This is a genomic window from Streptomyces zagrosensis, from assembly GCF_014203645.1.
GTDB classification, from domain to species: domain Bacteria; phylum Actinomycetota; class Actinomycetes; order Streptomycetales; family Streptomycetaceae; genus Streptomyces; species Streptomyces zagrosensis.
In genome coordinates this window covers 171,529-228,538 of the sequence record NZ_JACHJL010000013.1, presented here as the reverse complement: position 1 = coordinate 228,538, position 57,010 = coordinate 171,529, and the positions used below count along the sequence as shown (strand labels likewise).

Below are 57,010 nucleotides of genomic sequence, written 5' to 3'. Positions count from 1 at the left end.
AGATGGAAGGCCCGTACTTCAAGCCACGGTCGCCCCAGCGCACCTCGCTGCTCGAATCGGGCATGCAGGGCACCCGACTCACCCTGACCGGTTACGTTTTCGGTCTCGCGTGCCGTCCGATAGCCAACGCCCTGCTCGACTTCTGGCAGGCGGACGTGCGCGGCGCCTACGACAACCGCGGCTACCGGCTGCGCGGTCACCAGTACACCAACGCGCAGGGCGCGTTCACCCTGTCCACCATCGTCCCCGGCCTGTACCCGGGGCGTACCCGGCACATCCACGTCAAGGTCCAGGCCCCCAACCGGCCCATCCTCACCACGCAGCTCTACTTCCCCGGTGAGCCGGGCAACAACAACGACCCAATTTTCCACCCTGCACTTGTCATGGCCGTGACTAACGTCGGTGGCGCTAAGCAGGCGAAGTTCGACTTCCTGCTCAACGTCAACCAGCGGGCCGACCGCTGAGCGAGTCAGTACGCACCTGAGCACCTGTTCGACCGGTGGTGACACCGCTGCCCCTGCATGACCCAGCACCGCCCCGCACCACTTCCCCACACGCCGCGCGGCGCGGCTGGTGCGCACGCGTCGCGCGGTTGGGGCGCGGCATGGTGGAACGGGCGCCGCCCCGCTCTCCTCCCCAACGGAGGTGGGCGGAGCGGCGCCATTTCCGGCATCGTGGGACGGGCGAGCCTCCCCGCTCTTCGCCCGCCCGACCCTCGCATTCCGGAGGTGGCCCACGCCCGGCCCCATGCTCGACTCCATATTGGGCTTCCGCCGCACACGGGCCCGGCGCGCTCGGTGCCCATGGGACGCGATAACGGGAGGTAGCGCACGGACGATGCCAACGAGAGACCGCCTATGCGGTCAAGCCAGGTGCAAAGTATCCCGGAGTGCGGAATAGGCCCGTAAATGTTCCGGGGCCATGCCGGTCGTCTAGCCACGCCCCCAGCGCCGCCACATCACCGCTGATGATGGCCGCGAGAAGGCGCGTGTGGCACTCGCTTTCTTCCCCAGGGGCGAACTCTTCAAGGAGGTGCGAGTACCGCCGGTTGACGCCCTTCTCGTAGCTGTTGAGGGCCACCGCGTACCGCGTTCGCTCGTTGCTTTCCGGTACGTCCACCAAGCGCTGGGTGCCCTCTTCCACCAACGTCCCCGTTACGTCCCGGAAGGTGAGGGCGTCGAGAGCATCTAAGGGTTCCGGTACGCCGAAGCGTTCTGCCGTCTGCCAAGTGATGGCACGCGCCTCTTTGTCACACGCACCTTCCATGACAATGCCGAGGTTGCGCGTGTGGTGGCTGCCGTGCTGGTCGGCTGCTGAGTAGGACTGCCCGGTCGTGCGGCGGTAGTTAATTCCGTATTGCGTGCGGACAGGGACGCCCGCTACTTCCACGTACCGCCGACGCGATCCGTAGTGAAGGCAGTCGTGGGTGTACGCGCGCAGCAGGTCGAGGAGTGCCAGGACAGGCTGCTCGGGATCTCGGCGTTCCAAGGGCCCGTACATGGTGATGATGGCCATCATTTGCAGGTGCCGGTATCCCTGGTCCGGGTGGTGGAATCCGCCGAAGGCGCCGGCGCGCGAGGAGTCGTAGCCGATCAGCACGCGGTCAAGCGGCAGCATCTTTGCCAGCCCGTACCCGACGTAGCGGCGTCTGGCGTTTTCGACGCCAGCATGAAAGAGGGTGGTGTCGATTCCGCCTGCCGCCCACAGGCTGAGCATTTCCGCGAGAGGCCGGAACACATGGGCGGGGTGTCTCGCAGTCAGCGGTGACACGTTGGCGCGCATCGCGGCTAGTGTCGCCATTGCCTGAGCGCCGGTGACAGATTCGTTCGGGGCGAGCCCCGTCAGGTTGGTGAGCCCGCCTTGATGAGTTGGACGTGGGACTCTTGCATCCCCTCCGGGAGCGCGTCCGGGCTGAACCACTTCGCCTCCAGAATCTCAAAGCTGTCGATCTTGAGAGTTCCCCCCACGTGAAGTGCCTCGTAGGCGATTTCCACGCGGAGCTTGTAGCCACTGGTAACGTGCACCAGCCTGCCCGGGACAACTTCGAGGCCGGTTTCCTCTCGCACCTCACGAACGACGGTCTTCGGGAACTCCTCGCTCTTGATCGCGTAGCCGGTGGGAAGTCCCCAAGGCCGGTCCGTGGGCCACAAACGGTGTTTGAGAAGCAGGATTTCCCCCGCTTCGTTACGTACCACTCCCGTGACGCCGATCATGAATTTGGCGTGCGCGAACCACAGCACACGCCATTGCAAAGGGCCGCGAATAAGCTTCCACACGCGGGCAACGATTCGCTTCATACGCACCATCTCGGTAGGGCAAGCGCATCCACGCTTGCGATGCTGACTCAACCTGTGCCGTGGGACGCGGGTCACGCCCAAGCTTCTTCGGACCTGACTCCTGCCGGATTTCCCCATCGAGTTCGGGGGAGCCTCGCATCCAGCTACGTCCGGCAAGGGCGGGAGATCAGAGGCGATCGGTAGCGGCCAGCGTGGGTACCGACCGTGACCAGCGCTGCGACCGCGCCGACGAACACGGACCACCCGAACCGGCGTACGTCACTCACGCTCGGCACCAACGGAGGAAGTACGGGGCGTAGTCGTGTACTCCGCTGCCCCGAGCGCGTGTTGCTCGTGCTGTCGGCTTGGTCGCAGCCATCGCTGTCCCCCCGCTACGTCGTTCCGGTGGTGACGATGCTAGGTGGCTTACGCCGCCAACTCCCGCTGTGTTTCTCGGTGTTTCTCGCGCTGGTGCGCCATGTTCCCGATGGTTCTCACGCGCTGGCGAGCAGTCGGCGAGCACGAGTGAGCACCCGGTGAGCGTCGGGGCCGTAAGCGGCAGCATTGTTCAGCCGGTCCCAGGTTCGCCCGTACAGCGCCACGTCAGCCGGGTCGTCTAGCCGTAGCTCCGTGCTGATCGTCTCCACCCGGACTAGCCGCTCATCGAAGATCCAGAATCCATGCTTCGGAGTCAGCGCCATGGGTGCGCCAAGGGGGATGATCCCAAGGGAAACCCTGTCCAGACCGATGAGCCCGGCGAGGCGATCAAGCTGCGCGGCCAGCGTCTCCGGGGCGCAGGGGCGAGCGTGTAGTGCCCCCTCCCACAAGATGATGCGGTGACGCTTCCCAGGTTCGTACAGCTCTTGTTGTCGCCTCATGCGGGCGCGGACGGCGGCCTCCGTGTCGCGGGGCGTCTGGTGGATCTCGGCGTTGTGGATTAGCAGCGCGCGGGCGTAGTCGGGAGTTTGGAACAGCCCCGGGATCACGGTCGCCTCATAGGCCCGGATCGTCTGCGTCCCGCGGTACTCGACTACCGACTGTTCCTGAATTGGGCCATGCCCGGCGGAGAGCTGACGACGACGGCTTTGAACGTGTGCCTCAAGCCCCCGCAGTCGGCGCTGTAGGTCCTCGGCCTCTTCGGGGACACCACAGCCACGGGCCCACTCGTCCAGGACTTCTGGCGTCGCGGTCTGGCGCCCGTTCTCCAGCTTGGACACCTTGGAGTGAGGCCAGTGACAGCGCTCGGCCAGTTGCCGGCCGGTCAGCCCGCCCCCGGTGCGCAGTGTCCGAAGCCGCACACCGAGGGCTTCACGGGCTCTTTGGTAATCAGTGCTCACACAGCGGAAGGTACCCGCGTTGCAAACTCCTCGTACGGGACAGCGAAGTGCCAGGCGCTGTCGCGAAGTTGGCACGCCTTGAGCACGTCGGCCGGATCGGTGATCAGCTCCAGTCCAAGCGTGCGGCCGTCCTCGTGGTGAAAGCGAACCAGCTTGCGCGAGTCGAACAGCCAGAAGTCGGCTGAGGGCAGGAGGAGCCGGTCAGCGTCAGCGCGCCACAGGTGCCGGATGTCCTCTCCAGCCTTGATGGTCACCGGAGCTCCGGCGAGTAGGTACCGCTGGCTCTCGGTAGGCGGGTCGTCCACGATCCGTACACGCTCTACTCGCTTGCCTTGCTCGGCTAGCTTCCGCCTACCGGCTAGAAACGCTTCTCGTCCCTCAGCGCTGTACCCCTCGCCACGGGCCCACCTCCGGTACCGGTCCGACTTCTGGTCAGCCTCGTACCCGCGCTGCGTTTCAAGCCGCCAAGCCGTGTGCTCGAACTCCTCGAACAGGTCGTTCAATACGGCCGTGCTGGTCAGCTCAAGCACTCCGGTCACTCCTTCGGTGCGAAACGCACCAGAAGCTCACGCGGGAGCACGACGAACGTTTCCCGTTCTTTGACGTTAGCGAGCTGGGCTAGGTCGTCAGGGTCGGTCACTTTGTCGCCCTGGGCGATGATCTCTCCCGTGTCCAGGTCCTCGTACAGTGTGGGGCAGTCGTTGTCCTCACTGGTGGTGCCGAGCATCTTCAAGCGCCTTGCCATGGGTTCTCCCTTCACGGCGGACACAGTCTCACCAGCATGGACACGGGGTGTCATCCTGTCAGCGGAACGGCGAAAATCCGTCCCACCCCAGCAGGGGACAGGCGCGCGGGGCTCGACGGTGCTGCGGGTCAGTCCCATACGCCCGAGCCACATCAGCACCTCCACGCCGTGCGTGCGGGCTTGCCGCTACCGGGGCGCACGCCGCGGCGCACGGTGGACGAACCGCTGCCCGGCCACCGCACCGCCTAGCGCCTGACGCCGACCTGACGGCCCGGTCTCACTTCAGGTGTCGGTCCAAGAACCGGCAGCCGTCCTCCAGTTCGAACCACGGGGTGCCGGTGTGCCCGCCCAAATTGGCGTGCAGCGTCTTCTCCTTGCTGCCGAAGGCATCGAAGAGATCCAGGGCCCGTTGCCGCGGGTTCCCTTCGTCGTCCCACTGCAACAGGAACAGCAGCGGAATGCTGATCTGCCGAGCCTCCTCACGCTGGGCGCGAGGCACGTACCCCCCGGCGAAGAAACTGGCGGCGACGATGCGCGGCTCGACCACCGCCAGTCGAATGCCGAGGGCGGCCCATCCCCCGGAGTACCCGACCGGGCCGCCGATCTCGGGCAGCTCAAGAAGGGCATCCAGAGCGGTTCGCCAGTCCGGGACCGCCTTTTCGACCAGCGGGCCGATGAGGGACTCAAAGATTTCATCTACCGGCTCACCGGCTTGCATCGCCCGGCGAAGATCGGCCCGCGCCTGCTCGTCGGCAGCGGAACGGGGCCGCTCACCACACCCGGGAGCGTCGATGGTCGCCACCGCATAGCCGTACGCCGCGGTGCGCCGGGCCCGGGCCATCAGACGGGGGTCCGCCTTGGGCAGGCCGTTGTTGTGGGCCATAAGGATCAGCGGAACCGGTGCGGCGGATGCGGGCGTCCACAGGGTTCCGGGAATGTCGCCGAGGGTGAATTCGCGTTCCCGGACGCCGTCGTCGAGGCGCTGCTCGGAAGTGAATTGCATGGTCGTGCCTTTCGGAAGTGCTCTGAAACGGCGCTCCCGGACGACCTATCGCCCGACCGTGACCCCGGAGGGAAGCACCCATGTCGATACTGCGTTCACGGGTACCACCTCCTCGTTCTCTCGCACGGCCTCCCGGGAAGGTAGCAGCGGTCGCCATGGTGCGCCAATGGGTTTTTGTAGAGGCTCCGCGGTCGGACCACGGTGCGGATTGCGACCGGCCCGGCCAGGGAGGTGCCCCAGCCGGGCCGCCGTGTGACCCCGTCGGTATGGCGCAGCGGGCCGTCGAAGTGTGGTGCTTGGTCAGGTGAGCCAACTGCCCGCGGCGCATACGGAGGAGGCTGTCCCCCACTGGTGAGAGCCGATCCAGTCGTTCACGGGGCCCAGGCCGTTGGTGAAGTGCCCAGCTGGGCACCCGCTATGAGTCGGGTGCCCGGCTGGGCGCGCGCTTGGTGACGTTCACTACGTGTGGGATCGCCGGCTCTCTGTGGGGCGTGGTGCCTGCTTGTTCAGGCGGGTGAGGGCGTGTGTGTAGTGGCGGGTCCAGAGGTGGTTGATGCGGGTGAGGGCGGTGGTGGCGAGGAGTCGCAGGGCGGGGGTGGCAGTGGGGAGGAGAAGTGGCGGTTGGTTTTCGCAGAGGTCGGCGGTGCCGAAGGCGGAGACGTGGAAGCGGGCGTGTCCGCTGTGGGCTCGGTGGGTGGCCATCCATACGTCTACTTCGGCGATGGTGAGCCTCTCGTCTGCCTCGGCCTCGCATTCGTCGCCGTCTCCGAGGCAGAACGCGGCGTAGCCGTGGGTGTGGGTCTTCCAGTGGCGCGGTAAGGGGATCATCGGCGGGTTTCCTTACGTTGGTGGGGTGGTGAGCGCGGCGTGCAGGGCGCGCGTCATCACGTCGTCGAGGCCCTCGCTTGCGGCCCAGCGTCGGCGGTGGAAGGTGGGGTGGCAGTGGCAGGGGCTGAGTTCACCGGCTGCTACCTGCGCGTCGGTGCCCGAGGTCCATCCGCCGTCCACGACCAACGTCATGCGCCGGGGGTGGCGAAGATCCGTGGCCAGGACGCGATGGCGGTGCGGCAGCACCAGCCCGAGCGCGTACGCAGCACGCTCGGCTGCGCACAGCAACAACTCGCCCGGACGCAGAATGACGCTGGGCATGTGCCACGGCGGCGCCCCGTCATGCACGAGGAGGACCTGCGGCAGACCGCCGGACACATCGCCTGGCGCGTGGGGGTCGCGTGGCTTCCAGACCAGCAGGGCTACGCGAAGTTGGCGGGCGCTCATGGCGCGTCGTTCGGGTCTGCGGGGATGTCCGCGAGGTGGTCGAGTCCGCACTCGCTGGGCGACGCGCCGTTGGTGGTCATGATCCCGGCGCCATCCGCGCCGTCCGACCAGAAGAACCCGCCCGCCCCGGCCAGCGCGTCTAGCGGGAGTTGGATGCGGTGGGTGTTGCTGCGCAGCTCGCCGTCCGCTAGCGCCTTCGGGTCGAACAGCGCGTTCTCGTAGGCGTGTTGGAAGTCGATATCCGTTGCGGGTTTCCACCTGCACGCGGGCTCGGACCGGCTCGTGTCGGCGTCGGTAGCGGTGTCAGTGCTGGCGTCAGTGCTGGCGTTGCTAGCGGAGCCGGTGTCGGCGAGGAAGAACCGCAACACCGTCCCCTGGACCGTTCGTACGGTGTGCTGTCCGGTCAGCACCAGACTCCGCTTCCCGGTACTGATCACGGGGCGCCCGCTGTTCACGTGCTGGTGCCCCGCGCCCCGATGCTGGTGCAGCGTCTCCACGGCTTGTCGGTACTGCGGCCAATTCCGGAGCGCCCGGGCACGGTCCCGGACGATGGCCACCGCCCGGCACGTGGTGCATGGCTGAGCAGCGGGCTCGGTGGCGGCGTCCTCCACCAAGGGCACATCGGTCGCCAATTGATCATTGAGCGCCAGGAGTTGGGCCAACTTGGTATCGGCATGTTCGGGTGCGGGGGGCCAGTGGTCGGGGCGCTCGGTCATCGGCGTGGCCCCTGGTGGTCGTTGGGGATGACAGGCATGGGGGGAGCGTGTTTCCGGGACACAGTCCGTTCCTCTCTGTAGCTGAACCGCTACCGGGAGCACTGACGGTCCCCTAGACTCGGAGCGTCTTCAACGTGCTGGAACGGAACGCAGACTTGGTGGTCGCCCGTTGAATCGCAAGGATTTGAACCCGGACAGCTCGCCACAAGCAGCCCTTGGGGCCAAGTTGCGCAGCTTGCGGGAAAAGCGTGGTTGGACGCAGGAAGAACTCGGCGAACGATTGAAGTACTCGGGCAAGCACGTATCGGCGATTGAAACTGGTCGGAAATCTCCAACTCGCCGCTTTGCGCGGAGCATTGACGTCGCGCTGGGAACCGGGGACGCCTTCGAGCGTGAGGCGCGCGAGATTCGGCAGGGCAGCTTGCTGGAGGGGTTTCCGGAGTACGTCAGCTGTGAGGGTCGGGCAGCCGAGATCCGGCTGTATGAGGTGGGCGTCGTACCGGGTCTGTTGCAGACCCCGGAGTACGCGTCTGTTCTCGCCGAAAGCGCCGCCAAGCGGGGGGCGATCACGTCTGACCAGGCGGGCGAGCTCGTCTCGCTCGCCGCCGAGCGGCAAGGGGCGCTTGCCCGTACACCTACACCCTTGCTGCTGGTGGTGCTGGATGAGAGCTGCATCCGTTGCCCCATCGGCGGGCCGGACGTGATGGGTGCTCAGTTGGAACGGTTGGTCGAGTTCGCGGAGCAGCCGAACACCGTGCTCCAGGTCGCTCCGTTCGACATGGGGGCTCGCCGACCGTTCAGCCTGCCGATCACGGTACTGACCATGCCGGATCGCTCACTCATGTCCTACGCGGAGTCCGCACATCGGGGAGACCTCGAACGGGAAACCACGTTCGTACTTCCCATACTGACGGCCTACCATCAGCTACAGGCCGAGGCACTCACCCAGGCATCGTCCGTGACCATGATCCGTCAGTTACGAAAGGGCATTCCGTGACGACCGAAAACCCCTGCTGGATCAAGTCCTCGTACAGTCAAAATGGCGGCCAGTGCGTTGAGGTCGCCGCCAATCTTGCTTCGCATGGCATCGTGCCGGTGCGTGACAGTAAGGACCCGCACGGCCCGGCCCTCTCCTTCGACGCCTCGGCCTGGTCGGCCTTCGTTGCCGGGGTTAAGGCGGGCGAGCTCGGGGCCTGACCTGGCTACGTAAAACGCCCCGCCCTTCCTCATTGGGATGTGGCGGGGCGTTTCGCTGTCTACGGCAGGTGTGGGAGCGCACCGCTCGGGCAATCTGTGCTCGGGTTCGTTGAGCCGGTTTCGGCGTGTTCTCGCGCCCCTCCGTCTACCATCAACTACAGCCCGTAGCACCGCCGCAGGTCTGAATCCGTGGCTGTGATCAATATACGAAGGGGCACCCTATGGCGATCGAACCTTGCTGGGTCAAGTCCAGCTACAGCGATAACGGTGGCCAGTGCGTTGAGGTCGCCGCCAACCTCGCCCCGCGCGGCATCGTGCCCGTCCGTGACAGTAAGGACCCGCACGGCCCGGCTCTCTCCTTCGACGCGTCGGCCTGGTCGGCCTTCGTCGCCGGGGTTAAGGCGGGCGAGCTCGGGGCCTGACCTGCCAACGTAAAGCGGCCCCGCCTCTCCCTCGTTGGGGAGTGGCGGGGCTCGTTCGCGGTAGGGGCACGCTCAGCTGCCGTACAGGACGATGGGTGATCGGGCGGCCATCAGATGACCGACGCCAAGGGGTCGGTGGCAGTGATTGATCACCTCTTGGCCTCAACCTCGGTGCCCCGCAACAAAGTTGTTCGCACTCGCCGCCGTGCGTCCGCCACGTCCGCTCCCACCCGGGTTCGCTCCCGGCGCACCTACCTAGCCCCGGCAACCCCTACCGGTCGCGTTCGGCCGAGGCGCCTCGGCCCCCGCGGCGCAGCACGTACGCCGGGAGGAACCAGCAGCAGGTGAACCAGAGCAACACGGCGCCCACCAGCCAACTTGCGGCGCTGTCGGTGACCACGACGCGCATGATCAGCAATAGCGCTGAGCCGATCGTGCACAGCAGCAGGATCAGGCCGGTCAGTGTGCAGCGCGAGGCCCAGATGACGGTTTGCGGCTTCACTCCCCAGCCGGTGACGAAGCGGTGGATGGACACTGGTGCGATCAGCGCGCCGGTGGCCGCGGCGCCTAGCAGCACGGTCACCACGTAGATCATTCGGTTGGTGTCCGACAGGCCGGGGAAGCGCGGGGTGAAGGCGACCGTGAGCAAGAACGCCAACAGGATCTGCACGCCCGTCTGGGCGACTCGTACCTCTTGGAGGAGCTCGACCCAGCGGCGGTCCGCGCGTTCCTCCTGGCTCTCGTCTCTGCCGTCGCGATCCCGCGCCCGCGCCCGCGCCCGCGCCGGTGCGGGCGCGGGAGGCAACTGCGCCCCGTCCGGCCGCTCATCGGGCGCTCCTATGCCGTTTACGTCCACGACCAGTCCTTCACCTCGGGCATGTCCTCGCCGTACTTCCGGATGTAAGCGTGGTGTTCCACACGCTTGTCCTTCATGCGTTGCCGTACCGCGATGGCGGTCAGTGCCAGCCCGGGTACCCGGTCGATGACGTCCATGACCAGTCGGTAGCGGTCCATGTCGTTGCGGACGACCATGTCGAAGGGGGTGGTCGTGGTGCCTTCTTCCTTGTAGCCGCGGACGTGGAAGTTGTCGTGGCCGCTGCGCCGGTAGGTCATTCGGTGGATCAACCAGGGGTAGCCGTGATACGCGAAGATCACCGGCTTGTCGGTGGTGAACACGGCGTCGAAGCCGCGACCCGGCAGCCCGTTGGGGTGGTCGTCGGGCGGCAGCAACCGCATGAGGTCCACGACGTTGACCACGCGTACCGCGAGTTGGGGCAGATGCGCCCGCAGCAGCGACACCGCGGCCATCACCTCCAGCGTTGGGACGTCACCGGCGGCGGCCAGTACGACGTCCGGCTCACGCCCGGTGTCGGTGCTCGCCCAGTCCCATACGCTGATGCCTCGATGGACATGGTTGACCGCTTCATCGATGGACAGCCAGTCCAAAGACGGCTGCTTGCCGGCGGCGACGATATTGATCAGGTCCCGCGTGTTGAGCGTGTGGTCGGCCACCGCGAGCAGTGAGTTGGCGTCCGGCGGCAGATACACCCGGATGGTGTGCGGGTCTTTGTTGACCATGTGGTCGATGAAGCCCGGGTCCTGATGGGAGAAGCCGTTGTGGTCCTGCCGCCAGACGTGCGAGGTCAGCAGGTAGTTGAGGGATGCGATCGGCATGCGCCAGGGCAACTCGCGGGAGACCTTGAGCCACTTGGCGTGTTGGTTGGCCATCGAGGTGACGATGTGGATGAACGCCTCGTATGAGGAGAAGAGACCGTGCCGCCCGGTCAGGAGGTATCCCTCAAGCCAGCCCTGGCAGTTGTGTTCGGAGAGCATTTCCAGGACCCGGCCATCGCGGGACAGGTGCTCATCGACCGGCAGTAGTTCCTCCTGCCAGCCCTTGCCGCTTGCCTCGTACACGTCCTGCAAGCGGTTGGAGGCGGTCTCGTCTGGCCCGAAGAGGCGGAAGTCGCGCCGCTCGGCGGTGGCCCGCATGACATCTCGTAGCAGTGCGCCGAGGGCGCGGGTCGGCTCGTGGAGTGTGGTTCCCGGCTTGCCGACCTCGATGGCGTAGCGGCGGATGTCGGGTAGGGGGAGTGAGCGCAGCAGGCGCCCGCCGTTGGCGTGCGGGTTCGAACCAAGCCGGCGATCTCCGACCGGAACATGGCTGAGCAGTTCGGCGCGCGGGCGCCCTTGATCGTCGAAGAGCTCTTCGGGGCGGTACGAACGCATCCAACTCTCCAACTGCTCCAGGTGCTCCGGATGCTCGCGCAGTCCGGACAGCGGTACCTGGTGAGCGCGCCAGGTGCCCTCCACCGGGAGCCCATCCACCTCCTTCGGGCCCGTCCAGCCCTTGGGCGTACGGAGCACGATCATGGGCCAGCGGGGCCGCTCGGCAGGAGCTGAACCGCTCTCTCTGGCGGCGCGTTGGTAGGCGGCGATGCGATCGAGGCAGCCATCCAGCGCGGCGGCCAGCTCCCGGTGCACGGCCTCGGGCTCGTCACCGCTGACGTACACCGGGTCGTGCCCGTAGCCGCGTAGCAACTGGTCCAGTTCTTCTTGTGGTATCCGGGCCAGCACCGTGGGGTTGGCGATCTTGTAGCCGTTGAGGTGCAGGATCGGCAGCACCGCGCCATCGTGCACCGGGTCGAGGAACTTGTTGCCGTGCCAGCCGGTGGCCAGCGGTCCCGTCTCGGCCTCGCCGTCGCCGACGATGGCGGCCACCACCAGGTCCGGATTGTCGAACGCGGCACCGTAGGCGTGGCTGAGCGAGTAGCCCAGTTCACCGCCCTCATGAATGGAGCCGGGTGTCTCGGGCGCGACATGGCTCGGCACCCCGCCGGGGAAGGAAAATTGTCGGAACAGCCGGGCCATGCCCTCGCCGTCCCGCGGCACGTCCCGGTACACATCGGAGTAGCTGCCATCGAGCCAGCAGCAGGCCACGGTGGCGGGGCCGCCGTGCCCGGGGCCCGTGATGTGGATGGCGTCCAGGTCCCGGGCGGCGATCACCCGGTTGAGATGCGCGTAAATGAGATTGAGCCCGGGTGTCGTACCCCAGTGGCCGAGTAGTCGCGGCTTGATGTGCTCCAGGCTCAGCGGCTCCGCGAGGAGGGGGTTGTCCATGAGGTAGATCTGGCCGACAGCCAGATAGTTCGCGGCCCGCCAGTACCGGTCCACCGTGGCGAGGTCGTGCTCGGACAACTGGTGCGGAGGGGCTGTGGCCATGCCGCGGGCCTTTCTGATCCAGGGGACACCGACGTTCTCCGAATACCCACCCTCGCGCCTGTATGCCGACCTCGCGAGAGCAAGGTGTCCAGTCCAGTGGGGCGAGGTGCCGGCAGATGCCGGAAGATCGGTGGTCCGGCGCTGGCTGAGGCGTGCGTTTGCGGGGTACCCGGTCGGCCTGCATGGTCGAACGGAGGACCGAAGAGACCACTGCCCGCGCGCCGTGGGCCAGGCCGTGTGCCGGATGTGGCATGTGGTGTGCCGTGCGGGGCCGCGAGGCGGTGGCCCAGCCGCGCCGAAGCAGGGGCGCACCGAAGCCGGAGCGCACCGTAAGCAGGGCGCACCGTAAGCACAGGCGTACCGCGCGAAGGGGCGTACCGGGCGCGGGGGCGCACCGTAATTCAAGGGAGGCACCCGCATGCCCATCGCCACCGTGAACCCGGCGACCGGCGAGACCGTGAAGACCTTTGACGCGCTGAGTGAGGACGCGGTACGTGATCGGCTCGCCCTGGCGGCCTCGGCCTTCGCCACCTATCGCACCACCGCCTTCGCGCACCGTGCCGAGCTGCTACGCCGGGCGGCCGACCTGTTGGAAGAGGATCAGGACGCCGTCGCCAGGACCATCACCACCGAGATGGGCAAGCCGCTCGCCGCGGCCGGAGCCGAGGTCGCCAAGTGCGTGAAGACGTTGCGCTGGTACGCACAGCACGCCGAGCGGCTTCTCGCCGATGAGCGGCCCGCGCCCGACGACGTGGCCGACGCGGGCGCGGCGAACGCCTTCGTGCGCTACCGGCCGATGGGTCCGGTGCTTGCCGTCATGCCGTGGAACTTTCCCCTCTGGCAGGTCGTACGGTTCGCGGCGCCGGCTCTGATGGCGGGCAACGTGGGGTTGCTCAAGCATGCGTCGAACGTGCCGCAGACCGCGCTGTACCTGGAGGAACTGTTTCGCAGGGCCGGATTTCCCGCAGGCGTCTTCCAGACCCTGTTGGTGGGTTCGGGCGCCATCGAGGGCATCCTGCGCGATCCTCGGGTGGTCGCGGCGACTTTGACCGGCAGCGAGCCCGCCGGGCGGTCGGTGGCCTCGATCGCCGGTGACGAGATCAAGAAGACCGTACTGGAACTGGGCGGCAGCGACCCGTACGTGGTGCTGCCATCGGCCGACGTGCGCCGCGCGGCCCAGGTCGCCGTGAGCGCGCGGACGCAAAACGCCGGGCAGTCCTGCATCGCCGCCAAGCGTTTCATCGTGCATGACGCGGTGTACGACGAGTTCACGGACGCCTTCGTCGCGGGCATGCGAGCCCTGCGGGTCGGGGACCCGATGGACGCTGACACCGACGTCGGCCCGCTCTCCAGCGAGTCGGGGCGCAGCGACCTGGAGGAACTGGTCGATGACGCCCTGCGGCACGGCGCGACGGCGCTGTGTGGTGGCGGGCGCCCGGCGGACCGTACAGCGGGCTGGTTCTACGAGCCGACCGTGCTTGCCCACATCAGCGCGGATATGCGCATCCATCAGGAGGAGGCGTTCGGGCCCGTTGCTTCGCTCTATCGGGTCGCTGACCTTGACGAGGCGGTGAACCTTGCCAACGACACGTCCTTCGGCCTCAGCTCCAACGCCTGGACGCGGGACGAAGGCGAACAGGAGCGGCTGATCCGCGATCTGGCAGCGGGCGGCGTCTTCTTCAACGGCATGACCGCCTCCCACCCGGCGCTGCCCTTCGGCGGCGTGAAGCGCTCGGGGTACGGGCGGGAGCTCGCCGGCCATGGCATCCGCGAGTTCTGCAACGCGACCACGGTGTGGTACGGCCCGCCGAACGGGTGAGCCCGCCCCCGGCGCCCCAGCCAGCTGGGGCGCCCAGGTGCCCGCGCCACCGCCGGCCTGTGAGCCCCGCATCCGCGCCGGGCCTTCTAAGGCCGTGGGGGAGCGCCGTAGGGGCGCGGGCCCCGGCCGGGGGCGCCCGGGGACGTCAGTCCGCCTGGGCCGCCCGTGCCAGTACCCGTACGGTCCGTAGCCGCTCATCCGCTGCGTCCGGGATGCGCATCCCGGCGTCCAGGCCGGTGCGCAGGTAGCGCAGCACCGGTTCGGTGAGGCGTTCGCCCGGCAGCGCGGCGGGCACGCCGGGCGGATAGGGGGTCAGCATCTCCGCCGAGATTCGCCCCGCGGCCTGCGCCGGGGGGACGTCCTCCGTCGCGCCGAAGTAGGCATCCCGGGGCAGGCACGCCTGCTCAAGCCGTAGGTCCTGCGGCGAGGGCACTGCCACCTGTGGTGCGTCGCGCAGCTCATCCGCGCACCGCGACAGCTCCCGCAACGCGGCGAGTAGCGGCCGGGCGGTCTCCGGTGAATCGGCGTGCGTGAACTGGGCACTGATGCGCCGGTGATCGGTGAGATGGACGTCGATTGCATGCCGCTCCCGCAGCCATTTCGCGGCCCGGTACCCCGTGGTGCCGGTCTGCGCGAGGTCGATGACCACGGGCAGCGGGTCGAGGTCGGCGGCCCGCCCGGGACCGACGAAGTCGGCGCGGTCGTTGACGTGCAGCCCATCGATGGTCTCGATCTCGGCCCGTACGCGGTACGCCAGGTCGAGTGCGTCGCCGAGGAGCTGCTTTCCGTGTTGTGCCATTTGGCGCCGCCAGCCATCGAGGCCGGCGTAGATGAGGACAGAGGGACTGGTGGTGCCGAGCAGATCGGCCCGGGACGCGAGGACGGCCGGGTCGATGAGGTCGCCGCCCAGGTGGAACACCGACCCCTGCTCCAGGCCGCTGCCCATCTTGTGGATGCTGGTCACGCACACATCGGCCCCGGCGTCCATGGCCCAGGACGGCAGATCGGGGTGGAAGGGCAGATGCGCACCCCATGCCTCGTCCACGATCAGTGGCCGTCCCCGCTGATGGCATACCTGAGCGATGGCGGCGAGATCGGCGCATGCCCCGTACGGGGTGGGGCTGGTGACCAGCGCGCCCCGGGCGTCCGGGTGCTGCGCGAACGCCGCCTCGAACGACGCGGGAGACGGGGGATGAGCCAGATGCCGCTCATGATCCCACTGCGGCTCGACCCACACCGGACGCACTCCGGACAGGATCAGGCCCGAGACGACCGACTTGTGTGCGTCCCTGCCGACCAGCAGTTTTTCCTGCGGGCCGGCCACCGCAAGCATCGCCGCCTTGACGGACAGCGAGCTGCCGCAGGTGGAGAAGAAGGTGAGCCGCGCGTGTACCGCTTCGGCCATCAGCTCCTCGGCGCGCATCAGCACCTGGTGCGACTCCTGGTGATCATCGAGGCCGCCGATGGCCAGCACGTCCGAGGTGAAGACGGCGTCGCCGAGCACCGCGCGCACCCGCGGATCGGCGCCGCGGGCCTGCTTGTGGCCGGGCGGTGTGTACGACAGCTCACCCCGCTGCTGATAGTCGCGGAGTGCCTCCAAAATAGGTGCTTCGCTTTGGTCCATGCGCAACAGGTTCCCCGCGGGCGCCGCGACTACCGAGCCGGTGCGCCGATCGTGGCTGTCCACCCGGCCCGATCCGATGCCCGCGCGCCCTGGCACGGAGGTGGGCAGGTGCCCGTTCAGCCAGGTGCGCGCAGCAGTTGGCGCCGGCAATACACGTTGCATAAGCGATCTAGGCGGCGTGATCACTGTGGCTTATGGGGCGCTGCGAACGAGTGGGGCGCGAGGCGTATGTACCGTACGCCCCCACACTCCGCAGCAAGGAGCCGACTTGGGCGATACCGGGGCGCTCACGGGGGCGTGCAATGGTCGCTGTATCAACTAACCGCGCAAAGTGTGCATTCGCGACAGGCGGCATTCGGCCGATTTCCTCGCCCCGTATCCGGTATCCGGGACAGCGGAACGGTCACGCTGAGTTTCGTGCTGCGCGGAGCTTCAACCGCTGGTGCCGCAGGTCACCCCACGGGAAGTCGATTACATAGGGGCGCACGCCGGGTACAGCGAGACATGCTCCCTCTTGATCGACTTCGGTTCCGCCTGCCCTGGCGTGACGCATTCCGGAACGCTGCCTCTCCGTTGTCCTACTCGGTGCAACGGTGATGACGCAGTATGTGGTGGGCAGCCGAGGGGTAGGCCCAAATATCTCTTGGCTCGTGACGTGTTCACGACCGTGGCCCGCGGAGCTCGCTGACGGCATGCGTTTGAGGAAGGGGAGCCTCGAACGCATCACCTCAGCATCCGTCATCCATCACCTCGCGCCGCCGTGGCGTGCTCCGGCACGCCGTGGTGCGCGACTGCTGACCGGTCGGCGCCCGCCCCGGCGCCCGCCACCCCTGGGGGGGATTTTTTCATGGGTCATGTGACCCGGCTGGCCGCCGCCTGCGCTACGGCCGCCCTACTCGCAATCGGCCTGCCGGCGGTCAACGCTGGCGCCGCTGGCGTACCACCAAGAATCGACCTGCGGGTCCTTGTCGTTGATGACGGCGGCCCCGCAACCGCCGCGATCGCGGCCGAACTCGATAGCGCGGGCACCCCGCGCACCACCGTCTCGCTCAGCGACACGGCACGGCCCCGCATCGACGCGGCCTTCCTCAGCGACACCGTGGATGGCCGTGCGCGCGCCAAATACCAGGCGGTTGTGCTGCCCAACGACAATCCGTTCGGTACCGGCTCCACGGAGATGACCGCCATCGCCGCGTACGAGAAACGGTTCGGCATCCGCCAGGTGGACGCGTACACCTATGCCCGCCCCGAGGTGGGGCTCAACTACGCCGAAAATCCCGGTTATATCGGCTCGCTGGACGGGCGGACCGTCCAGGTGACCGACGCGGGGACCGCCGGCCCCTTCGGTTACCTCGATGGCACGGTGCCGTTCGAGGACAACGACCCGAAGATCACCGAGAGCTATGGCTTCTTGGCGGTGCCGCTCGCCCAGCCCCCGGGAGGCGCGACGTTCACCAGTTACGTTGACGCACCGCTGGCCGGTAGCACCGCACGCGGCTCGCTGGTCGGCGAGTACGCCCACGACGGGCGCCGCGAACTGGTGGTCACCTTCGTCTACAACAAGCACCAGCGGCAGTACCGGCTGCTGGCACGCGGCATCGTGGAGTGGCTGACCCAGGGCATCCATCTGGGTGCCGACCGGAACTACTTTGGCGTGCACGTGGACGACGTCCTGGGCGCGGACGATCGGTGGGACACCGAGCTCAACTGCACCCCGGGTGACGCGGACTGCGGCCCGGCTGGCGACACCCCGGAGCCGGACCCGATCCGCATGACCGCTGATGACGCGCAGTACGCACGGACCTGGTCGCAGTCGCACGGCCTCACCTTGGACATGGCGTACAACGCCGGCGGCAGCGAGGCATACAAGGAAGAGAACGGCGGCACCGACCCGCTGGCCGAGCAGTTCCTCGCCGACCAGCACAGCTACCGCTGGGTCAACCACACGTACAACCACCTCTTCCTCGGCTGTGTGCAAAACGTCAGCGTCGTGCCGTGGAAGTGCTCGACCGACCTGTTCGGCCGGGTGCGTTGGGTGAGCGGTGACACGATCACGGAGCAGATCGAGAACAACCTCGACTGGGCCGGGCGGCAGGGCCTGGCCGTGGACCGCAGCGAACTAGTCACGGGTGAGCACTCCGGCCTTGCGAGCCGCCCACAGCAACCGGCCGACAACCCCGAACTGGCTCCCGCGCTGGAGGACAGCGATGTCAGCTGGGTCGGCAGTGACAACTCCCGCGAGCCCGGACAGCGCGCCGCCGGTGCCGCTCTGACCGTGCCCCGCTACCCGATGAACATCTTCTACAACGCGGGCCGCGCCGCCGAGCAGGTGGACGAGTACAACTGGATCTACGCCCGCAAGGCCGATGGCGGCAGCGGTACATGCGAAACCGCACCCAACACCACCTGCCTGCCCAAGGCGCTCGACCCGGCGACCGGTTACGCCTCGTACATCGTGCCCCTTGAAGCCAGCATCGGGCTCTCACACGCGACGTCCAACGACCCGCGCCCGCACTTCATCCACCAGTCCAACCTCGCCGAGGACCGCATCGCCTACCCGGTGCTCGACCGGTTGCTGAACGACTACAGGGCGCTGTTCGCTGACAACACGCCGCTGGTCAACTCCCGGATGCGGGACGCCGGGACGGAGCTGCGCCAGCGTGCGGCCTGGAAGGCCGGTCTTGTCTCCGGCCGCGTCAGCGGCTACCGGATCGGCAACACGGTCACCGTCACCGCGCCCTCCGGCACCGACGTCACCGCCACGCTGCCTCCCGGCAGCCAGCAGGCGCGGGGCGAGACGAGCGTTCCGTTCGGCACGCCTTACGCGGGGCTGCGCTCCGGCTGGGCGACGGCGGATGAAGACGAGACCCAGGTCGTGCTGACGCTGACCGACGCCGGAACGCCGACCGACCCGCCGGACCCGGCCTCCGCCGACCGGCCCGCGGCACCGGGCCGCAAGCTCCAGGTGCCCGATGGGGCCCGGCAGGCGGTGCCGTACGGTCCCGGCGACAGCAGGTCCTAACGGGCGGTTGGCGTACCAGGCGGGCCCCGCAGGGCGCGGGGCGCCGGGGTGGCGCACGGACCCAACCGGCCCGGCGTTCCGCACCGGCGGCCCGGCCCGTCCGCCGACACGCCATCCGGCCACCCTGGCGCGCCTTCGCACCACCAACTGGGCGCTACCGGGCACCGCTTGCCCGGAAGGCCCAGCGCGCCCGGCGCCACTCGGCGCAGCGCTGCACTACGCAGGTACCACGCATTACGCAGGTACCACTGCACTGCGCAGGTACCACGTACTGCGCAGGCACCACTGCACTACGACGCAGTGCCCCGGCCCATCCGGTCGGGGCACCATCGGTCGGCGCACGGCCCATAGGCACCATCGGGCCCATAGGCACTATCAGACTCACATGCGTCACCAGGCTCACAGGCGTCACCAGATCCACAGGAACCGCCCGGCGATGGACCGGTGAGCCGACCGCCAGTCCCGCCGGCGGGTGGGTCTGGCCAGGTCAAGGGCCGCGACCGCTGGCGGAGCCACCGGCCTCCTTGCCGTACCGGGTGGCCCACCGGCCCCACGGGCCACACGAGTCGGGCCAGCGCACCACCGGCCCATCGGGCCACACGCGGCGAGTCAGGCACCACTGGCCTGACTGCCTCGCCGCGGCTCGGCCGCCGGCAACGCAGCACACCAGCACCATCGCACGAGGCGGACCCCCAACCGCCCAGGATCACCCGCACCGTTGCCTTCCCCAGGCCCGCGACGCGCCCACGCCCACCGGCCCACCCCGGGACGGCGCCGGGCCCGCCGGGAAAGGCACCGCACCGTCCCCCCGGGAGTACGAACAACCATGCACGGACCACGCAGCGCGCCAGAGAGCGGCGTAGAGCCGCCGGACGGCACCTCGGTGACCCTCCTCACCGAGGGCACCTATCCGCACAGCCACGGCGGAGTCAGCGTGTGGTGCGACCAGTTGATCAACGGCATGCCCGACGTGGAATTCCACGTCATGGCGGTGACCGGCACCGGCAGGGAACCACTCGCCTGGAAGCCACCGGGCAACGTACGCGGCATCGACAACCTGCCGCTGTGGGGCACCCCCCAACCGTGCCCCGCGCCGCGCGGCAGGGAACTGCGCCGGGTGCTTGGCGCATACGAAGAGTTGCTCACCGCCCTGCTCGACCCGGCCCACGAAGATCACTTCCCGGCCGCCCTCTACCAACTGGCCGAACACGCGCCCGCGGGCATCTTGTCGCAGGCGCTGCGCACCGAACGCGCGGCGCGCGTCCTGGCCCGCCTGTGGACCAAGCCCTCGCTGGCAACCGCCGCGGCACGACCCACGCTGCACGACGCGCTCAGCGCCACCGATCTTTTGGAGCACGCACTGCGCCCGCTGGCCGGACGGCCAGCGGTCGGCTCGTTGACCCACGCCGTCAGCGGCGGGCTCGCCGCGCTCCCCGGCCTGGTCGCCCACCACCAGCACGGCACGCCGTTCCTCCTCACCGAGCACGGCGTCTATCTACGCGAGCGCTACCTGAGCTTTCGCGCCGAGCCCTACCGCTGGCCCGTCAAGGCCCTGATGCTGGGCTTCTTCCGGCTGCTGGCCAAGGAGAGCTACCGCACCGCCGCCCTGGTGACACCCGGCAACCGGTACAACCGGCGCTGGGAGGAACACGGTGGCACCCCGCCGGAGCGAATACGTACCGTATACAACGGAGTTGACCCGGCCGCCTTTCCGCCCGCCGGGCCCGAACCCGAGGCCCCCACACTGAGCTGGGCCGGCCGGGTGGACCCGATCAAGGACCTGCGTACCCTCATCCGGGCCTTCGCCCTGGTGCGCGCCGAACTGCCCACCGCGAAGCTGCGGTTGTTCGGCGGCACCCCGCGCGGCGCCGAAGCCTACCGGGAGGGTTGCGAAGAACTCGCGAAGGAACTCGGAGTCGGTGCGGACGTCACCTTCGAGGGCCGCGTGGACGACATCAAGGACGCCTACGCGGCGGGCAATGTCGTCATGCTCTCCAGCGTCAGTGAAGGCTTCCCCTTCACCCTCATCGAGGCCATGTCCTGCGGACGGGCCACCGTGTCCACCGATGTTGGCGGGGTGCGAGAAGCGGTCGGCGACGCCGGCCTTGTGGTGCCGCCCCGGGACCCCGAACGCATGGCACAGGCCGCACTGCGGCTCCTGAAGGAACCGCAGTTACGAGCGCGCATGGGCGAGGGCGCCAGGCTGCGCGTCATCGAGCAGTTCACGCTGCGGCAAACCATCGACACCTTTCGGGACATCTACCACTGCCTCTCCGGGCGACGCCAGGACCGCGAACCCCACCGCACGACAGGCGCGCCGCGGCCCTCCTGGGCCCGGGCCATCGCCGCCGGAGGTGCCGGATGAGCGGCCCGCTACGGCTGGTCCCCGGCCCCGTACCCGATCCGTCCCGCCCCGCAGCGACACCTCCCACCTCGGTGTTCACCGGCCAAGGACGCGTCCGCGACCACAAGGCCGGCGACGACGGGGGTCGCCACCAGCGCGCGCCGCGCCCCGCCCCGTCCTGGGCCGATGACCCGCTCGATGACCTGGTGGAACGGCTTGCCGACGTGTGCGCCGCCGCCGTGCACCCCGATGAGATCGCCGCCTTCCTTGAGGCGGACGGCCTGACCGGGGAGCAGATCACCGCGCGCTACGGCCGCCGCAACGTCTTCGAACTCGCCACCGAGCTCTACGAGCGCGTGCCGCGCGGCTTTCCCGAACCACCCGCCCGATCCGACCCGTGGCACGCGAAACCCGGCCGCTTCCTGCTGCGCGGCGTGGTCTTCACCCTGCCGGGGCTCGGCTACGTACTCAGCACACCCTTCCTCGAAGGACCCACCGGGCTCTTCGGCCTCTCCGCCGGTACCGGCCCGCTGGCCGCCTCCGCGCTGGTCGGCTGGGCCTGGAACCAGGCCCTCGCGCACCGCGCCTACCGCTGGCTCGCGCTCGGCGGCAGCCCGGCCGCCGCCGCCTGCCTACGCATCGGCGGCACACTGGGCGCGGTGCTTGCCTTCGCCGCCGCACTGGTGCTGCCAGGCCCGGGCGCGGCCATGGCGTTCGCCGCGGGCCAGTCGGTCTACCTGGCCGCCGCCACCGCTTTGTTGGTGCTCGGCAAGGAGCGCGAGCTGCTGTACAGCCTGCTGCCCATCGGCGTCGGCTCCACCGTGCTGCTCTGGATCGACCTGCCAAGTGTCGTACGCGCCGCGCTGCCCCTGGCCACCGTGCTGGCCGCGCTGTCGGCCGCGGCCTTGGCCATCACCCGGGCCATCGCCGAACGGCCGAAGGCCACGGCGGACGGGGAGGAGAAGAACCGGAAGAGCGCCGGCCCACGGTGGCACGAGTCGGTGCCCTACGGCCTGTTCGGGCTCGGCTGCGCCGTGCTCACCTCGGTGGCCGTCCTCGGCGATGTGCTGCGCTACGGCGCAGGGGCGTCGCTCACCGGCCCTTCGGTCATCGCGCTCACCCTCAGCATGGGTGTGGCCGAATGGCTGCTCTACCGCTGCCGTGGCCTCGCGCTCGCCGCGCTGGCCGAAAGCACCACAGCGGGCGCACTGCTGCTGCGCGCCGCCTGGGTGCTGGCCCGGTGCATGGCCGTCTACCTGTCCGTCCTCGCCGTCCTCGTCTACACCACGGCGGCCCTATGGCCAGACGGACCGCACCTTGGCCCGCAGCGGCTGGCCGCCGTGGTGGCGCTCGGTGCCGTGATGTGGACAGGGCTACTGCTCCAGGCGTTTGGCACCGCATGGATTCCCGCCCTCAGCACACTGGCCGCCGCCGTGGTGGAGACCGTGCCGCTCGCCCTGCACGCCTGGACGCCCACCTCCGTCCAGCTCGCCGCCTGTTGCTGTACCGCCGCCGTGCTGCTGGGAGCCGCCACCGCGCTGCTCGGCCGCATCACGGCCCACCGCTGACACGCCCGCACGCCGTACGGCCGTACGTCACCACACAACCGCACCACGCACTCACGAGAAACGGAGCTCTAGCATGTCCTCGTCCCCAACAACCCCCTCGTCCGCCACCGCTGCCACCCCTCCCGCTGCTGCCGCCTCGCCTGCCTCACCCGCCTCGCCAGCCGGCGCCCCGGGCAGCGCGCCCGTCGCCGTCACAGGAGCCGAGGGATTCATCGGCTCGCACCTGGTAGAGACGCTGGTCACGGCCGGCCATCGGGTGCGCGCAATGGTGCAGTACAACTCCTTCTCCTCGTTCGGCTGGCTGGAGACCCTGCCGGCGGACGTGCTCGACCACGTCGAGGTCGTACTCGGTGACGTCCGCGACCCCGGCTCGGTGAACGGCCTAGTAGCCGGCGTCGATGCCGTCTACCACCTGGCCGCGCTGATCGCCATCCCGTACTCCTACCGCGCCCCGCACAGCTATGTGGAAACCAACATCACGGGCACCCTCAACCTCCTTGAGGCCGTGCGCCACCAGGAGATCCCGCGCCTGGTGCACACCTCCACCAGCGAGACGTACGGCACCGCCCAAACCGTGCCGATCACCGAGGACCACCCGATCAACACCCAGTCGCCGTACGCCGCATCCAAGGCCGGAGGCGACCGGCTCGCCGACAGCTACCACGCCAGCTTCGCGACCCCCGTCGTCACGCTGCGCCCGTTCAACACCTTCGGCCCGCGCCAGTCGATGCGCGCCGTGATCCCCACCGTGATCGGCCAGGTCGCCGCAGGCCAACGCACCATCACCCTCGGAGATCTGCGCCCCACCCGCGACTTCAGCTACGTCAAGGACACCGCCGCGGCCTTCCTCGCGGTCGGCACTGCCCCCGCCGAACAGGTCGTCGGACACACCTTCAACGCGGGCACCGGCGGCGAGATCTCCGTTGGCGAACTCGTGCGCCTCATCGGCAAGTTGATGGACACCACCATCGAGGTCCACGAGGACGCCCAGCGCATCAGGCCCGCCGACTCCGAGGTCATGCGCCTGGTCTGTGACGCCTCCCGGCTGCGTGCCGCAACCGGCTGGGCCCCCGCGCACACCCTGGAAGACGGCCTGGGCCACACCATCGACTTCTTCCGGGACCCGGCGAACCTAGCCCGCTACAAGACCGACCTCTACAACGTTTGACGGTGCCGCGGCCCGTGAGGCCGCCGCGCGCCAACGGTGGCCTCGATAGGCCGCCGTGTTCCCTCGCGGCTGCGTCATCCCCAGCTATCTCCACGCGCGCCGCCCGGGGTTATCGCGTACCACCACCGTCCGCGACCACTCGCGGACCTACCGGAGAGAGGAACCCTCCATGCACGCAGTCATCCTGGCCGGTGGCAAGGGCGTTCGACTGCGCCCGTACACCACCGCTCTGCCCAAGCCACTAGTGCCCATCGGGGATCAGCACGCGATTCTAGAAATCGTCATGCGGCAGCTCGCCGCTGCCGGGTTCACCAGTTGCACGCTGGCCATCGGCCATCTCGGACACATCATCCGCGCCTACGTCGGCAACGGCTCGCAGTGGGGGCTGCGCGTGGGGTACAGCTCCGAGGACAGCCCACTGGGCACCATGGGCCCGCTGTTGACCATGCTCGATCGGCTGCCCGAGCACTTCTTGGTCATGAACGGTGACATCCTCACCGACCTCGACTTCGGGAAAGTGCTGTGCACCCACGAGAACAGCGGGGCGCCGCTGACCATCGCCACCTACGCCCGTCAGGTCAACATCGACTTCGGGGTGCTGACCACCGAGTCGGGCCGAGTGGTCGGCTTCACCGAAAAACCCAGCATCGACTATCGCGTGTCCATGGGCGTCTACGGTGTCTCACGGGACACCCTCGGCCCCTACACCCCCGGGCTTCCGCTCGGCTTCGACGAACTCGTACTCGACCTACTCAAGAACGACACCCCGCCGCACGCGTACGACTTCGACGGCTACTGGCTCGACATAGGCCGGCCCGACGACTATGACCGTGCTAACGCCGAGTTCACCGCACGGCGCGGCGTCCTCATCAAGGGAGCGTGACTGCTCTGATGCGCATTCTCGTCCTGGGCTCCAGCGGCTTCCTCGGCGAGCACACCGTCCAACACCTGCGCGCCGTGCCCGGCGCGCAGGTGTTGATCGGCGGTCGCTCGCCCGCAGCCGACGTCCATATCGACCTGGCCACCGCCGGTGTGGCGCAACTCGCCGACACGCTGGGCGCACTGCGCCCGGACACGGTCGTCAACTGCGCGGGCGCCGTGGGCGGCAGCTCGCTCGCCCTCGCCGGCACCAACGCCCGCGGCCCGGCGGCCCTGTGTGCCGCGCTGGGCGAGGCGGCCCCCACCGCTCGTCTGGTGCACCTGGGCTCCGCCGCCGAGTACGGGGCGTCCGGCCAGGGGCTTGCCCTCACCGAATCCAGCCCCACCTGCCCGTTCAGCGTGTACGGGGCCACCAAGCTCGCCGGCACGCTCGCCGTCACCAACTCCGGCCTTGACGCTGTGGTGCTCCGCGTCTTCAACCCCATCGGCCCGGGCTCCCCGGCCAGCAGCCTGCCCGGACGATTGGCCGGGCTGTTGCGCGATGCGGAGCGCGGCAGCGCGGTGCAGGTCGGCGACCTGTCCGCGTACCGCGACTTCATCGACGCACGAGACGTCGCACAGGCCATCGTCCGCGCCACCATCGCCACTGCCCCACTGCCCCCGGTACTCAACGTCGGCAGCGGCACCGCCAAGCCGGTACGCGCCGTAGCCAGCGGACTCGCGCAACTCGCCGGCTTCGGCGGCCGGATCGACGAGGACGGGGTGGGATCGACACGCTCGCCGGCCGCATCGCGCGCCTGGGCCGACATCACCACGACCGTCAGCGCCCTGGACTGGCGACCTCGGTACTCCTTCCCACAGTCGCTCGCCGACCTGTGGGCCGCGGCCACCGGCAAGCCCGTGGGAACCCTGCGCCCAGCACACGGAAGCACCTGAAGCACCTGAAAGTAGCTGAAAGCACAAAGGGGCTGAACGGCCCGGACAGCCCGTACAGATGGAGCTCAGTGACCACACAGAACTCCGCGCACACCCCTTCGGGGCGCCTACTGGTGCCATTATACGTCCACCCCACGGTGGACCCGGCGGCCTGGCAGGCGCTTCGGGGGCGCGCACGGCAGCTCTACGCCGTGGTGCTCAACGCGGCCGATGGCCCGGGCAAGCGCCCCGACCCGGCGTTCGAGGCCGCGGCGGACGAGTTGCACAGCGCGGGCGTGCGGCTGCTCGGCTACGTGGACACCGACTACGGCCGCAGACCGCTGCGGGCGGTGCTCACCGATATCCGCCGACACCGCCGCTGGTACGGCGTGGACGGCGTCTTCTTCGATCAGGCGGCGGCCCGCCCCTTGCTGCTGCTGCGCTATCACATGCTGGCTCGCGCCGCCCGGCTGCTCGGTGCGCGCACCGTGGTGCTCAACCCGGGCATCCACCCACATCCCGGCTATGCGAAGATCGCCGACGTGCTGGTCACCTTCGAGGGCGACTGGCACACCTACCAGCGGGTTCAGGTGCCCGCCTGGGCCGCCCGGCACGATCCGTGGCGGTTTTGTCACCTGGTGTACGCGGTGCCGGACAGGCAGCGCGGCCAGGTCGCCTCTACATCGTATAATCGCGGAGCGGCACTGCACTGCGCGGTACCAGGGAAGGGAAGCAATCCATGGCGGTACCCGCCGGCAGACGGCAACAACGACGTGGGGCAGGACGGGTGAGAGCGCGTGCCGTGTTCGCGGCGCTCGCTGCTGCGGCCCTCCTTGCGGTCGCCGGGTGCTCGGGCGGGAACGCGGACGGCGACGAGGCGTCCAAGACGCCGCAGGCGAAGCCAACGAAGACGGCTTCGGCGACGCCTGGCGACGAGGCCGCCGAGCTGTGGCAGCCGAAGGCCCGCACGGCCTGGCAGTGGCAGCTCGATGGCCGGGTGGACACCGGCATCGACGTACCCGTCTACGACATCGACGGCTTCGAGAACTCAGCGGCCACCGTCGAGCGGCTGCACGACGACGACCGCAAGGTCATCTGCTACATCAACGCGGGCGCCTGGGAAGACTGGCGGCCCGACGCCGACGACTTCCCCGTCTCCGTACGCGGTAAGAGCAACGGCTGGGAAGGCGAGCGGTGGCTGGACATCCGCGAACTGGACACCGTGCTGCCGCTCATGGCCAAGCGCATGGACATGTGCCGCGACAAGGGCTTCGACGGCGTCGAGCCGGACCTGATGGACGCGTACCGCAACCGCACCGGCTTCCCGCTCACCGGCGCCCACCAACTCGCCTACAACCGCGCGCTGTCCCGGCTCGCCCATGAGCGCGGCCTCGCCGTGGGGCTTAAAAACGACCTCGACCAGATCACGGAACTCGTGGACGACTTCGAGTTCGCCGTCAACGAGGAGTGCGCCGAATTCGGCGAGTGCGCCAAGCTCACCCCGTTCGTGAAGGCGGACAAGGCCGTCTTTCACGTGGAGTACACCCTGGAGCCGGATGAATTCTGCTCCACGGCCAAGCGCCTTGGCCTCAGCTCGATGCGCAAGAAGCTGGGCCTGGACTCCTGGCGCCGCCCCTGCTGACGCCCTCGGCGCCGCCCATCGGCCCCAACGGGCCGGTGGGCGCCCGGAGTTGGTGGGCCGACGACCCTCAGAGCGGTACCAGGGTGATCTCGGTTGCCTTGACGCTGGTCCATACGGCGGTGCCGTCCGCAAGGTCCAACTCCACGGCTGCCGCCGGTGTGATCTCGGCGACCAGATCCGGCACCTGATCCGAACTGATCAACACCCGCAGCCGGCTGCCCACGGCGGTGATCTCCCGCACGTGTCCCGGCCACACGTTACGCGGGCTGCCGGTCGGCCTCTCCCGGTGCACGGAGACCGCCTCGGGCCCGAAGATGGCCATCACCTCACCGCGCTGAGGCGAGGGCGGAACGTGGCGCCCGGATGACGGTTGCTCGGCTGGCTCGGCTGGCTCGGTCGGCGCGGGGGAGCCCTGGCCTGCCGCGCCCCCGCCGGGCTCGGTCGGGAGCGTGCCCCGTTTGTTCTGTTCACCCTGTTCCGTCGCGGAGTCGGGGCTCGAAACGACCGCGTCCGATACGGGTAGCGGGTCGGCTACCACCAGTCGCCCCGGGCCCGGCAGGCACAGGCCGCCGTCCGGGGTCGTGCTGCCGGACCAGGCGTTACGGCCCAGCATCCGGGCCACCCACGGCGAGCGCGGATGGCGAGTCACTTCGGCCGGTGTCGCGTACTGCACGGCCCGACCCCCCTCCAGGACCAGCACCCGATCGGCGAGCGAGATCGCCTCCACCGGATCATGGGTGACGATCAGACACACACCGTCAAAGTCGGACAGATGCCGGCGCAGCGTATGTCGTACCAGGGCGCGCGTCGTCTGATCGAGTGCAGCCAGCGGTTCATCGAGAAGCAGCAGCCGCGGCCGGGCCGCCAACGCTCTGGCCAGCGCCACCCGCTGCGCCTGCCCGCCGGAGAGCTGAGCTGGCCGGCGCTGTGCGAACTGGCCAACCCCGAGCCGATCCAGCCACAGTCGCGCCTGCCGGTGCGCCTCCGCCCTGCCTACGCCACGCGACCGCAGGCCGTACGCGGTGTTGCGCAACGCCGTCAGATGGGGAAACAGCGCGCCGTCTTGCGGCACCCACGCCACGCCCCTGCGGTGCGTCGGCAGCGCGCTCACCTCGTCGGCACCGAGCCGCAGTGCGGCCCGCGAACGGTCGGTGAGCCCCAGCAGGGCGCGTAGCAGGGTGGTCTTGCCCGCTCCGTTGGGGCCGACGACGGCGATGGTGGTGCCGGGCTGTGCGTCGATGCGGAGCTCGTTGAAGCCGGTGAGTTCGGCCTGGAGCGGCCATCTCGCATCGTCCTGCGGCACGCCGGTACGCTCCGCGGCCCCTTCCCAGCCGTTGTCCCAGCTGTTGCTGTTGCCGTTGCCGCTCGCGCCGTCGTGGCCATCGGAAGGGCCGTGGCCGCTGATCTCGCCAACCGGAGCGTCGCTGTCGATGCCACTGTGGACCGCGGCCCGGCGTGCTGCCGCCCTGCCGGCCGCCGGCGCGCCGCCCGCCCAGCGGCCACGCAACGCGATCAGCACCGCCATCGCGATGGCGAGCAGCAGGAGCGAGACCGAGGTGGCGGCCTCCGGATCGTCTTGCAGCAACAAGTACACCTGGAGCGGGAGCGTTTGCGTGACGCCCGGCAGGTTGCCCGCGAAGGTGATCGTGGCCCCGAACTCGCCCAGGGCCCGTGCCCAGGTCAGCGCCGCGCCCGCGATGAGCCCCGGCGCCACCAGCGGCAGCGTGACGGTGCGAAACACCCGCCACGGGGATGCGCCAAGCGAGGCCGCGGTCTCCTCGTACCGGGTGTGCAGCCCGGCCAGGGTGCCCTCCAAGCTGATGATCAGGAACGGCATCGCGACAAACGTCGCCGCGATCACCGCGCCCGCCGTAGAGAACGGCAGCGTCACCCCGAACCAGTCCTCAAGCACCCCGCCGAGCAGCCCCCGCCGGCCGACGCCAAGCAGCAGCGCCACACCGCCCACGGTCGGCGGCAGCACCATCGGCAGCAGCACCAGGCAACGCACCAGCGTCTTGCCGGGAAACGCGCTGCGGGCGAGCATCCAGGCGAGCGGCACCCCCAGCAGCACGGAGATGCCAAGCGACCAAAACGAGACGGTCAACGAAAGCCGCAGCGCCTCCCGCACCGCCGGGCTGCCCAGATGCGTACCGAGGTCGGACCAGGAGGTACGCGCCACGATGCCGGCCAGCGGAAGCAGTAGCAGCGCGACCGCGAGCGCGGCGGGCAGCGCGAGCGCCAGCGGCGCGCCCCGCCGCGGTGCTCGCCGCCCCGATGCGGCCCGGCGTCCGGGGAGGCGCCCGGGCCCGGACCGGCACCCGGGGAGGCGGCGCGGCTTGTGCCAGGGGGAGCGCCGAAACTCGCGCCCGGGGGCGCTCCCCGTGCTGCGCGCAGTGCGTTTCATCCGTGCCGGTTCCTTACCGTCAGGGGCGCTGGAACCCCGCGTTATGCAGCATCTTCTGGGCTTTCGCGGTGCTCAGCCACCGCACAAAGGCAGCCGCCTGCGCGCCGTGTCGCGAAGAGTTGAGGGTTGCCGCGGGGTAGGAGGCGATGGCGTTTTGTGCGTCGGGGATGGCGACGGTGTCGATCCGATGCTCGGCGGTGGCCGCGTCCGTGACGTAGACGATGCCCGCGTCGGCTTCGCCGAGCTTCACCTTGCTGAGCACCGCGCGCACGCTCGGCTCTTGCGATACCGGCTGCACGTGCACGTGCTGCGCGTCGAGCACCTTCTTGCTGTAGCGACCCACCGGCACCTCGGGCGCCGCGAGTACCACCTTGAGGTCCGAGTCTGCGAGGTCTTGCAGGCTCTTCACGTGCCGCGGGTTGCCCTCGCCGGTGGCGATCACCAGTCGGTTCCTGGCGATGACTGCCGGGTCGCCGGTGTCGGATCGCAGCCCGGCCATCGTCTTGGTGTCCGCCGTGACCAGTGCATCGGCCGGGGCGCCCTGCCGCACCTGCGCAGCGAGATCCTGTGACCCGGCGAAGGAGAACCGCACTCGTACATCCGGGTGCTCCTTCTCGTACGCGTCACCCACCTTCGCGAACACATCGGTGAGCGACGCCGCGGCCAGCACGGTCAACTGCGTCTTGCCACCCGGCCCGTTGGCCTCGTCATCGGAGCCACAAGCGGCCAGCAATGGCAGCAGGGCTATGGCACACAGCGCGGCGCCGGCAGTGCGCCGCGCAGTCCATCGCCGGGGGAGGGGAAGGGGCATGGAACGGCTCCTTGAAAATCCGTGGCGAGCAGACGGCAGCGCACGCGGGGCGGTGGGTCACACGCGATCGATGTGCACATTGGTGGACTTCACCCGGGCGGTGGCCTGCATGCCCACCTCAAGGCCAAGCTCTTCCACGGCCTCTCGGGTCAGCAGCGAAACCAGCCGGTGCGGCCCGGCCTGAATGTCCACCTGTGCGGCGACGTCGCCGAGCTTGATCGCGGTGACGATGCCGGGGAAGGCGTTACGGGCCGAGGTGTACGGCACGTCCTCATCGCCGCCGGCGGATTGCGCGAGCTCCACGGAGAAGGCCGCGAGATGCTGTCCGTCGATCAGCCGCCGCCCGGACTCATCCCGATGCGTGGTGACTCGGCCCGCGTCGGCCCAGCGCCGGACAGTGTCCGAACTGACGTCGAGCAGCCGCGCGGCCTGACCGATACTGTAGGACTGCATGTGCGGGAGATTAAGCCACTTTCAGCGGCACCTGCAAACCTTTTGTCGGACCAGTGCCGCATTTGCGGGCAGGATCGGATGAAGCCCCAAGGTTCGGGCTCCTTTCTTCGGGGTCTCCCAGGGTCTCCCGGGGTCTCCCTGGGGTTTCACCCGTGCCGTGCCCCGGCGCGCGGTAGGCCGCTCTGCGGCTCGTAAGCCCTATGCGCCCTGCGTAGCCGTAGCCGTAGCTAGATGAAGGGCGTGATGCGCTCTTCGACGCCGAGCAGCAGCTTGCCGTAAATCTCCATGCCGACCGCGGGCGTGGCGACCGCGTGCCGCCCGGCGGTATTGGCGTCGCGCCAGATCCGCTGTAAGGGGTTGGTGTCGGCGAAGGAGCCGCCGCCGTGCACATTGAGCAGGGTGTTGATGGCGTCCAGGACGTTGTGGATGGCGTGGCCGGTGTCGGCTCGGACCCTGGCGCGGGTGAGGACATCGAGGTGAGTGCCGTGGGCGGCGGCCTCGTCGATGTCCGTAGCGGCTCGGTGCAGGTGTAACTCCGCGGTGTCGATCTTCATGGCGGCCTCGGCCACCTGGAGCTGTACGGCCACCGAATCCGCCTGGGTCTCGTAGTAGGTGTACGAGATGGGCTTGGTCCTGGCCTTGCCGGTGACCAGCTTGAGCGCGGCCCGGCCAAGGCCCAGTTGGGCGCCGCCAAGGACGGTGGCGACGAAGGGTGCGAAGGACGAGCGGTACAGCCCCGCCTCCCCGTGCCCGTTGTCGGCCGTACCGTCGATCGCGCCGGGCAGCGACGCCACGCGGTGTTCGGGCACGAACACGTCCGTGGCGATCAGGCAGTTGCTTCCGCTGCCGCGCATGCCCGCGGTGAACCAGACGTCCTCCATCTCCAGCTCCGTACGCGGCACCAACACCATGGCCTGGTCGATCACCTCTCCGCCCGCATCGGTCAGCGGCATGGCAAGGACGGCCCATGTGGAGTGCCAGGAGCCCGAGTTGTAGTACCAGCGGCCGGTCAGCCGCCAGCCTCCTGCGACCTTGCGGCTGCTGGAAGTGGGGCTGAAGACCCCGGTCACCCGGGTATCGGGGTCGGCGCCGAAGACGTCGTCCTGAGCCTGTGGCGAAAAGAGCCCGGCCAGCCAGTTGCAGGTGTTGACCAAGGTCACGACCCACCCCGTGGAGCCGTCGCCCTCGGCTATGGCGGCCGACACGTCAAGGATGGTCCGTACGTCGGTCTCGTAGCCCCCGAAGCGACGCGCGACGGTCAGTCGGAACAGGCCCGCCTCGGTCAGCGCGTCGATGACCTCGTCGGTCACCCTGCGATCCGCTTCGATCTGGCCCGCATGCTCGCGCAACAGCCCTTGTAGTGCCGTCGCCCGCGCCACCAGTTCGGTGCGGGTCGGAGGCGCGGTAGGGCTAGGGGTCGTGTTCGTGAGGGTGGTGGTCATGGCTGTCTCCTGCCTGGGGTGGGTCATAGGGGGAGGGCGGCGAGCGGCACGGCGGCCGAGGGCTGCACCGGGTGCGGATGTGGGGCAAAGGCGGAGTGCGTGCCGAAGACACGGTTGCCGTACACGAGGGGCGCGGCGGTGGACGCCTGGGCGTGTATGACCGACCCAAGGAGCAAGAGGTGGTCCCCGCCCTCAACCACCGAGGCCAGTGTGCATACGAGCCAACCAGGGGCGCCCGCCAGTCGGGGTAGCCCGTGGTCGTACTGCCATGGGACGGCGCCGAACCGGTCGGGCGTACGCCGCGCGAAGGTCATCGCCACCTCGTGCTGCCCGGCCCCCAGCACATTCACCCCGAACCGCTCCGTCACCAGCACGCGCGCCAAGAGCTCCGACGCGCGGTCCAGCGCGAGGGAGACCATCGGCGGGCGCAAGGAGAGCGAGGCGAAGGCGCTGACGGTTGTTCCGTGCGGCGTGGCGTCCTGGGTGGTGGTCACGATGGTCACCGGAGCGCACACCCCGGCCATCACATCCCGAAAATCCTGTTCGTCCACTGGCTCGTTCACCATGTCACTCCATTCATCATGATGATTATGGTGATCATGGCTGTGGGTATCCAGAAGTGTCAAGGGGGTGCGATGCTATTCGTCATAATCAATTGTGCGAGGATGGGTGAGGTCGAGTGGACGCCACGGACGACAGCAGGCAAGGGCGCTCGCCCGCCACACCCGCAGGGCCCGGAGGGCGCGAGGGCGCCGAACCCCCGGCGCTGCGGCGGGGCGAGTGGGAACGGCCCGCGGCCTCCCGCGCCGAGGTCGCCGCCGAACGCATCGCGGCGCTGGTCGCAGACGCGGAGCCGGGCGCACGACTAGGCACCAAGCACGAACTGCGCGCCGAATGCGGTGTGTCCGTCGGCACCTTCAACGAGACCCTGCGCCTGCTCCAGTCGCGCGGCCTTGTCACCGTCCGGCCCGGCCCCGGCGGCGGCCTCTTCGCCGCCGAACAGTCGGCCATACGCCGCCTGGGCAACTCCGTACTCGCCCTGGACGACCACCAGCCGGACGAGGTGTGCGCCGACGAGGCCCTGCATATCCGCGACGCCCTGGACCCGCTGCTGGCCAATGACGCCCTGTGGCACGCCTCGCCGGCCGACATCGCCGATCTGCGCGGGATACTGGCCGACCTGGCCGCTGCGGTCGAGAACGCCGACGCGGGCGGCTTCGCGGACGCCGACCGTCAGTTGCGCACCCGCCTCGCCGCCATCAGCCCCAACAGCCTGCTGCGCTCCATGTACGCCACGCTCTTGACCCTTGCGGAGACCGCTCCGATCGCGGACCGTGAAGCGCAGTACGCGCGGCACGTCAGCCTCGTCGATGCCCTCGAAACCCGCGACCGCGCCAAGGCCCTCAATCTCATGCGCCTCGCCTGAAGCCGGGGCCGTCGCCAGGCGGGCGTTCCGTGGCGGGCGGCTAGCGGCAAGTTGGCTAGCGGCGAGTCAGCGAGCGGCAAGTCGGACAGTGGCGGGCGTGGCGAGGGCGTCCGGCGGCCGGTGGGTGGATGCGGTGGGCGGGGCGGCGCTGGCCGCCGGAGCGCGTGCGCGAGTGGCTCGCCAGGCGCGCCGCCTTCAAGGCCAGCGCAGGGGCGGGGCGAGCTTCACCCCCGCACGGCCGGGACGGTTAACCCCGTGCGCTGGGGATCGTTGCTGTCGGCACCACGATCGCGGTGACGACAAACCCATCGTGGATCACCCATCGGCCATCGAATCCAGTGAAGGGGAACCCCTGCGGAATATCCGCCGAGGGGAGTAGCCGTGCGTGGAAGGTGCCTACCCGGTCCGGTCCGCCGGTGTCGCCAGCCGGCCGCGGCTCCGCCTCGAAGGTCAACTCGGCCTCGGTGAAGTCCAATTCCCGCCGCGCCAGCGGATACCAGGCCTTGAAGACGCTCTCCTTCGCGCTGAACAGCAGCCGATCCCAGTGCACCGGGCCGTCCCCCCAGGCGCCGTCCGCGATCTCTTTGCCGCGCTCCCGCTCGGGGGCCAGCGTCACCACGTCGAGCACCCCATCGGGCAGCGGGGCGTGCGGCTCCGCGTCGATGCCGATCGAGCGGGCCACGGTGGCCGGCGCGAGGGCCGCCGCTCGGTAGCCGTCACAGTGCGTCATGCTGCCGACCAAGCCCTTGGGCCAACCGGGCTCGCCGCGCTTGCCGGGCAGCACCGGTACAGGAGGCAGCCCGAGACCGGCCATCGCGCGCCGGGCGCAGGCGCGTACCGTGGTGAATTCACGGCGCCGCTTGAGCACGGAGCGGCCCAGTAGGGCCTCCTCCTCGGGGAACAGCACATCCGGTTCGGCGTCGCTGCGGACGGCCTCGGCCCAGGCGACCGTGGCGGGGACCAGCGCGCGCGGCACGACGGCCGTCGCCTCACTTGTCAAATCCGTCACAGCGGTCCCATCCGTGCCGTCTCCCATGGTCAACCCCCGTTGCGCATAAGCTCTTTGCAGGTCATTCTGCCCGTACCTTAGCGATATGCGGCGCTTACGCGAGCGTAACGAGGGCAAGATCACAGGGTGCCGCACTCCTGTCGCCCGCAACCCTCCCCTAGTCTCCGTCCCATGACGGTCCTGCCCGAAGGGCTCCCCTTGGCCGCCGAGTTCCCGGAAGCTTCCCGAGAGCAGTGGCAACACCTTGTTGGAAACGTGCTGCGTAAGTCCGGCGCGTCAGACGCCACCGGCGTCGCGGCTGAGGAGGCGCTGACAACCTCGCTCCAGGACGGGATCTCAGCCCGCCCCCTCTACACCGCCGACGACGCCCCGCATGCGTCAGACGCCGCCGGGTACCCAGGTTTCCCCCCGTTCACACGCGGTGGGCGACCAGAGGGGACGGCGGTCTCCGGTTGGGATGTACGCCAGCGCCATGCGCACCCCGACCCCGAGCGCACCCGCGAAGCGGTCCTCGCCGATCTGGAGAACGGGGTGACCTCGCTGTGGCTCGCGGTCGGCGCCGACGCGCTGCCCATCGACGCGCTGCCGCGGGCCCTGGAGGGGGTCTACCTCGATCTGGTGACCGTCGTCCTCGACGCGGGCGCCGACTTCCCCGCCGCGGCTGTGGCGCTGCTCGCTCTGTACGACCAACGCGAGGTACCCCGCCACGCCGCGCTCGCCACCCTCGGCGCCGACCCGTACGGCATCATCGCCCGCACCGGAACCAGTACCGGCCCAGGCACCGGCATCGGATCGGCGCAGTCCATCGAGGGGCACCTCGCCGCCGCCACCGAACTGGCTCGCCGCGCGAGCCGCGACTACCCGGGTGTGCGGGCACTGAGCGTGGACGCGCTGCCCTACCACGAGGCCGGTGCTTCCACTGCCGAGGAGCTCGGCTGCTCGCTCGCCGCCGGCGTCGGCTATCTGCGCGAGCTGACGGCCGCGGGGCTGACCGTGGATGCCGCGCTGGGCCAGTTGGAGTTTCGCTACGCGGCCACCGCCGACCAGTTCCTGACCATCGCCAAGCTGCGCGCCGCCCGCCGCCTGTGGGCCAGGGTCGCGCAGGTCTGCGGCGCGGCCAACACCGCTGACGTCGCACAACGGCAGCACGCGGTGACCTCACCGGTCATGATGACCCGGCGTGACCCATGGGTGAACATGCTGCGCACCACCGTCGCGACGCTCGGCGCCGGAGTCGGCGGCGCGGACGCCGTGACCGTGCTGCCCTTCGACAGCGAGCTGGGCCTGCCGGACGGCTTCGCCCGGCGCGTCGCCCGTAACACCTCCTCCATCCTGCTGGAGGAGTCGCACCTGGCCCGGGTCATCGACCCGGCAGGCGGCTCCTGGTACGTGGAGCGGCTGACCGACGAGGTCGCCGAGGCAGCCTGGGCCTGGTTCCAGGAGATCGAAGCCGGAGGCGGCCTGGTCCGCGGCCTCGAATCCGGGCTGATCCCCGAGCGGATCGCCGCCACCTGGCAGCGCCGCTCGAAGGACCTCGCCCGGCGCAAGGAGCCGATCACCGGCGTCAGCGAGTTCCCGCTGCTCGACGAGCAGGCGGTCGAGCGTGAGGCCGACCTCACATCGGCGAGGTCCTCCCGGGCGAAGTCCGCGTCGGGGGCGGGCCTGCCGCGGGTGCGCCGCGACGAGGCTTACGAGGCGCTGCGGGCCCGCAGCGACGCTCACCAGGCGGCGAACGGACAGCGGCCGAGGATCTTCCTCGCGACGCTCGGCCCGGCCGCCGCACACACCGCGCGTGCCGCCTTCGCGGCCAACCTCTTCCAGGCGGGCGGCATCGAGGCAGTGCAGGACCAAGCCGGCCCGGACCCGCAGGCGGCGGCCGAAGCGTTCGCCGCCAGCGGCGCACCGATCGCCTGCCTGTGTGCCAGCGACCAGCTCTACGCCGAGCAGGCAGCGGACGCCGCCGCCCGGCTCAAGGCAGCGGGCGCCACCCGGGTCTATCTGGCGGGCCGGCCCGGCGAGCGACGAGAAGACTATCTGCGGGCCGGGGTGGACGATTTCGTCTTCGCGGGCTGCGACGCGGTCGAGGCACTGACCTCGGCCCTGGACACCATGGGGATTGCGTGATGCGGGACGATGCGGCAGCGACGGGCGAGATCCCGAATTTCGCGGACATCGGACTGACCGACGACAGCGGCGCCGCGGGGCCCGCCACCGACGACTGGCGCGCCGCGCTGCGCGAGAGCACCGGCAAAGACGTGGACGCGCTGGTCTGGGAGACCCCCGAGGGCATCGGGGTCAAGCCGCTTTACAGCGGCCAGGACCTGGAAGGCGTCGATTTCCTCCGCACCTATCCGGGCATTGCCCCGTATCTGCGCGGCCCCTACCCGACGATGTACGTCAATCAGCCGTGGACGGTGCGTCAGTACGCGGGCTTTTCCACCGCCGAGGAATCCAACGCCTTTTACCGGCGCAACCTGGCCGCGGGCCAAAAGGGCCTGTCCGTCGCCTTCGACCTGCCCACCCACCGCGGCTACGACAGCGACCACCCGCGCGTCACCGGTGACGTCGGCATGGCAGGCGTCGCCATCGACTCCATCTACGACATGCGACAGCTCTTCGACGGCATTCCGCTGGACAAGATGAGCGTGTCGATGACGATGAACGGTGCGGTGCTACCCGTACTCGCGCTGTATATCGTCGCCGCAGAAGAACAGGGCGTCGCGCCCGAAAAGCTGGCCGGGACCATTCAGAACGACATTCTGAAAGAGTTCATGGTCCGCAACACCTACATTTATCCGCCGCAGCCGTCGATGCGGATCATCTCCGACATCTTCGCGTTCACCTCGCAGAAGATGCCGCGGTACAACTCGATCTCCATCTCCGGCTACCACATCCAAGAGGCCGGGGCCACCGCCGATCTGGAGCTGGCCTACACCCTCGCCGATGGTGTGGAGTACCTACGGGCCGGGCTCGACGCGGGCATGGACGTGGACGCCTTCGCGCCCCGGCTCTCGTTCTTCTGGGCGATCGGCATGAACTTCTTCATGGAGATCGCCAAGCTGCGCGCGGCCCGGCTGCTGTGGGCCAAGCTGGTCAAGCAGTTCGACCCCAAGAACGCCAAGTCCCTCTCGCTGCGCACCCACTCGCAGACGTCCGGCTGGTCACTGACCGCACAGGACGTGTACAACAACGTGGCCCGCACCTGCGTCGAGGCGATGGCCGCGACCCAGGGCCACACCCAGTCGCTGCACACCAACGCGCTCGATGAGGCGCTGGCACTGCCCACCGACTTCTCCGCGCGCATAGCCCGCAACACCCAACTCCTGCTCCAGCAGGAGTCCGGCACCTGCCGGTCCATCGACCCGTGGGGCGGCAGCGCGTACGTCGAGCGGCTCACCCACGACCTCGCTCGCCGGGCCTGGCAGCACATCGAGGAGGTCGAGGCGGCCGGCGGCATGGCGCAGGCCATCGACGCGGGCATCCCCAAGCTGCGGGTCGAGGAGGCCGCCGCCCGTACCCAGGCGCGCATCGACTCCGGCCGGCAGCCGGTGATCGGCGTCAACAAGTACCGGGTGGACAGCGACGAGCAGATCGACGTCCTCAAGGTGGACAACTCCTCCGTGCGCACCCAGCAGATCGAAAAGCTCCGCAGGCTGCGCGCCGAACGGGACGAGCAGGCGTGTCAGGACGCGCTGCGGGCGCTGACCGGGGCCGCCCGGGACGGCGCGCGCTCAGGCGGCGGCCTGGAGGGCAACCTGCTGGCCCTGGCCGTGAACGCGGCCCGCGCCAAGGCCACCGTCGGCGAGATCTCCGACGCCCTGGAGGAGATCTACGGACGGCACTCCGGCCAGATCCGTACGATCTCCGGTGTGTACCGAGACGAGGCAGGACCGTCATCAGGCGTGGAGCGCACCCGTGCACTGGTCCGCGACTTCGAGGAGGCCGAGGGGCGCCGGCCGCGCATCCTGGTCGCCAAGATGGGCCAGGACGGGCATGACCGAGGCCAGAAGGTGATCGCCACCGCGTTCGCCGACCTCGGCTTCGACGTGGACGTCGGCCCGCTGTTCCAAACCCCCGGCGAGGTCGCCCGACAGGCGGTGGAGGCCGATGTGCACATCGTCGGCGTCTCCTCGCTGGCCGCGGGCCACCTCACCTTGGTGCCCGCGCTGCGCGAGCAACTGGCCGAAGCAGGCCGCGAGGACATCACCATCGTCGTCGGCGGGGTCATCCCGCCACAGGACATCGACACGCTGCGCGAGATGGGTGCAGCCGCCGTCTTCCCGCCCGGGACAGTGATCCCGGACGCCGCCTACGACCTGGTCACGTCGCTGAGTGCGACGCTCGGCCACAAGTTGTGAGCCCATGCCACAGGCGATCAACATCGACGACTACGTACGCGGGGTCCGCGAGGGCTCCCGGGCCCACATCGCCCGCGCCATCACCCTCGTGGAGTCCACCAGGCCCGATCACCGGGCCCTCGCCCAGCAGTTGCTGATCGAACTCCTGCCGTACGCGGGAGCCTCCCGGCGGGTTGGCATCAGCGGCGTACCAGGCGTGGGGAAGTCCACGTTCATCGACGCCCTGGGCACCATGCTGACCGAGCGCGGGCACCGGGTGGCGGTGCTCGCCGTTGACCCGTCCTCCAGCCGTACGGGCGGCTCCATCCTGGGCGACAAGACCCGGATGGAGCGGCTGGCGGTGGACCCGGCCGCGTTCGTACGGCCCTCGCCGACGTCGGGCACCTTGGGCGGCGTCGCCAGGGCCACCCGGGAGACCATCGTGCTGATGGAGGCGGCGGGCTACGACGTGGTACTGGTGGAGACGGTGGGCGTGGGCCAGTCGGAGACGGCCGTCGCCAACATGGTGGACACCTTCTTGCTGCTGACCCTGGCCCGTACCGGCGATCAGCTCCAAGGCATCAAGAAGGGGGTCGTGGAGCTGGCCGACCTGGTCGCGGTCAACAAGGCGGACGGCCCACACGAGCGCGACGCCCGCTCCGCGGCCCGCGAACTGGCCGGAGCGCTGCGGCTGCTGCGCCCCCAGGCGTCTCCTTCGGCGTCCTCTTCTGCGTCCTCTTCTGCGTCCGCGCGGACGGATGATGGGCCCAGCGCCGACGAGGTGTGGAACCCGCCGGTGCTCACCTGTAGCGCTCGCGAACGCACGGGCCTTGACACCCTGTGGGAACGCATCGAGCAGCACCGCAAGGTGTTGGACGCGACGGGCGCGCTGGAGCGCAAGCGGCGCGATCAGCAGGTGGACTGGACCTGGACGATGGTCAAGGAACAGCTGCTGACCCAACTCCGCGAACACCCCCAGGTCCGCCGGGTGAGCCCCCAGGTGGAGCGGCAGGTTCGCGAGGGCACGCTGACGGCCTCGCTCGCGGCGGAACAGGTCCTTGCGGCGTTCCGGTCACCCGCCAGCCCCGAGACTAACGCCAGCCCCGATGCCAGTCCCGGTGCCCGCCCCGAGACCAGGACCAGCCCCGACACCGGCCCCGGCGCGGTCGAGCGGCCTGGTCCGTCGTTGAACGGGGGCCGCACGCCGAACTGAGCCGGCGCGGCCCGGCGGCCGTGCCGTACGCGCGCCGTGCCGTACCCGGCCGTGCCGTACGCGGTCGGTGCCGTGCGGGGGTCGTGCCTTACGCGAGCGGGGCGACCAGCGTGTCGGACTGGTTGGCGCGCCGAAGTGCGTCCGCGATGAACCCGTTGGCCTTGAGCTCTTCAACGAGGTCCCGCAGGAATGCGACCGTCTCGCTCCTTCGAAACCTCGTCGTGCCCACTGCCTGCCGGATCTGCATGAACGGGTCATCGACCAGCCGGACGTCGTCGTGTTCCGCGACATATGCGGTCATCGGCTGCCTGATGCCGGCCGCGACCTCCAAGTCCTGGGCGCGGAAGGCAGCTATCCCTTCGTCGCCGCGTATCACGCTCGCGTGGTGCAGGGTGCGGGAGAGGAACAGATCGTAGGCAGACCCCTGCTTGACGCCGATGCGCACGCCCGCACGATCGACGTCGGCCGCCGCGGCGATGGTCGAGTCGCGCGGCACGACGAACACGCCCTCGATGACGACGTACGGTGCGGTGAAGGCGACCTCAGCCTCACGTGCGGGCTCAACGGCCAAGAAGCACAGGTCGGCCCGGCCCTCCGCCATCGCCTCGTACGACTTGCGCGCCGCGTCGAAGCACAGGAACTCCACCGGCACGCCAAGCCGATGGCCGACCTCGCGCGCGATGTCCACCGTGATGCCGGTCGGTGCCGTGGGCGGGCCCTGCGCCAGCACCGGATTGCCCAGGTTGACGGAGGCCCGCAGCGTGCCACTTGGCGTGAGGTCACGGGCGATTTCAGTGATCATGTTCGTCATGAGGTGGAGTGTAGAAGCCACCGCAAGGCTGGGCGGCGGCGCCTGGGCGACCGCTGGTTCCCTGCCCGTTTCGCCGCCCTGGACGGCGGTGCTCTGGCAGGAGGGCGCCCGCGGCCCCACGGCGCTGCCGCAGCGGGGCGCGCAGACGCCCCCACGAAGGTGCTAGGGGCGTGCCGCGAGGCCCAGTTCCGCCGCCCCCAGGTCCGCGAAGAACCTCTCCACGTCCGTGGGGCTCACCTGCGCGAGCCGATCGGGGGTCCAGCGCGGGTGGCGGTCCTTGTCGATCACCTGGGCCCGAATGCCCTCCACCAGGTCGGCGCAGGCCAGTGCCGCGCAGGAGACCCGGTACTCCTGGTCGAGAACCGCCTCCAAGGTGCCGAGCTGCCGCGCCCGGCGCAGCGCGCTGAGCGTCACCTTCACCGCGGTGGGCGAGTGGCTCATGATCTGCTCGGCTGCTTCCTTCGCCTCCCGCACGCCGCAGTCCTGAAGGCGGGTGATGATCTCCTCGACGGAGTCGGCGGCGTAGCATGCGTCGATCCAGTCGCGGTGCTCAGCGAGCTCGTTGACCGGGGCCGCCTCGGCGAACTCCGCCACCGCCTCCGCTGCCGTACGGGAGGCGAGTGCGGCCGTGAACGCGGTCAGCCGGGCAGCCGGCACGAAGTGGTCGGCGAATCCGCACGCGATGGCGGCGCCCGCGCCCATCCGGTCCGTCGTCAGCGCGAGATGCGTACCCACCTCGCCCGGCGCCGCGGCCAGTAGGTGCGTACCGCCCACATCGGGCACAAAGCCGATGCCGACCTCCGGCATGGCGACGGCCGACCGCTCGGTGACGATGCGCACTCCGCCATGCGCTGACACCCCGACGCCACCGCCCATCACGATGCCGTCCATGAGTGCCACATACGGCTTGGGGTAGTGGGCGATACGGGCGTTGAGCAGGTACTCATCACGCCAGAAGGCACGCGATGCGGTGCCTCCGGCGCGGGCGTCCTCGTAAATGGCCCGGATGTCACCGCCCGCGCACAGACCGCGCTCGCCCGCGCCCGCGATGACGACTGTGTCCACCGTGTCATCGAGCTCCCACCCGCTCAGAGCGGCGTCGAGGTCGCGCACCATGGCGTGGTCAAGGGAGTTGAGGGCCTTGGGGCGGTTGAGGGTGAGCGTGGCGGACCTGCCGCTGACGCGGGTGAGGACGGTTTCGGCGGCGGGGGAGTGGTTCATCAGGCTGCTCCGGTCGGTTCGCTCGCGACGGCGCGTCGCGTGATCACATCGATGGCTTCAAGGGGCCTGGCGCGGTTCTTCAACGATCTTCTCAACCGGCCCGCTGCCGTGCGCAGGCCCCCCTGGCCGGCCCGCCAGCGGCCTGCTCAACGCACCCGCCCGGCCCGCGCCGGGGCGCTAGCCTGGCAACGCCCGAAGGCCCGGGCCCCGAAAGGACGGCTGACACCGATGCCCCAGCCCGGCAGCACCGCCCCGCTCATCCCGCTGGCCAAGACGCTGCGCCAGGTCGCTGAGGTCGGCCCGTTCTTCGCCGTACGCACCGACCCCGCCGACCCGACCGCAGCGCGGGCCGAAGGCTATGTGCCGCTCGCCGAACTGTACGAGGTGGGCCCGGGCACCGACGGAACACCGAGCGCCGCTCGGGCCCCGCACTCCCCGCGCTCCCCGCGCTCCCCGCACTCCCCGCGCCTCGGAGGGACGTCGCCCGCACTGCGTCACCGCCACGCCACGGTGGCGGGGCGGCTGGGCACGGACGAGACGCGGGTGGCGGCCTCGCTCAGCTTCCAGGGGCTGGCCGGACGGTTGTGGTCGATGGCCATCGGCTGCGCCGTACTGACCGGCCACGTACCGGACCTGGGGCCCGAGCGGCTGTGGTGGCACCCCGAGCTCAGCGCCCCAAACGAACTGTGGCTGCCGAGCCCAACCCCAAGCTCAACCCCGAGCCCGACCCCAAGCTCAACCACGAGCCCCAGCCTGAGCCCAACTCCGAGCCCAACCACGGGCTCGGCCCCGGCCCCGGCCCCAAGCCCGAACCCGTGTCCGGGAGACACCGGCCGGGAAGCGGGCACAGCCCCCGGCGCCGGGGCGGGCGCCGCCGACGTGGGCCTCGCCCAGCAGGTCCGTACGGCCGTCCTCGATCAGCATCTGATCCCGCTGCACCGCGCCAGCGCCGCGTCCGGAGTGTCGGGGGCGCTGCTGTGGGGAAACGCCGGCTCGGCACTGGCGGGTGCGCTCATGGTGCTACGCGACTGGCTCCGCACGGCACCGGAAGCCGGCGCTGCGGCGGCAGCCGGACCCCAAGGTGGCGCATCGGCCCAAGCTCGGGCGCTGGCGCTAGCCCGCGACCTGTTCGCGGCGGAGCCGCTGCGGGAGTCCGGGCACTGGCTCCCGGACTCCCGCCCGCCCTTCCGCCGCACCACCTGCTGCCTGTACTACCGGGTGCCGGGCGGCGGTCTGTGCGGCGACTGCGTACTGCCGCGGGTGCCGGGGCGGTGACATTGCCCGTGACATCGTCCGTGACATCGTCCGTGACATCGCCCGTTCAGCCCGCACGACGGCCCGGCCGCACCACGATCGCAGCAGGTCAGTAGAGTTCGGCTGCTGCCATCCCCAATCGCCGAGGTACCTGTCGTGAACGCCGACCCGCCCGCTCCACCTCGTGCCGCCGCCGAGCCCGTGATCGTCGTGGGCATCGGCGCCGACGGGTGGGCCGGGCTCGCGGCCACCGCGCGCGAGGCGCTGCGCGAGGCCGAGGTCATCATCGGCGGGACGCGCCAGCTTGAGCTGCTACCGGCGGACTGCGCAGGGCAGCGCGTGTCCTGGCCGTCGCCGCTGCGCCCCGCCGTCGCCCGGTTGGTCGGTGCGCACGCCGGGCACCGTATCGCCGTCCTCGCCAGCGGCGACCCCTTTTTCTACGGCATCGGCCGGGCGCTCAGCGAGGAGCTGGGCGCGGACCGGCTGCGTGTCCTGCCGCACCCCTCATCCGTGGCGTACGCGGGCGCGCGGCTCGGTTGGCCGCTGGAGGACACCGACGTCGTCAGCCTCGTCGGACGGCCGCTGGCCACGCTGAACCGGTGGCTCTTCGACCGGCGGCGGCTACTCGTCCTCAGCGCGGGAGCACACACCCCCGCCGAGGTCGCCGCGCTGCTGCGCGAGCGGGGTTTTGGGCCGAGCGCGCTACGGGTGCTCGAACAACTCGGCGGCGACCGCGAACGCCAACTCGCCGGCACGGCCGCCAACTGGACGCACCCACCGGGCGACGCGCTCAACGTGATCGCGGTGGACTGCCGGGCCGCCCCGGAGGCGACCCGGCTCGCCGCGGTCCCCGGGCTGCCGGACGATGCGTACGAGCACGACGGCCAACTCACCAAGCGCCGGGTGCGCGCCGCGACGCTCGCCGCACTCGCCCCCGCCCCCGGCGAACTGCTGTGGGACATCGGCGGCGGCTCGGGCTCCATCGCCATCGAATGGCTGCGCGCGCACCGTGCCTGCCGCGCCCTGACCGTGGAGCGCGATCCGGTACGAGCCGAGCGCATCGGGCGCAACGCGGACGCCCTCGGGGTGCCGGCGCTCCAGGTGATCACCGGCAAGGCACCCGACGCACTGGCCGGGCTGTCCGCGCCCGACGCCGTGTTCATCGGCGGCGGGCTGACCACACCCGACCTGCTGGAAACCTGCTGGGCCGCGCTACCGGGCGGGGGCAGGCTGGTCGCCAACACGGTGACGATGGAGTCGGAAGCGCTGCTTGCCGACTGGTACCGGCGGCACGGCGGCGAGCTGATACGCATCGCTGTCGCCCGCGCTGTTGCCGTGGGCGGCTTCACCGGCTGGCGACAGGCGATGCCGGTCACCCAGTGGGCCGTGGCCAAGCCCACCACCGGCGCCGAAAGCACCACCGCATCGGCCGCACCCGCCACGACCGGGCTGGCCCGAGCAGCCCGAGCAGCCCGAGCAGCCCGAGTAGCCCGAGTAGCCCCAGGAGACGGAGAAGAAGAACGATGACGGTGTACTTCATCGGTGCGGGCCCAGGCGCCGCCGACCTGATCACCCTGCGCGGCGCCCGCACCCTCGCGCGCTGTGCCGTCTGCCTGTACGCGGGGAGCCTGGTGCCGCGCGAGTTGCTGGCCGAGTGCCCGCCGAACGCCCGTCTGGTGGACACGGCCCAACTCACCCTGGACGAGATCGTCGCCGAACTGGTCGCCGCCCATGCGGCCGGTCATGACGTGGCCCGGCTGCACTCGGGTGACCCATCGATATTCAGCGCGGTTGCCGAGCAGATGCGGCGGTTGGACGCGGCGGGCGTGCCGTACGAGATGGTGCCCGGTGTGCCCGCTTTCGCAGCGGCAGCGGCGGCCATCGGCCGCGAGCTGACCGTGCCCACCGTCGGCCAGACCGTCATCCTCACCCGCGTCGCCCATCGGGCCACGCCCATGCCGGACGGCGAGGACCTCGCCACCCTTGGCCGCAGCGGCGCCCTCATCGTGCTGCACCTGGCCGCCCGGCATGTGGAGCGGGTCGTGACGGAGCTGCTGCCGCATTACGGCGCCGACTGCCCTGCTGCCGTGGTGGCCATGGCGAGCCGTCCCGACGAAATCGTCCTGCGCGGCACGCTGGCGACCATCGCGGCACAGATCAACGCGGCGAAGATCACGCGCACGGCGGTCATCATGGTCGGCCGCACCCTGGGCGCCGAGCAGTTCAGTGACAGCTATCTGTACTCGGCTGATCGCGAACGGTCCGTCTAGTACGACGTGAGTACGCGGTGGCTGCGGCTTTCTCAGGCGACCTTCGGCTCTCAGGCGACCTCGGCTCTCAGGCGACCCTCGGAGTCGCCCGCATGCCGAAGTAGACGTACGGTGTGCCGTTCGGAAGCGTCCCGAAGACCAGGGGCAGCCACGGCGCGCTGACGGGGCCGATGCCCGGCATGGCGAGCACGGTGTCGGACACCGGCACCAGGTCGGTCTCGATCGGCGGCGAGTAATCGGCCATCCCGCCGGTGAGCTGCAACCGCAGCCGCGGCACACCGTCTCGCTCGTCGATCGTCATGCGGATGCCCTCACGTTCATATGTGCCCGCGAGCGCGGCGACATCGACCGGCTGCGGTTGCGCGGCGGGAGCGAAGACGTCGGGCATCCGTACCCCGGCGAGCTCTCCGAGCAACTCCTGAAACAGGTCCACGAAGAAGCCGGTCGCACCGCCACCATTGGTCAGCAGCGCGGCGGCGACGCCGCTGCCAGGCACGACACGCAGGTACGAGAACTGCCCGAGTGCGGCGCCGTCGTGACCATACCCGGCGACACCGTTCCAGTCGTACAACGCCCACCCGTGGCCCCATCCGGCCGCCATGAACGACCAGGTGTCCAGGCAGTCGCCGACGCGCCGCCGCATCGTCGCCGCGGACTCGGCGGACAGCACGCGCGTCCCGTCGGGCGCCGTACCGCCGTCGAGATGCATCCGTGCGAAGCGGACGACGTCGGCGGCGGTGACGAGGACGCGCCCGTACGGCCCGGCCGAGCGCGGCAACATGTCCCACACGGGCGCCGGCTCCGGGTCGCTGCCCAGCTCGCCGAGATGGCTCATCGCCACCTGGAACCGCAGCGCCTCCTCCGGCAAGGTCATCGAATGCTCAAGACCAAGTGGCGTGAGCAACCGCTCGCGCAACGCGTCGTCCCAAGTCTGACCCGTGACCACCTCCACGATGCGGCCGAGAATCGCATACCCGGTACTGCAATAGGAAACGACGGACCCCGGCGGGCAGTCCTGGCCCACGGTCACGCACGCCTGCACGTAACGGGCGAGGCAGTCGGCGCCGCGACCGGTGTCGTGGGTGAAGTCCCCGCTGATTCCGCTGGTATGGCCGAGTAACTGCCCAATCGTCATGCTCTGAGTGACGCCGTCATCGGCGACCGCAAAGCCCGGCAGTACGTCGATGACCCTGCTCTCCAGCCGCAACTCACCTGAGTCCACGAGCTGCATCACGAGCGTCGCCGTGTACACCTTGGCGATCGAACCGGACTGAAACACCGAGTCCGGGGTCACCTGCACGCCGGTCCCGCGGTGCAGCACGCCACTGGCCAACTCGTGGATCTCACCGTCCACCAGCACCGCCAGCGCCGCGCCCGGCACCTGATGACTAGCACGTAGTGAGTCGAGGCGCTCCTGCCAGCGGGCACGGTCCCAGTTCATTGCATCCCCCTGTTCGTTGCTCTTCCGGCGAACACGGCGCAGCCCCGTCACACCCCATCGAGCTGGGGCGTAGCAAGATCGACCGTACGGCCATGATGCATGCGGGTGTTGGCCACCAACAAGGTGTGCCACGCACCGGACAGCGCTGCCTCGTCGCTGCTTAGCCGCTGCCTAGTCGTCGCGTGGACCGCGGGGCCGAGCGCGGCCCACGATCGTCCCGGCGCGGTCGATGCAGATCACGTCCACCGCTACCGGCGCCCCGCGCAGCACCCCCAGCGCCTGCTCGCGCGCGGCCTCGGCTACCAGGTCACCGAGCGGTACGTTGTGCGCCGCGCACAACTGCACCGTCTGAAGGCCCGTGTTGGCGCCTGCCACCGCAGCGGCCAATACCTCGTCGGCGCCACCGCGCCGGGCGAGGCCGGCGAGGAAGTCCTTGTTCACCTGGGAGCGAGCGGAGTGCAGGTCCAAGTGGCCCGCCGCGAGCTTGGAGAGCTTCGCGAAGCCGCCGGCGATGGTGAGTCGGTCCACCGGATGGCGACGCAGGTATTTGAGCACCGCCCCCGCGAAGTCACCCATGTCCAGGAGCGCGTCATCGGGCAGACCGTGCTCGACGACGGCGACCTTCTCCGATGTGGAGCCCGTACAGCCGGCCACGTGCCGGCGCCCCGCCGCCCGTGCGACGTCCACCCCGCGCCGGATGCTGTCGATCCACGCGGAGCACGAGTACGGTACGACGATCCCCGTCGTCCCCAGGATGGACAGACCGCCCAGGATGCCAAGGCGAGGATTCCACGTGCTGCGGGCGATCTCCTCGCCGTGGTCAACCGCCACCTCGATCTCCACGTCGCCGCCCCCGCCAAGTCGCTCCGCGACCGAAGCGATGTGCTCACGCATCATTTGTCGGGGCACCGGGTTGATCGCCGGGTCACCGACCGGCAGCGGCAGCCCGGGGCGGGTGACGGTGCCGACGCCGGACCCAGCCCGGAACACCACGCCCGAGCCGCGGGGGAGTTCCCGCACCGTCGCGCGCACCAGCGCACCGTGCGTGACGTCCGGGTCGTCCCCGGCGTCCTTGACGATGCCCGCCATCGCGCTGCCCGTGCCCAACTCCTCGACCGCCAGCGCGAACGCGGGCTGCTGCCCCTTCGGCAACGTGATCGTCACCGGGTCGGGGAAGTCGCCGCTGAGCAGCGCCGTGTACGCGGCCGTCACCGCGGCCGTGGCACACGCGCCCGTTGTCCAGCCCGACCGCAGCCCGGTGTGCTGTAGCTGCGCCGCCCGTCCTCCCTTGGCCGCCGGCTGACCAGCCGGTTCGGCGGGCCCGGACGGTGCGGGTGGCGCGGGTGGCGCGGGTGGCGCGGGTGGTGTGGACGGTGCAGGTTGCTCGGCAGGCTCGGATGGTTCGGGCTGTCCGTGGCGGGGCTGCTCGTCCTGCTCAGCCATGGGCCGCACCGCCGCTTCGCCGGGCTGCCGCGGGCCCGCGGGGCTCAATCATGCGCACCTCGCGCACCTCGCGGGCCCCGGGCGTCCCGTGCATCGTGTACGTCCTGACCCTGTATGTCCCGTACACCAGGAACACTCCCACCTCGTATGCCTGGGCATCGGATGCCGCCGACCCACGCCGGCCGCCTGCCGGGCGTCGGGTGGCGGCGCGTACCGTAACGCGAGAGCGGTCACGCGCGCCCGTGCGCGTCCGGGGAAGGGGCTCGTCGCCGGCGTGCGGCGCGTGGCCCATCGTCCTCGGCCTCCGGGTGCCGCGGATATCGATCCGCCTCGGGCCCGCCCAGCGGGCGCCCGCACTACCCGTCGAACCCGGGAGCATCACGATGACCGCGGCACCCCATGTGCTGATCCTCGGCGGTACCACCGAGGCCCGTCTGTTGGCAGCGGCTCTCGTGGCGAACACGAGCGATCGGCCGCTCCTGACGCGCATCACTAGTTCGCTCGCGGGTCGGGTCGCCCAGCCCCGGCTGCCCGTGGGCGAGGTGCGCATCGGCGGGTTCGGGGGACCCGATGGACTGGCCCGCTGGATGCGTGAGCAGCAGGTGGACGCGCTCATTGACGCCACCCATCCTTTCGCCGGCACGATCAGTTTCAACGCCGCATCGGCGGCGGCCACCGCCCATGTTCCCCTGCTCGCTCTGCGGCGACCGAGTTGGGTCGCCGGTCCGGAAGACCGCTGGCATGCGGTCGCCTCGCTGGCCGGGGCCGCCGATGCGCTGCCCGGCCTTGGCGAGCGAGTCTTCCTCACTACCGGGCGGCTGGGGCTCGCGACCTTTGCCCCGCTCACCGAGCACTGGTTTCTCGTCCGCTCGGTGGATGCTCCCGCCCCGCCGATGCCGCCGCGCATGGAGGTCCTACTCGACCGCGGCCCCTTCAGCCTGGAGTCAGAAGCCGCGCTGCTGCGGCGCCACCGGATCGAGGTCCTGGTCACCAAGGACAGCGGTGGCCGGGCCACCGCCGCCAAGCTGACCGCCGCCCGCGAGGCCGGCCTGCCGGTCGTGGTGGTCCGCCGGCCGCCCGTACCCGATGGGGTGCCGGTGGCTGAGGACGTGGGGCAGGTCGAGGAGTGGCTGCGTACGGCCATCGGCTGAGCCGCCCCAGCGCCGGCTGCGGAGTGCCCGACGCGCAGGGCGGCCCCGCGCACCGGAACGCCGGGGCGTGGCTCACGCCTCGGGGTAGCGGCGCGGCGTCCACACCACCTGGGTGCCATCGCCCCGCCGTACCGTCCGGGTTTGGGACGAACCCACCAGCAAAATGGTGCGCATATCGACCTGATCGGGCTCCAGGTCGGCCAGCCCTACGATCCGTACGCTCTCCTCGGGGCCGCCCACATCGCGGCCGAGCACCACCGGGGTGTCGGGTGCGCGGTGTTCGAGCAGTAGCTCACGGGCCTTGCCGACCTGCCAGCTCCGACTGCGCGAGCCGGGGTTGTAGAGCGCTAGGACCAGATCGGCTGCCGCCGCCGACCGCAGCCGCTCCGCGATGACCTCCCACGGCTTGAGCCGGTCGGACAGTGACACCACCGCGTAGTCGTGCCCGAGCGGGGCGCCCACCCGCGCGGCAGCCGCATGTGCGGCCGTCATGCCGGGCAGCACCCGCACCGGAACCTCGCGGTACGGGTCCTCGCACGCGGCCTCCAGGACGGCCGTCGCCATCGCGAACACGCCGGGGTCGCCGGAGGAGACCACCGCGACTCGCCGCCCCCGCTGGGCCAGATCGAGCGCGAACTCCGCCCGTACCGCCTCCACCTTGTTGTCCGACGCGTGCCGCCGCTGGCCCGACCGCACCGGTACCCGGTCCAGATAGGTGGTGTAGCCGACCAGGTCGTCGGCCGCCGCCAGTTCGCCGCGCGCCTCCGGCGTCAACCACATCGGCCCCGCCGGGCCGAGCCCCACGACCACGACCTCCCCGCGTACGGCCGAACCGGCGCCCGCGGGGCGGTCGCCGATGGTGTCGGCTGGCGTGTTGGCTGGCATGTTGGCTGGCATGTTGGCCGGGGCAGCGTCCGGTCGGCGGGCGTCGATCCGGCTCGGCAGCAGGGCCATCGAGAAGTACGGCACCGACTCCGGGTCCACATCGGCCAGCGCACCGGTGCGCTCCGCGCTCATGGTGGCCCGCTCCACGTACCGCGCGTCCGCCAACCGCCCGGACCGCTCCAGGGCGCGCCGCACGGTGGGGAAGGTGCGGCCGAGCTTCAGCACGGCCGCCGCGTCGGTGGAGGCCAGCCGAGCCGTCAACTCCTCCTCGGACAGCGTGCCCGGCAGGATCGTCAGCACCTCCTCGGCCTCCACCAGCGGGCTCCCGATGCGGGCCGCCGCGGCGCTCACCGAGGTGACGCCGGGGATGACCTCCGTCTCGTAACGGTGCGCGAGCCGCTTGTGCATGTGCATGTACGAGCCGTAGAAGAGTGGATCGCCCTCGGCGAGCACCGCCACCGTGCGACCCGCGTCCAGATGCGCCGCCAACCGAGCGGCGGCCTCCGTGTAGAAGTCCTCCATCGCGCCCCGGTAGCCGCCGGCGTGATCGGTGGTCTCCGTGGTGATCGGGTAGACCAGCCGTTCCTCGATGTGGTCCGGCCGTAGCTGCCGCTCGGCGATGGAGCGCGCGATGCTCCGGCCGTGCTGGGCGCTGTGGTACGCGACCACATCGGCACCGGCGATGACCTCGACGGCCCGCAGCGTCATCAGGGACGGGTCGCCGGGGCCGAGCCCGACGCCGTAGAGCTTGCCCGTGCCGCGCTCGATCGCGCCGGCCGCCGGCTCCTGCTGCTCGCTCACTCTTCCTCGCTCGCTATCGCATTGATCGCGGCGGCGGCGATGGCACTGCCGCCCCGCCGTCCGCGCACCACTAGATGATCAAGCGCCGCCGGATGATTGGCCAGCGCCTCCTTTGACTCGGCGGCGCCGATAAAGCCGACCGGTACGCCGATGACCGCCGCCGGGCGCGGCGCGCCCTCATCGATCATCTCCAGCAGCCGAAACAGCGCGGTGGGCGCATTGCCGATCGCCACCACCGAGCCTTCGAGCCGGTCGCGCCACAGCTCCAGTGCGGCGGCGCTACGCGTGGTGCCCAACTGCCGGGCCAATGCGGGGACGGCGGGGTCGGTCAGGGTGCACAGCACGTCGTTGTCCGCTGGCAGCCGCTTGCGGGTCACCCCGCTCGCGACCATGTTTGCGTCACACAAGATGGGCGCACCGGCGCGCAGCGCCGCGCGCGCGGCGGCCACGACCTTCGGCGTGTACGCGAGGTCCTTGACGAGGTCAGTCATGCCGCAGGCGTGGATCATCCGCACCGTGACCTGGCTGACGTCGGGCGGCAGGGCGTCCAGCGCGGCCTCGGCGCGGATGGTGGCAAAGGAGGCGCGGTAGATGGCCGCGCCGTCCTTTTCGTAGTCGAACACTGTGTCCTCGATGTCCCTTGGTCTGTCCTCGGTCAAGCCGGGCCGGCGCGTTCCCGCCCGATCCGGCCCCGTGCGTGCTGGGGTGGCCGTTGACTGTTTGGTTTCCTCGCCGGGTGCGGCGCCCCGGTTACGGCACGGACCTCGCCGCCGACACGACGTCCGCCAGTTCCACCAGCCGGGTCCGTGGTGCCAACTCCGTTGCCTCGGTCGGTGCCGCCTGGTCGTGCGGTGGTGGCTGCACCACTTGTGCCGCTTGTGCTGGTTGGGCTGTTTGTGCTGGCTGCGTCGGCTGTGTCGGTTGGGTCGGTTGGGTGGATACATCCGCTGGCTGGTGCGGCAGCGCCGTAGGCTCCGTACCCGCCACTGCTACGCGATAGCCGTCCGGGCCCGCCAACACGTCCACCCAGTGGCCGCGCGGATGTCCGCACCGCCGTTCGCAGCCGGACCAGTACACCGGCAGCCGTAGCGGGCGGTGTTGGGCACCAGGTGCACGGTCGGCGTCGCCTTCCGGCGCACCGCCGAGCAGGCCGGATGCTGGCCGGTTGCGCATTGGCCGGCTAGGTGCCGGTAGGCCGGATGCTGGTACGCCGGATGTTGCCAGCACGCTGGCCGCGTCGGCTCGTACGTCGGCCAGTGACTTGGCGCAGCCCGGGCGGCCCGTGCACGCCCCGGCTCCGTACCAGGGAGAGGCGGCGTCGGTGATGAGGCCCGCCTCGGCCAACTCGCGTAGTGCGCGCCGGGCCTCCGTCACGGCGAGCCCTGGGACGAGTACGCCGCGCCAGGGCGTCACCCGCAGCTCGGACCGGCCCGTACGAGCAGCAGCCGTCAGCAGCCGCCACTGCACAACGGACAAACGGCCCAGCGGCGCGGCCACACTGAGCGCGGCACGCTCCCCGCCCGGCGCGAACACCAGCCCCGGGACCGGGTCACGGAGCGGTTCGGCTACCGGTGTGGTGGCGGCATCGGTGGCGGACAGCGGCTTGGCATCGATGTGGGCGCGAGCCAGCGCAGCGCACAACCGCCGTTCCGTTACCGCGTGTTCCTTTGGCAGCTCCCACATCCGCCATGCCGTCGCACCGCTGTCCGCTGCGGTCATGCTCTCCCGTACGGCCATGAGGAAGTCGAGCGCGGCGACCAACGCGGCGCGCGGCCCGTCTTTCGCCCGTACGCGCAACACGACGGGCCCCCGCACGGGCATCCGGCCGGCCTCCGGCACAGCGGGCACAGCGGGCAGCGCAGCGCCAGTCGCCGGGCCGGGCGCAGCCTGCCGTGGTGCGTGCTGCGGTACGCGCTCAGTGGCCACCCGCAGCAGCGCCTGACCATCCGGCTCTGCGATCAATGTCACATCCGCGTCCAATGCCGCCACGTCGCCCCGGCCGTCATCGACGGCGAACAGGAAGCGCCCCGAAAGACCCGCCGCTGCGGGCGCCGCGCACAGCAGCCCGTCCAGTTCCCGCGCCCAGCCTGCGGCATCGGCATGACCTGCGCCATCGAGCCCCGCCAGCGGCGAAGCGGCGACATTACGGACTCGTTCATGCGTATCGGACGGCAGCAAGCCGGCCGACCGCAGCCGGTCGGCCAGTTCGCCGCCGCACGAGGAGTTGAGCCCGCGGAGCTGGACGTTTCCCCGCGAGGTCACATCGAGCGCCCCATCGCCCAACTCCTGTGCCACCGAGCCGAGTACCGCCGCCTGCGCGGCGGTCAGCAGCCCACCGGGGAGCCGGACGCGGGTCAGAAAACCATCGTCGGCCCGGTGTAGCCGCAGGGCGCCGGGACAGGCGTCATCGCCCGTGCGGCTGCGCGGTTCCTCCCCAGTTGGGGCGGTTGTCGGGGTGAGGGGCATGGCGGCGAGCATACCGACGATCCACCCCGCTGATGTGTCCCGTACCAGGTCAGCCCGCTCACCACAGCCGGGCGTCAGAGCCGTGCCCGGCAACCGGCGCCCGCGCGGTGCCGCCCTGGCCCGGTATCAGGTGCCACCCCCGCACCGCGACTACCTGTCGGCGAACGCCGTGTGACCGGCGAGGGAGCCGGCGACGCCGCGCCAATCGGGTCGTTACTATGCTCCCCGGCGGGCCTCCCGGCCCGCTGACGCCAGCGACGGCGCCAGGGGAGGAAGCCGGTGCGAACCCGGTGCGGTCCCGCCACTGTGAGCCCGGCAGCGATGCCGTGCGAGCCAGGAACTCCTGCCGTCCTCTCCACCCGCCCGGGGCGCGGACCCCGAGGAAGGCTGCTGCCGCATGATCCTTTTGCTGTCTACGTCTGACACCGACCTGCTCAGCGCTCGTGCGGCCGAGGGCCCAGTGCCCTACCGGCTCGCGAATCCGGCCCGGCTCAACCTGGACGACCTGCCTGCCCTGCTCGACGGCGTCGAACTCGTCGTCGTGCGGCTCCTCGGCGGCCTACGCGCCTGGCAGGAGGGGCTTGACCTGCTGCTCGCCGGCGACCGCCCGGTCGTCGTGCTCACCGGCGAACAGGCACCGGACGCCCAGCTGATGGAGGCGTCCACCGTCCCCATCGGCATCGCCGCCGAGGCACACGCCTACCTCGCCCAGGGCGGACCCGCCAACCTCGGCCAGCTCGCCCGCTTCCTTTCCGACACCGTGCTGCTCACCGGCCATGGCTTCGATCCGCCGCACGCCGCGCCGACCTGGGGCGAGCTGGAGCGCACCGCACGCCCGGACGCCAGCGGACCACTGATCGCGGTGCTCTACTACCGGGCCCACCACATGAGCGGCAACACCGCGTTCGTAGAAACGATGTGCACGGCAGTGGAGGACGCGGGCGGCCGGGCGCTGCCGCTGTTCGTCGCCTCGCTGCGGGCCCCCGAGCCGGACCTGATCGAGGCGCTCGCCCCGGTGGACGCCGTGGTGACCACCGTCCTCGCCGCGGGCGGCACCAAGCCCGCCGAAGCATCCGCCGGCGGCGACGACGAATCCTGGGACGCGGGCGCGCTGGCCGGACTCGACGTGCCCATCCTCCAGGCGCTGTGCCTCACCGGCACCCGGGCCGCCTGGGAGGCCAGCGACGAGGGCCTGTCCCCCCTGGATGCCGCGACGCAGGTCGCGGTGCCCGAGTTCGACGGCCGGCTTATCACGGTCCCGTTCTCCTTCAAGGAGGTGGACGAGGACGGGCTGCCGGTGTACGCCGCCGACCCCGAGCGTGCGGCGCGCGTCGCAGGCATCGCCGTACGGCACGCCCGGCTGCGCCACATCCCGGCCGCCGACAAACGCCTGGCCCTGGTGCTCTCCGCGTACCCGACCAAGCACTCCAGGATCGGCAACGCCGTGGGCCTCGACACCCCCGCCAGCGCCGTCGTGCTGCTGCGTAGGCTGCGCGCGGAGGGCTGGGATCTCGGCCCGGAGGAAGGCGAGGACGCCCTGCCCGGGCTCGCCTCCGGCAAGGGTGACGAACTGATCTACGCGCTGATCGAGGCGGGCGGCCACGACCAGGAATGGCTCACCGAGGAACAGCTCGCACGCAACCCGGTGCGCATCGCCGCCGCCGACTACCGCCGCTGGTATGCGGGTCTACCGCAGCAGTTGCGGGACTCCGTCGAAGAGCACTGGGGCCCGCCGCCCGGGCGGATGTTCGTGGACACCAGCCGTGACCCGGAGGGCGAGATCGTGCTGGCCGCCCTGCAACGCGGCAACCTCCTCGTGCTCATCCAGCCGCCGCGCGGCTTCGGCGAGAACCCCATCGCCATCTACCACGACCCCGACCTGCCGCCCTCGCACCACTATCTGGCCGCCTACCGCTGGATCGCCGCCTCCCAGGAGGAGGGCGGGTTCGGCGCCGATGCCATGGTGCACCTGGGCAAGCACGGCAACCTGGAGTGGCTGCCGGGCAAGAACGCTGGCCTGTCCGCCGCCTGCGGCCCGGACGCCGCGCTCGGCGACCTGCCGCTGATCTACCCGTTCTTGGTCAACGACCCCGGCGAGGGCACCCAGGCCAAGCGCCGGGTGCACGCGACCCTCGTGGACCACCTGGTGCCGCCGATGGCCCGCGCCGAGTCGTACGGTGACATCGCCCGCCTGGAACAACTCCTGGACGAGTACGCCTCCATCGCCGCCATGGACCCGGCCAAGCTGCCCGCCATCCGGGCCCAGATCTGGACCCTCATCCAGGCCGCCAAGCTCGACCACGACCTCGGTCTCGCTGACCGGCCAGACGACGACGGGTTCGACGACTTCCTGCTGCACGTTGACGGCTGGCTGTGCGAGGTCAAGGACGCCCAGATCCGCGACGGGCTCCATGTGCTCGGCGGCGCCCCCACCGGGCCCGCCCGGGTCAACCTGGTCCTGGCCATCTTGCGGGCCCGCCAGATCTGGGGCGGCACCACCGCGCTGCCCGGGTTGCGCGAGGCACTCGGCCTCGATGAGTCGGCCGCCACCAGGACCGGCGCCGACGAGGCCGAAGAACAGGCCCGCACGCTGGTGCAGGCCATGGAAGACGCGGCCTGGGACCCCGCCGCCACCGAAACGGTGTGCGAGACGCTCCCGGCGCAGCTGCGCAAGGGCGTTGTCGCCATCTTGGACTTCGCGGCCCGCGAGGTGGTGCCCCGGCTGGCCCGTACCACCGACGAGATCGACCACGCCGTGCACGCGCTGAACGGCGGCTTCGTGCCCGCAGGACCCTCGGGATCGCCACTGCGCGGCCTGGTCAACGTGCTCCCCACCGGGCGTAACTTCTACTCCGTTGACCCCAAGGCGGTGCCCAGCCGGCTCGCCTGGGAGACCGGCCAGGCGCTCGCGGACTCCCTCCTGGAGCGCTACCGCACCGACAACGACGGCACGTGGCCGCAGTCCGTGGGGCTGTCCCTGTGGGGTACCAGCGCGATG

General features: G+C 70.2%; 48 protein-coding genes and 1 riboswitch (2 of these 49 running past the window's edge). Of the genes, 23 read left to right on the top strand and 25 right to left on the bottom strand.

The window, feature by feature from the left end; genetic code table 11:
- A protein-coding gene (locus FHS42_RS23920) for a dioxygenase family protein (RefSeq protein WP_184575246.1) crosses the window boundary here: on the top strand, positions 1-464 show its 3' portion. Its footprint begins 220 nt before the window's first position; 464 of the gene's 684 nt are visible here — the last part of the coding sequence; its start codon lies off the left edge, out of view; its stop codon occupies positions 462-464.
- Positions 465-855: 391 nt separating this feature from the next.
- On the opposite strand, the gene FHS42_RS23915 is transcribed toward FHS42_RS23920, so the two are convergent.
- The 9 genes from FHS42_RS23915 to FHS42_RS23875 form a co-directional block, all read right to left on the bottom strand.
- Positions 856-1,782, bottom strand: coding sequence for a hypothetical protein (locus tag FHS42_RS23915; RefSeq protein ID WP_246495298.1), 927 nt, complete (start codon positions 1,780-1,782; stop codon positions 856-858).
- Positions 1,783-1,841: 59 nt separating this feature from the next.
- Entirely contained in the window at positions 1,842-2,297 is a 456-nt protein-coding gene (locus FHS42_RS23910; protein WP_184575242.1) for an NUDIX domain-containing protein, read from the bottom strand.
- A gap of 473 nt (positions 2,298-2,770) precedes the next feature.
- On the bottom strand, positions 2,771-3,613 hold the full coding sequence (locus FHS42_RS23905) for a helix-turn-helix domain-containing protein (RefSeq protein ID WP_184575240.1): 843 nt from the start codon (positions 3,611-3,613) through the stop codon (positions 2,771-2,773).
- Positions 3,610-4,143 carry a DUF6879 family protein gene (locus FHS42_RS23900; RefSeq protein WP_184575238.1) on the bottom strand — a complete coding sequence of 178 codons (534 nt, stop codon included), beginning with the start codon at positions 4,141-4,143 and terminating at the stop codon, positions 3,610-3,612. Before FHS42_RS23900 ends, FHS42_RS23905 begins: the two co-directional genes overlap by 4 nt.
- Positions 4,144-4,148: 5 nt before the next feature.
- Positions 4,149-4,358, bottom strand: a complete 210-nt coding sequence (locus FHS42_RS23895; RefSeq protein ID WP_184575236.1) for a hypothetical protein — start codon at positions 4,356-4,358, stop codon at positions 4,149-4,151.
- 277 nt (positions 4,359-4,635) lie between these two features.
- A complete protein-coding gene (locus tag FHS42_RS23890; protein ID WP_184575235.1) occupies positions 4,636-5,361 on the bottom strand; it encodes a dienelactone hydrolase family protein in 726 nt (241 codons plus the stop codon).
- Positions 5,362-5,820: 459 nt separating this feature from the next.
- Complete coding sequence (locus FHS42_RS23885; RefSeq protein ID WP_184575233.1) at positions 5,821-6,189, bottom strand: hypothetical protein; 369 nt, start codon at positions 6,187-6,189, stop codon at positions 5,821-5,823.
- Positions 6,190-6,201: 12 nt separating this feature from the next.
- A complete protein-coding gene (locus tag FHS42_RS23880; protein ID WP_184575231.1) occupies positions 6,202-6,636 on the bottom strand; it encodes a hypothetical protein in 435 nt (144 codons plus the stop codon).
- Positions 6,633-7,352 (bottom strand): hypothetical protein, encoded by a 720-nt coding sequence (locus tag FHS42_RS23875; RefSeq protein ID WP_184575229.1) that lies wholly within the window; start codon positions 7,350-7,352, stop codon positions 6,633-6,635. The genes FHS42_RS23880 and FHS42_RS23875 overlap by 4 nt, the downstream gene beginning before the upstream one ends.
- Positions 7,353-7,521: 169 nt before the next feature.
- Here FHS42_RS23875 and FHS42_RS23870 point away from each other — a divergent pair, with 169 nt between their 5' ends.
- The 3 genes from FHS42_RS23870 to FHS42_RS23860 all read left to right on the top strand — a co-directional run bounded on the left by FHS42_RS23870 (position 7,522) and on the right by FHS42_RS23860 (position 8,971).
- Entirely contained in the window at positions 7,522-8,349 is an 828-nt protein-coding gene (locus FHS42_RS23870; protein ID WP_184575227.1) for a helix-turn-helix domain-containing protein, read from the top strand.
- Positions 8,346-8,549: a DUF397 domain-containing protein gene (locus tag FHS42_RS23865; RefSeq protein WP_184575225.1), complete on the top strand. Its 204-nt coding sequence runs from the start codon at positions 8,346-8,348 to the stop codon at positions 8,547-8,549. Before FHS42_RS23870 ends, FHS42_RS23865 begins: the two co-directional genes overlap by 4 nt.
- Before the next feature lie 221 nt (positions 8,550-8,770).
- Complete coding sequence (locus tag FHS42_RS23860; RefSeq protein WP_184575223.1) at positions 8,771-8,971, top strand: DUF397 domain-containing protein; 201 nt, start codon at positions 8,771-8,773, stop codon at positions 8,969-8,971.
- 271 nt (positions 8,972-9,242) lie between these two features.
- On the opposite strand, the gene FHS42_RS23855 is transcribed toward FHS42_RS23860, so the two are convergent.
- Positions 9,243-9,776, bottom strand: coding sequence for a DUF6328 family protein (locus FHS42_RS23855; protein WP_184575333.1), 534 nt, complete (start codon positions 9,774-9,776; stop codon positions 9,243-9,245).
- 41 nt (positions 9,777-9,817) lie between these two features.
- Complete coding sequence (locus FHS42_RS23850) at positions 9,818-12,193, bottom strand: phosphoketolase family protein (RefSeq protein WP_184575221.1); 2,376 nt, start codon at positions 12,191-12,193, stop codon at positions 9,818-9,820.
- 418 nt (positions 12,194-12,611) lie between these two features.
- Here FHS42_RS23850 and FHS42_RS23845 point away from each other — a divergent pair, with 418 nt between their 5' ends.
- Positions 12,612-14,012: an NADP-dependent succinic semialdehyde dehydrogenase gene (locus FHS42_RS23845; RefSeq protein WP_184575219.1), complete on the top strand. Its 1,401-nt coding sequence runs from the start codon at positions 12,612-12,614 to the stop codon at positions 14,010-14,012.
- A gap of 145 nt (positions 14,013-14,157) precedes the next feature.
- On the opposite strand, the gene FHS42_RS23840 is transcribed toward FHS42_RS23845, so the two are convergent.
- The gene (locus tag FHS42_RS23840; RefSeq protein ID WP_184575331.1) at positions 14,158-15,636 is read right to left on the bottom strand and encodes an aminotransferase class I/II-fold pyridoxal phosphate-dependent enzyme; all 1,479 of its coding nucleotides are present in this window, start codon (positions 15,634-15,636) and stop codon (positions 14,158-14,160) included.
- 847 nt (positions 15,637-16,483) lie between these two features.
- Here FHS42_RS23840 and FHS42_RS23835 point away from each other — a divergent pair.
- The 8 genes from FHS42_RS23835 (at position 16,484) to FHS42_RS23800 (ending at position 27,174) form a co-directional block, all read left to right on the top strand.
- Complete coding sequence (locus FHS42_RS23835; RefSeq protein ID WP_184575217.1) at positions 16,484-18,658, top strand: hypothetical protein; 2,175 nt, start codon at positions 16,484-16,486, stop codon at positions 18,656-18,658.
- Between the two features lie 826 nt (positions 18,659-19,484).
- Entirely contained in the window at positions 19,485-21,023 is a 1,539-nt protein-coding gene (gene pelF, locus FHS42_RS23830; RefSeq protein ID WP_184575215.1) for a GT4 family glycosyltransferase PelF, read from the top strand.
- On the top strand, positions 21,020-22,570 hold the full coding sequence (locus FHS42_RS23825) for a hypothetical protein (protein WP_184575213.1): 1,551 nt from the start codon (positions 21,020-21,022) through the stop codon (positions 22,568-22,570). Before pelF ends, FHS42_RS23825 begins: the two co-directional genes overlap by 4 nt.
- A gap of 73 nt (positions 22,571-22,643) precedes the next feature.
- On the top strand, positions 22,644-23,738 hold the full coding sequence (locus FHS42_RS23820) for an SDR family NAD(P)-dependent oxidoreductase (protein ID WP_184575211.1): 1,095 nt from the start codon (positions 22,644-22,646) through the stop codon (positions 23,736-23,738).
- 169 nt (positions 23,739-23,907) lie between these two features.
- Positions 23,908-24,621 (top strand): nucleotidyltransferase family protein, encoded by a 714-nt coding sequence (locus tag FHS42_RS23815; RefSeq protein ID WP_184575209.1) that lies wholly within the window; start codon positions 23,908-23,910, stop codon positions 24,619-24,621.
- An 8-nt stretch (positions 24,622-24,629) separates the two neighbouring features.
- Positions 24,630-25,553, top strand: a complete 924-nt coding sequence (locus FHS42_RS23810; RefSeq protein WP_184575329.1) for an NAD-dependent epimerase/dehydratase family protein — start codon at positions 24,630-24,632, stop codon at positions 25,551-25,553.
- A gap of 113 nt (positions 25,554-25,666) precedes the next feature.
- Positions 25,667-26,323, top strand: coding sequence for a spherulation-specific family 4 protein (locus FHS42_RS23805; RefSeq protein ID WP_312867013.1), 657 nt, complete (start codon positions 25,667-25,669; stop codon positions 26,321-26,323).
- Positions 26,320-27,174: an endo alpha-1,4 polygalactosaminidase gene (locus tag FHS42_RS23800; RefSeq protein WP_312867012.1), complete on the top strand. Its 855-nt coding sequence runs from the start codon at positions 26,320-26,322 to the stop codon at positions 27,172-27,174. The genes FHS42_RS23805 and FHS42_RS23800 overlap by 4 nt, the downstream gene beginning before the upstream one ends.
- 67 nt (positions 27,175-27,241) lie before the next feature.
- On the opposite strand, the gene FHS42_RS23790 is transcribed toward FHS42_RS23800, so the two are convergent.
- The 5 genes from FHS42_RS23790 to FHS42_RS23770 all read right to left on the bottom strand — a co-directional run bounded on the left by FHS42_RS23790 (position 27,242) and on the right by FHS42_RS23770 (position 32,850).
- A complete protein-coding gene (locus FHS42_RS23790) occupies positions 27,242-29,578 on the bottom strand; it encodes an ABC transporter permease (protein ID WP_246495297.1) in 2,337 nt (778 codons plus the stop codon).
- A 19-nt stretch (positions 29,579-29,597) separates the two neighbouring features.
- On the bottom strand, positions 29,598-30,389 hold the full coding sequence (gene modA, locus FHS42_RS23785; protein ID WP_184575194.1) for a molybdate ABC transporter substrate-binding protein: 792 nt from the start codon (positions 30,387-30,389) through the stop codon (positions 29,598-29,600).
- 57 nt (positions 30,390-30,446) lie between these two features.
- A complete protein-coding gene (locus FHS42_RS23780) occupies positions 30,447-30,842 on the bottom strand; it encodes a TOBE domain-containing protein (protein WP_184575192.1) in 396 nt (131 codons plus the stop codon).
- Between the two features lie 227 nt (positions 30,843-31,069).
- Positions 31,070-32,284 carry an acyl-CoA dehydrogenase family protein gene (locus tag FHS42_RS23775; protein WP_184575190.1) on the bottom strand — a complete coding sequence of 405 codons (1,215 nt, stop codon included), beginning with the start codon at positions 32,282-32,284 and terminating at the stop codon, positions 31,070-31,072.
- A gap of 23 nt (positions 32,285-32,307) precedes the next feature.
- Positions 32,308-32,850 (bottom strand): flavin reductase family protein, encoded by a 543-nt coding sequence (locus FHS42_RS23770; RefSeq protein ID WP_246495295.1) that lies wholly within the window; start codon positions 32,848-32,850, stop codon positions 32,308-32,310.
- A 113-nt stretch (positions 32,851-32,963) separates the two neighbouring features.
- On the opposite strand from FHS42_RS23770, the gene FHS42_RS23765 reads away from it, so the two are divergent.
- On the top strand, positions 32,964-33,710 hold the full coding sequence (locus FHS42_RS23765) for a FadR/GntR family transcriptional regulator (protein ID WP_184575188.1): 747 nt from the start codon (positions 32,964-32,966) through the stop codon (positions 33,708-33,710).
- 247 nt (positions 33,711-33,957) lie between these two features.
- Here the strand turns inward: FHS42_RS23765 and FHS42_RS23760 are convergent, their stop codons facing one another.
- Complete coding sequence (locus tag FHS42_RS23760) at positions 33,958-34,686, bottom strand: 4'-phosphopantetheinyl transferase family protein (RefSeq protein WP_312867015.1); 729 nt, start codon at positions 34,684-34,686, stop codon at positions 33,958-33,960.
- A gap of 204 nt (positions 34,687-34,890) precedes the next feature.
- Here FHS42_RS23760 and FHS42_RS23755 point away from each other — a divergent pair, with 204 nt between their 5' ends.
- Genes FHS42_RS23755 through meaB form a run of 3 tightly spaced genes read left to right on the top strand, consistent with a single transcriptional unit; the run spans position 34,891 to position 40,269 of the window.
- A complete protein-coding gene (locus FHS42_RS23755) occupies positions 34,891-36,843 on the top strand; it encodes a methylmalonyl-CoA mutase subunit beta (protein ID WP_184575184.1) in 1,953 nt (650 codons plus the stop codon).
- Complete coding sequence (scpA, locus tag FHS42_RS23750; protein WP_184575182.1) at positions 36,843-39,077, top strand: methylmalonyl-CoA mutase; 2,235 nt, start codon at positions 36,843-36,845, stop codon at positions 39,075-39,077. Before FHS42_RS23755 ends, scpA begins: the two co-directional genes overlap by 1 nt.
- 4 nt (positions 39,078-39,081) lie before the next feature.
- Positions 39,082-40,269 carry a methylmalonyl Co-A mutase-associated GTPase MeaB gene (gene meaB, locus FHS42_RS23745; protein ID WP_184575180.1) on the top strand — a complete coding sequence of 396 codons (1,188 nt, stop codon included), beginning with the start codon at positions 39,082-39,084 and terminating at the stop codon, positions 40,267-40,269.
- 88 nt (positions 40,270-40,357) lie between these two features.
- Here the strand turns inward: meaB and FHS42_RS23740 are convergent, their stop codons facing one another.
- Together FHS42_RS23740 and FHS42_RS23735 are read right to left on the bottom strand one after the other, a co-directional pair.
- Positions 40,358-41,080, bottom strand: a complete 723-nt coding sequence (locus FHS42_RS23740; RefSeq protein ID WP_184575178.1) for a transporter substrate-binding domain-containing protein — start codon at positions 41,078-41,080, stop codon at positions 40,358-40,360.
- Positions 41,081-41,242: 162 nt separating this feature from the next.
- On the bottom strand, positions 41,243-42,301 hold the full coding sequence (locus FHS42_RS23735; protein WP_184575176.1) for an enoyl-CoA hydratase/isomerase family protein: 1,059 nt from the start codon (positions 42,299-42,301) through the stop codon (positions 41,243-41,245).
- 228 nt (positions 42,302-42,529) lie between these two features.
- On the opposite strand from FHS42_RS23735, the gene FHS42_RS23730 reads away from it, so the two are divergent.
- The 3 genes from FHS42_RS23730 (at position 42,530) to cobM (ending at position 45,825) form a co-directional block, all read left to right on the top strand.
- A complete protein-coding gene (locus tag FHS42_RS23730) occupies positions 42,530-43,576 on the top strand; it encodes a (2Fe-2S)-binding protein (protein ID WP_246495293.1) in 1,047 nt (348 codons plus the stop codon).
- Positions 43,577-43,711: 135 nt separating this feature from the next.
- Positions 43,712-45,082, top strand: coding sequence for a precorrin-6y C5,15-methyltransferase (decarboxylating) subunit CbiE (gene cbiE / locus FHS42_RS23725; protein ID WP_184575174.1), 1,371 nt, complete (start codon positions 43,712-43,714; stop codon positions 45,080-45,082).
- Positions 45,079-45,825 (top strand): precorrin-4 C(11)-methyltransferase, encoded by a 747-nt coding sequence (gene cobM / locus FHS42_RS23720; protein ID WP_184575172.1) that lies wholly within the window; start codon positions 45,079-45,081, stop codon positions 45,823-45,825. Before cbiE ends, cobM begins: the two co-directional genes overlap by 4 nt.
- A 67-nt stretch (positions 45,826-45,892) precedes the next feature.
- On the opposite strand, the gene FHS42_RS23715 is transcribed toward cobM, so the two are convergent.
- A complete protein-coding gene (locus FHS42_RS23715; RefSeq protein ID WP_184575170.1) occupies positions 45,893-47,266 on the bottom strand; it encodes a serine hydrolase domain-containing protein in 1,374 nt (457 codons plus the stop codon).
- Between the two features lie 171 nt (positions 47,267-47,437).
- On the bottom strand, positions 47,438-48,709 hold the full coding sequence (locus tag FHS42_RS23710) for a cobalt-precorrin-5B (C(1))-methyltransferase (protein ID WP_184575168.1): 1,272 nt from the start codon (positions 48,707-48,709) through the stop codon (positions 47,438-47,440).
- 383 nt (positions 48,710-49,092) lie between these two features.
- Here FHS42_RS23710 and FHS42_RS23705 point away from each other — a divergent pair, with 383 nt between their 5' ends.
- On the top strand, positions 49,093-49,860 hold the full coding sequence (locus tag FHS42_RS23705; RefSeq protein ID WP_184575166.1) for a cobalt-precorrin-6A reductase: 768 nt from the start codon (positions 49,093-49,095) through the stop codon (positions 49,858-49,860).
- 72 nt (positions 49,861-49,932) lie between these two features.
- Here the strand turns inward: FHS42_RS23705 and FHS42_RS23700 are convergent, their stop codons facing one another.
- The 3 genes from FHS42_RS23700 to FHS42_RS23690 all read right to left on the bottom strand — a co-directional run bounded on the left by FHS42_RS23700 (position 49,933) and on the right by FHS42_RS23690 (position 54,012).
- The gene (locus FHS42_RS23700) at positions 49,933-51,546 is read right to left on the bottom strand and encodes a precorrin-2 C(20)-methyltransferase (RefSeq protein WP_184575164.1); all 1,614 of its coding nucleotides are present in this window, start codon (positions 51,544-51,546) and stop codon (positions 49,933-49,935) included.
- Positions 51,543-52,169: a precorrin-8X methylmutase gene (locus FHS42_RS23695; RefSeq protein ID WP_184575321.1), complete on the bottom strand. Its 627-nt coding sequence runs from the start codon at positions 52,167-52,169 to the stop codon at positions 51,543-51,545. Before FHS42_RS23695 ends, FHS42_RS23700 begins: the two co-directional genes overlap by 4 nt.
- 127 nt (positions 52,170-52,296) lie before the next feature.
- Positions 52,297-54,012 (bottom strand): ferredoxin-like domain-containing protein, encoded by a 1,716-nt coding sequence (locus FHS42_RS23690; RefSeq protein WP_246495292.1) that lies wholly within the window; start codon positions 54,010-54,012, stop codon positions 52,297-52,299.
- On the opposite strand from FHS42_RS23690, the gene FHS42_RS23685 reads away from it, so the two are divergent.
- Positions 54,011-54,187 carry a hypothetical protein gene (locus FHS42_RS23685; RefSeq protein WP_184575160.1) on the top strand — a complete coding sequence of 59 codons (177 nt, stop codon included), beginning with the start codon at positions 54,011-54,013 and terminating at the stop codon, positions 54,185-54,187. The genes FHS42_RS23690 and FHS42_RS23685 overlap by 2 nt on opposite strands.
- A 94-nt stretch (positions 54,188-54,281) precedes the next feature.
- A riboswitch (cobalamin riboswitch) is annotated at positions 54,282-54,355 on the top strand.
- 54 nt (positions 54,356-54,409) lie between these two features.
- Positions 54,410-57,010, top strand: partial view of a cobaltochelatase subunit CobN gene (gene cobN / locus FHS42_RS23680; RefSeq protein ID WP_184575158.1) — the 5' portion only. It continues 1,047 nt past the right edge of the window; 2,601 of the gene's 3,648 nt are visible here — the first part of the coding sequence; its start codon is at positions 54,410-54,412; its stop codon lies off the right edge, out of view.

What these genes read in the sequence shown, in the direction of transcription:
- FHS42_RS23910 (WP_184575242.1), bottom strand. Translation starts at nt 2,297, where the DNA reads ATGAAGCGAATCGTTGCCCGCGTGTGGAAGCTTATTCGCGGCCCTTTG.
- FHS42_RS23775 (WP_184575190.1), bottom strand. Translation starts at nt 32,284, where the DNA reads ATGACCACCACCCTCACGAACACGACCCCTAGCCCTACCGCGCCTCCG.
- FHS42_RS23845 (WP_184575219.1), top strand. Translation starts at nt 12,612, where the DNA reads ATGCCCATCGCCACCGTGAACCCGGCGACCGGCGAGACCGTGAAGACC.
- FHS42_RS23885 (WP_184575233.1), bottom strand. Translation starts at nt 6,189, where the DNA reads ATGATCCCCTTACCGCGCCACTGGAAGACCCACACCCACGGCTACGCC.
- FHS42_RS23690 (WP_246495292.1), bottom strand. Translation starts at nt 54,012, where the DNA reads ATGCCCCTCACCCCGACAACCGCCCCAACTGGGGAGGAACCGCGCAGC.
- FHS42_RS23825 (WP_184575213.1), top strand. Translation starts at nt 21,020, where the DNA reads ATGAGCGGCCCGCTACGGCTGGTCCCCGGCCCCGTACCCGATCCGTCC.
- FHS42_RS23820 (WP_184575211.1), top strand. Translation starts at nt 22,644, where the DNA reads ATGTCCTCGTCCCCAACAACCCCCTCGTCCGCCACCGCTGCCACCCCT.
- FHS42_RS23790 (WP_246495297.1), bottom strand. Translation starts at nt 29,578, where the DNA reads ATGAAACGCACTGCGCGCAGCACGGGGAGCGCCCCCGGGCGCGAGTTT.
- FHS42_RS23755 (WP_184575184.1), top strand. Translation starts at nt 34,891, where the DNA reads ATGACGGTCCTGCCCGAAGGGCTCCCCTTGGCCGCCGAGTTCCCGGAA.
- FHS42_RS23705 (WP_184575166.1), top strand. Translation starts at nt 49,093, where the DNA reads ATGACCGCGGCACCCCATGTGCTGATCCTCGGCGGTACCACCGAGGCC.
- FHS42_RS23895 (WP_184575236.1), bottom strand. Translation starts at nt 4,358, where the DNA reads ATGGCAAGGCGCTTGAAGATGCTCGGCACCACCAGTGAGGACAACGAC.
- cobM (WP_184575172.1), top strand. Translation starts at nt 45,079, where the DNA reads ATGACGGTGTACTTCATCGGTGCGGGCCCAGGCGCCGCCGACCTGATC.
- FHS42_RS23815 (WP_184575209.1), top strand. Translation starts at nt 23,908, where the DNA reads ATGCACGCAGTCATCCTGGCCGGTGGCAAGGGCGTTCGACTGCGCCCG.
- FHS42_RS23735 (WP_184575176.1), bottom strand. Translation starts at nt 42,301, where the DNA reads ATGAACCACTCCCCCGCCGCCGAAACCGTCCTCACCCGCGTCAGCGGC.
- FHS42_RS23860 (WP_184575223.1), top strand. Translation starts at nt 8,771, where the DNA reads ATGGCGATCGAACCTTGCTGGGTCAAGTCCAGCTACAGCGATAACGGT.
- FHS42_RS23835 (WP_184575217.1), top strand. Translation starts at nt 16,484, where the DNA reads ATGGGTCATGTGACCCGGCTGGCCGCCGCCTGCGCTACGGCCGCCCTA.
- FHS42_RS23710 (WP_184575168.1), bottom strand. Translation starts at nt 48,709, where the DNA reads ATGGCTGAGCAGGACGAGCAGCCCCGCCACGGACAGCCCGAACCATCC.
- FHS42_RS23880 (WP_184575231.1), bottom strand. Translation starts at nt 6,636, where the DNA reads ATGAGCGCCCGCCAACTTCGCGTAGCCCTGCTGGTCTGGAAGCCACGC.
- FHS42_RS23810 (WP_184575329.1), top strand. Translation starts at nt 24,630, where the DNA reads ATGCGCATTCTCGTCCTGGGCTCCAGCGGCTTCCTCGGCGAGCACACC.
- FHS42_RS23730 (WP_246495293.1), top strand. Translation starts at nt 42,530, where the DNA reads ATGCCCCAGCCCGGCAGCACCGCCCCGCTCATCCCGCTGGCCAAGACG.
- FHS42_RS23740 (WP_184575178.1), bottom strand. Translation starts at nt 41,080, where the DNA reads ATGACGAACATGATCACTGAAATCGCCCGTGACCTCACGCCAAGTGGC.
- pelF (WP_184575215.1), top strand. Translation starts at nt 19,485, where the DNA reads ATGCACGGACCACGCAGCGCGCCAGAGAGCGGCGTAGAGCCGCCGGAC.
- modA (WP_184575194.1), bottom strand. Translation starts at nt 30,389, where the DNA reads ATGCCCCTTCCCCTCCCCCGGCGATGGACTGCGCGGCGCACTGCCGGC.
- scpA (WP_184575182.1), top strand. Translation starts at nt 36,843, where the DNA reads ATGCGGGACGATGCGGCAGCGACGGGCGAGATCCCGAATTTCGCGGAC.
- FHS42_RS23890 (WP_184575235.1), bottom strand. Translation starts at nt 5,361, where the DNA reads ATGCAATTCACTTCCGAGCAGCGCCTCGACGACGGCGTCCGGGAACGC.
- meaB (WP_184575180.1), top strand. Translation starts at nt 39,082, where the DNA reads ATGCCACAGGCGATCAACATCGACGACTACGTACGCGGGGTCCGCGAG.
- FHS42_RS23770 (WP_246495295.1), bottom strand. Translation starts at nt 32,850, where the DNA reads ATGGTGAACGAGCCAGTGGACGAACAGGATTTTCGGGATGTGATGGCC.
- FHS42_RS23685 (WP_184575160.1), top strand. Translation starts at nt 54,011, where the DNA reads ATGGCGGCGAGCATACCGACGATCCACCCCGCTGATGTGTCCCGTACC.
- FHS42_RS23840 (WP_184575331.1), bottom strand. Translation starts at nt 15,636, where the DNA reads ATGGACCAAAGCGAAGCACCTATTTTGGAGGCACTCCGCGACTATCAG.
- FHS42_RS23850 (WP_184575221.1), bottom strand. Translation starts at nt 12,193, where the DNA reads ATGGCCACAGCCCCTCCGCACCAGTTGTCCGAGCACGACCTCGCCACG.
- FHS42_RS23875 (WP_184575229.1), bottom strand. Translation starts at nt 7,352, where the DNA reads ATGACCGAGCGCCCCGACCACTGGCCCCCCGCACCCGAACATGCCGAT.
- FHS42_RS23915 (WP_246495298.1), bottom strand. Translation starts at nt 1,782, where the DNA reads ATGCGCGCCAACGTGTCACCGCTGACTGCGAGACACCCCGCCCATGTG.
- FHS42_RS23715 (WP_184575170.1), bottom strand. Translation starts at nt 47,266, where the DNA reads ATGAACTGGGACCGTGCCCGCTGGCAGGAGCGCCTCGACTCACTACGT.
- FHS42_RS23780 (WP_184575192.1), bottom strand. Translation starts at nt 30,842, where the DNA reads ATGCAGTCCTACAGTATCGGTCAGGCCGCGCGGCTGCTCGACGTCAGT.